The sequence below is a fragment of the Cupriavidus gilardii genome, from assembly GCF_013314895.1.
Taxonomy (GTDB): Bacteria; Pseudomonadota; Gammaproteobacteria; order Burkholderiales; family Burkholderiaceae; genus Cupriavidus; species Cupriavidus gilardii_C.
Window position 1 is genome coordinate 1 of sequence record NZ_JABTYE010000011.1, and the last position, 56,822, is coordinate 56,822.

At 61.9% G+C, this 56,822-nt stretch carries 51 protein-coding genes, 2 pseudogenes and 1 other annotated feature (1 of these 54 running past the window's edge); of the genes and pseudogenes, 28 read left to right on the forward strand and 25 right to left on the reverse strand.

Annotated features, from left to right (window positions below):
- Positions 1-10: 10 nt before the first annotated feature.
- From petA to cueR, 7 genes are all read right to left on the reverse strand, one after another.
- Positions 11-484, reverse strand: a complete 474-nt coding sequence (petA, locus tag HTY53_RS12440; RefSeq protein WP_174106892.1) for a ubiquinol-cytochrome c reductase iron-sulfur subunit — start codon at positions 482-484, stop codon at positions 11-13.
- Positions 485-978: 494 nt separating this feature from the next.
- Positions 979-1,227: a DUF2933 domain-containing protein gene (locus HTY53_RS12445; protein WP_062799375.1), complete on the reverse strand. Its 249-nt coding sequence runs from the start codon at positions 1,225-1,227 to the stop codon at positions 979-981.
- 45 nt (positions 1,228-1,272) lie between these two features.
- On the reverse strand, positions 1,273-1,575 hold the full coding sequence (locus HTY53_RS12450; protein WP_062799373.1) for a hypothetical protein: 303 nt from the start codon (positions 1,573-1,575) through the stop codon (positions 1,273-1,275).
- A 155-nt stretch (positions 1,576-1,730) separates the two neighbouring features.
- Complete coding sequence (locus HTY53_RS12455) at positions 1,731-1,973, reverse strand: hypothetical protein (RefSeq protein ID WP_116359830.1); 243 nt, start codon at positions 1,971-1,973, stop codon at positions 1,731-1,733.
- Positions 1,974-2,093: 120 nt separating this feature from the next.
- On the reverse strand, positions 2,094-2,351 hold the full coding sequence (locus tag HTY53_RS12460; protein ID WP_062799371.1) for a hypothetical protein: 258 nt from the start codon (positions 2,349-2,351) through the stop codon (positions 2,094-2,096).
- Positions 2,352-2,447: 96 nt separating this feature from the next.
- Positions 2,448-4,883, reverse strand: coding sequence for a heavy metal translocating P-type ATPase (locus tag HTY53_RS12465; RefSeq protein WP_371558780.1), 2,436 nt, complete (start codon positions 4,881-4,883; stop codon positions 2,448-2,450).
- A gap of 5 nt (positions 4,884-4,888) precedes the next feature.
- On the reverse strand, positions 4,889-5,317 hold the full coding sequence (gene cueR / locus HTY53_RS12470; protein WP_062799367.1) for a Cu(I)-responsive transcriptional regulator: 429 nt from the start codon (positions 5,315-5,317) through the stop codon (positions 4,889-4,891).
- 238 nt (positions 5,318-5,555) lie between these two features.
- On the opposite strand from cueR, the gene HTY53_RS12475 reads away from it, so the two are divergent.
- The 5 genes from HTY53_RS12475 (at position 5,556) to HTY53_RS12495 (ending at position 12,384) form a co-directional block, all read left to right on the forward strand.
- A complete protein-coding gene (locus HTY53_RS12475; RefSeq protein WP_062799365.1) occupies positions 5,556-5,957 on the forward strand; it encodes a hypothetical protein in 402 nt (133 codons plus the stop codon).
- A 70-nt stretch (positions 5,958-6,027) separates the two neighbouring features.
- Entirely contained in the window at positions 6,028-7,329 is a 1,302-nt protein-coding gene (locus HTY53_RS12480; protein ID WP_062799363.1) for a TolC family protein, read from the forward strand.
- On the forward strand, positions 7,326-8,867 hold the full coding sequence (locus HTY53_RS12485) for an efflux RND transporter periplasmic adaptor subunit (RefSeq protein WP_062799361.1): 1,542 nt from the start codon (positions 7,326-7,328) through the stop codon (positions 8,865-8,867). Before HTY53_RS12480 ends, HTY53_RS12485 begins: the two co-directional genes overlap by 4 nt.
- Positions 8,864-12,034, forward strand: a complete 3,171-nt coding sequence (locus tag HTY53_RS12490) for an efflux RND transporter permease subunit (protein WP_062799358.1) — start codon at positions 8,864-8,866, stop codon at positions 12,032-12,034. The genes HTY53_RS12485 and HTY53_RS12490 overlap by 4 nt, the downstream gene beginning before the upstream one ends.
- Positions 12,031-12,384, forward strand: a complete 354-nt coding sequence (locus HTY53_RS12495; protein ID WP_053821791.1) for a copper-binding protein — start codon at positions 12,031-12,033, stop codon at positions 12,382-12,384. The genes HTY53_RS12490 and HTY53_RS12495 overlap by 4 nt, the downstream gene beginning before the upstream one ends.
- Positions 12,385-12,783: 399 nt before the next feature.
- Here HTY53_RS12495 and HTY53_RS12500 read toward each other — a convergent pair whose 3' ends face one another.
- The gene (locus tag HTY53_RS12500) at positions 12,784-13,680 is read right to left on the reverse strand and encodes a sterol desaturase family protein (protein ID WP_082371464.1); all 897 of its coding nucleotides are present in this window, start codon (positions 13,678-13,680) and stop codon (positions 12,784-12,786) included.
- A 160-nt stretch (positions 13,681-13,840) separates the two neighbouring features.
- Between HTY53_RS12500 and HTY53_RS12505 the strand changes: the two genes are divergently transcribed.
- From HTY53_RS12505 to HTY53_RS12530, 6 genes are all read left to right on the forward strand, one after another.
- Positions 13,841-14,473, forward strand: a complete 633-nt coding sequence (locus tag HTY53_RS12505; RefSeq protein ID WP_053821792.1) for a cation transporter — start codon at positions 13,841-13,843, stop codon at positions 14,471-14,473.
- Positions 14,474-14,551: 78 nt separating this feature from the next.
- Positions 14,552-17,587 (forward strand): heavy metal translocating P-type ATPase, encoded by a 3,036-nt coding sequence (locus HTY53_RS12510; protein ID WP_170265910.1) that lies wholly within the window; start codon positions 14,552-14,554, stop codon positions 17,585-17,587.
- On the forward strand, positions 17,577-18,071 hold the full coding sequence (gene lspA, locus HTY53_RS12515) for a signal peptidase II (protein ID WP_053821794.1): 495 nt from the start codon (positions 17,577-17,579) through the stop codon (positions 18,069-18,071). Before HTY53_RS12510 ends, lspA begins: the two co-directional genes overlap by 11 nt.
- Positions 18,028-18,891, forward strand: a complete 864-nt coding sequence (locus HTY53_RS12520) for a helix-turn-helix transcriptional regulator (protein WP_082371465.1) — start codon at positions 18,028-18,030, stop codon at positions 18,889-18,891. Before lspA ends, HTY53_RS12520 begins: the two co-directional genes overlap by 44 nt.
- Positions 18,888-19,313 (forward strand): Cd(II)/Pb(II)-responsive transcriptional regulator, encoded by a 426-nt coding sequence (gene cadR / locus HTY53_RS12525; RefSeq protein WP_053821795.1) that lies wholly within the window; start codon positions 18,888-18,890, stop codon positions 19,311-19,313. Before HTY53_RS12520 ends, cadR begins: the two co-directional genes overlap by 4 nt.
- A 737-nt stretch (positions 19,314-20,050) precedes the next feature.
- A protein-coding gene (locus HTY53_RS12530) for an IS3-like element ISRme15 family transposase (protein WP_085960508.1) occupies positions 20,051-21,300 on the forward strand; the annotation gives its coding sequence in 2 pieces (ribosomal slippage) (positions 20,051-20,345 and positions 20,345-21,300; 1,251 coding nt in all).
- Positions 20,344-20,460: a sequence feature (AL1L pseudoknot), on the forward strand. It overlaps the preceding gene by 117 nt.
- A 299-nt stretch (positions 21,301-21,599) precedes the next feature.
- Here HTY53_RS12530 and HTY53_RS12535 read toward each other — a convergent pair.
- A complete protein-coding gene (locus HTY53_RS12535) occupies positions 21,600-22,172 on the reverse strand; it encodes a phosphatase PAP2 family protein (RefSeq protein ID WP_115737191.1) in 573 nt (190 codons plus the stop codon).
- 417 nt (positions 22,173-22,589) lie between these two features.
- On the opposite strand from HTY53_RS12535, the gene HTY53_RS12540 reads away from it, so the two are divergent.
- Both HTY53_RS12540 and HTY53_RS24775 read left to right on the forward strand, forming a co-directional pair.
- A complete protein-coding gene (locus tag HTY53_RS12540) occupies positions 22,590-24,515 on the forward strand; it encodes a cytochrome c/FTR1 family iron permease (protein ID WP_053823089.1) in 1,926 nt (641 codons plus the stop codon).
- 182 nt (positions 24,516-24,697) lie between these two features.
- Positions 24,698-24,874 (forward strand): annotated as a pseudogene (locus HTY53_RS24775) (DoxX family membrane protein); the annotation flags it as partial.
- A gap of 23 nt (positions 24,875-24,897) precedes the next feature.
- Here HTY53_RS24775 and HTY53_RS12550 read toward each other — a convergent pair.
- Together HTY53_RS12550 and HTY53_RS12555 are read right to left on the reverse strand one after the other, a co-directional pair.
- Complete coding sequence (locus tag HTY53_RS12550) at positions 24,898-26,403, reverse strand: tyrosine-type recombinase/integrase (RefSeq protein ID WP_004635319.1); 1,506 nt, start codon at positions 26,401-26,403, stop codon at positions 24,898-24,900.
- Complete coding sequence (locus HTY53_RS12555) at positions 26,400-27,338, reverse strand: DNA-binding protein (protein WP_004635320.1); 939 nt, start codon at positions 27,336-27,338, stop codon at positions 26,400-26,402. The genes HTY53_RS12550 and HTY53_RS12555 overlap by 4 nt, the downstream gene beginning before the upstream one ends.
- 598 nt (positions 27,339-27,936) lie before the next feature.
- On the opposite strand from HTY53_RS12555, the gene HTY53_RS12560 reads away from it, so the two are divergent.
- Positions 27,937-28,113, forward strand: coding sequence for a hypothetical protein (locus HTY53_RS12560; RefSeq protein WP_004635326.1), 177 nt, complete (start codon positions 27,937-27,939; stop codon positions 28,111-28,113).
- Positions 28,114-28,200: 87 nt separating this feature from the next.
- On the opposite strand, the gene HTY53_RS12565 is transcribed toward HTY53_RS12560, so the two are convergent.
- Both HTY53_RS12565 and HTY53_RS12570 read right to left on the reverse strand, forming a co-directional pair.
- Complete coding sequence (locus HTY53_RS12565) at positions 28,201-28,608, reverse strand: hypothetical protein (RefSeq protein ID WP_004635327.1); 408 nt, start codon at positions 28,606-28,608, stop codon at positions 28,201-28,203.
- 107 nt (positions 28,609-28,715) lie between these two features.
- Positions 28,716-29,174, reverse strand: coding sequence for an MgtC/SapB family protein (locus HTY53_RS12570; protein ID WP_004635330.1), 459 nt, complete (start codon positions 29,172-29,174; stop codon positions 28,716-28,718).
- Between the two features lie 249 nt (positions 29,175-29,423).
- Here HTY53_RS12570 and czcN point away from each other — a divergent pair, with 249 nt between their 5' ends.
- Complete coding sequence (gene czcN, locus HTY53_RS12575; RefSeq protein ID WP_020206397.1) at positions 29,424-30,074, forward strand: heavy metal efflux RND transporter CzcN; 651 nt, start codon at positions 29,424-29,426, stop codon at positions 30,072-30,074.
- A gap of 217 nt (positions 30,075-30,291) precedes the next feature.
- Here the strand turns inward: czcN and HTY53_RS12580 are convergent, their stop codons facing one another.
- The 5 genes from HTY53_RS12580 to HTY53_RS12600 all read right to left on the reverse strand — a co-directional run bounded on the left by HTY53_RS12580 (position 30,292) and on the right by HTY53_RS12600 (position 33,636).
- Complete coding sequence (locus HTY53_RS12580) at positions 30,292-30,468, reverse strand: hypothetical protein (RefSeq protein ID WP_254599931.1); 177 nt, start codon at positions 30,466-30,468, stop codon at positions 30,292-30,294.
- Between the two features lie 39 nt (positions 30,469-30,507).
- Positions 30,508-30,753 carry a hypothetical protein gene (locus HTY53_RS12585; protein ID WP_174106893.1) on the reverse strand — a complete coding sequence of 82 codons (246 nt, stop codon included), beginning with the start codon at positions 30,751-30,753 and terminating at the stop codon, positions 30,508-30,510.
- Positions 30,754-30,760: 7 nt separating this feature from the next.
- Complete coding sequence (locus HTY53_RS12590; protein WP_217435603.1) at positions 30,761-31,594, reverse strand: ExeA family protein; 834 nt, start codon at positions 31,592-31,594, stop codon at positions 30,761-30,763.
- A complete protein-coding gene (locus HTY53_RS12595; protein WP_174106894.1) occupies positions 31,591-33,021 on the reverse strand; it encodes a DDE-type integrase/transposase/recombinase in 1,431 nt (476 codons plus the stop codon). The genes HTY53_RS12590 and HTY53_RS12595 overlap by 4 nt, the downstream gene beginning before the upstream one ends.
- A 114-nt stretch (positions 33,022-33,135) precedes the next feature.
- Entirely contained in the window at positions 33,136-33,636 is a 501-nt protein-coding gene (locus HTY53_RS12600) for a transposase (protein WP_254599932.1), read from the reverse strand.
- A gap of 473 nt (positions 33,637-34,109) precedes the next feature.
- Between HTY53_RS12600 and czcI the strand changes: the two genes are divergently transcribed.
- The 8 genes from czcI to czcE all read left to right on the forward strand — a co-directional run bounded on the left by czcI (position 34,110) and on the right by czcE (position 44,202).
- Positions 34,110-34,457 (forward strand): CDF family cobalt-zinc-cadmium transporter CzcI, encoded by a 348-nt coding sequence (gene czcI / locus HTY53_RS12605; RefSeq protein WP_137924345.1) that lies wholly within the window; start codon positions 34,110-34,112, stop codon positions 34,455-34,457.
- 75 nt (positions 34,458-34,532) lie between these two features.
- Positions 34,533-35,789, forward strand: coding sequence for a heavy metal efflux RND transporter CzcC (gene czcC / locus HTY53_RS12610; RefSeq protein WP_004635338.1), 1,257 nt, complete (start codon positions 34,533-34,535; stop codon positions 35,787-35,789).
- Positions 35,790-35,806: 17 nt separating this feature from the next.
- On the forward strand, positions 35,807-37,369 hold the full coding sequence (gene czcB / locus HTY53_RS12615) for a heavy metal efflux RND transporter CzcB (RefSeq protein ID WP_004635340.1): 1,563 nt from the start codon (positions 35,807-35,809) through the stop codon (positions 37,367-37,369).
- A gap of 16 nt (positions 37,370-37,385) precedes the next feature.
- Positions 37,386-40,577 (forward strand): heavy metal efflux RND transporter CzcA, encoded by a 3,192-nt coding sequence (gene czcA, locus HTY53_RS12620; RefSeq protein WP_004635342.1) that lies wholly within the window; start codon positions 37,386-37,388, stop codon positions 40,575-40,577.
- Positions 40,578-40,627: 50 nt separating this feature from the next.
- The gene (locus HTY53_RS12625; protein WP_062739169.1) at positions 40,628-41,578 is read left to right on the forward strand and encodes a cation diffusion facilitator family transporter; all 951 of its coding nucleotides are present in this window, start codon (positions 40,628-40,630) and stop codon (positions 41,576-41,578) included.
- A 1-nt stretch (position 41,579) separates the two neighbouring features.
- Positions 41,580-42,257 carry a heavy metal homeostasis two-component system response regulator CzcR gene (gene czcR / locus HTY53_RS12630; protein ID WP_008646724.1) on the forward strand — a complete coding sequence of 226 codons (678 nt, stop codon included), beginning with the start codon at positions 41,580-41,582 and terminating at the stop codon, positions 42,255-42,257.
- A gap of 4 nt (positions 42,258-42,261) precedes the next feature.
- A complete protein-coding gene (gene czcS / locus HTY53_RS12635; RefSeq protein ID WP_011229349.1) occupies positions 42,262-43,692 on the forward strand; it encodes a sensor histidine kinase CzcS in 1,431 nt (476 codons plus the stop codon).
- Between the two features lie 108 nt (positions 43,693-43,800).
- On the forward strand, positions 43,801-44,202 hold the full coding sequence (gene czcE, locus HTY53_RS12640; RefSeq protein ID WP_011514820.1) for a copper-binding periplasmic protein CzcE: 402 nt from the start codon (positions 43,801-43,803) through the stop codon (positions 44,200-44,202).
- A gap of 298 nt (positions 44,203-44,500) precedes the next feature.
- Here czcE and HTY53_RS12645 read toward each other — a convergent pair whose 3' ends face one another.
- Both HTY53_RS12645 and HTY53_RS12650 read right to left on the reverse strand, forming a co-directional pair.
- A complete protein-coding gene (locus tag HTY53_RS12645) occupies positions 44,501-44,779 on the reverse strand; it encodes a hypothetical protein (protein ID WP_008646716.1) in 279 nt (92 codons plus the stop codon).
- A gap of 182 nt (positions 44,780-44,961) precedes the next feature.
- Positions 44,962-46,029: a porin gene (locus tag HTY53_RS12650; protein ID WP_011229350.1), complete on the reverse strand. Its 1,068-nt coding sequence runs from the start codon at positions 46,027-46,029 to the stop codon at positions 44,962-44,964.
- A gap of 296 nt (positions 46,030-46,325) precedes the next feature.
- Here HTY53_RS12650 and flgB point away from each other — a divergent pair, with 296 nt between their 5' ends.
- Entirely contained in the window at positions 46,326-46,748 is a 423-nt protein-coding gene (gene flgB, locus HTY53_RS12655) for a flagellar basal body rod protein FlgB (RefSeq protein ID WP_008650726.1), read from the forward strand.
- 499 nt (positions 46,749-47,247) lie between these two features.
- The gene (locus HTY53_RS12660; protein WP_011514822.1) at positions 47,248-49,737 is read left to right on the forward strand and encodes a heavy metal translocating P-type ATPase; all 2,490 of its coding nucleotides are present in this window, start codon (positions 47,248-47,250) and stop codon (positions 49,735-49,737) included.
- 57 nt (positions 49,738-49,794) lie between these two features.
- Here the strand turns inward: HTY53_RS12660 and HTY53_RS12665 are convergent, their stop codons facing one another.
- From HTY53_RS12665 to HTY53_RS12680, 4 genes are all read right to left on the reverse strand, one after another.
- Complete coding sequence (locus HTY53_RS12665; protein WP_008650724.1) at positions 49,795-50,097, reverse strand: zinc ribbon domain-containing protein; 303 nt, start codon at positions 50,095-50,097, stop codon at positions 49,795-49,797.
- Between the two features lie 232 nt (positions 50,098-50,329).
- The gene (locus tag HTY53_RS12670) at positions 50,330-51,451 is read right to left on the reverse strand and encodes a glycosyltransferase family 2 protein (RefSeq protein WP_008650723.1); all 1,122 of its coding nucleotides are present in this window, start codon (positions 51,449-51,451) and stop codon (positions 50,330-50,332) included.
- The gene (locus HTY53_RS12675; protein ID WP_008650722.1) at positions 51,448-51,831 is read right to left on the reverse strand and encodes a GtrA family protein; all 384 of its coding nucleotides are present in this window, start codon (positions 51,829-51,831) and stop codon (positions 51,448-51,450) included. The genes HTY53_RS12670 and HTY53_RS12675 overlap by 4 nt, the downstream gene beginning before the upstream one ends.
- The gene (locus HTY53_RS12680) at positions 51,828-53,435 is read right to left on the reverse strand and encodes a glycosyltransferase family 39 protein (RefSeq protein WP_008650720.1); all 1,608 of its coding nucleotides are present in this window, start codon (positions 53,433-53,435) and stop codon (positions 51,828-51,830) included. Before HTY53_RS12680 ends, HTY53_RS12675 begins: the two co-directional genes overlap by 4 nt.
- An 849-nt stretch (positions 53,436-54,284) precedes the next feature.
- Here HTY53_RS12680 and HTY53_RS12685 point away from each other — a divergent pair.
- Both HTY53_RS12685 and HTY53_RS12690 read left to right on the forward strand, forming a co-directional pair.
- Entirely contained in the window at positions 54,285-54,611 is a 327-nt protein-coding gene (locus tag HTY53_RS12685; protein ID WP_049768032.1) for a helix-turn-helix transcriptional regulator, read from the forward strand.
- Between the two features lie 98 nt (positions 54,612-54,709).
- Positions 54,710-55,273 carry a mechanosensitive ion channel family protein gene (locus tag HTY53_RS12690; RefSeq protein ID WP_012435773.1) on the forward strand — a complete coding sequence of 188 codons (564 nt, stop codon included), beginning with the start codon at positions 54,710-54,712 and terminating at the stop codon, positions 55,271-55,273.
- A 145-nt stretch (positions 55,274-55,418) separates the two neighbouring features.
- Here the strand turns inward: HTY53_RS12690 and HTY53_RS25035 are convergent, their stop codons facing one another.
- Positions 55,419-55,496, reverse strand: coding sequence for a YHYH domain-containing protein (locus HTY53_RS25035; protein ID WP_223819874.1), 78 nt, complete (start codon positions 55,494-55,496; stop codon positions 55,419-55,421).
- Between the two features lie 297 nt (positions 55,497-55,793).
- Between HTY53_RS25035 and HTY53_RS12700 the strand changes: the two are divergent.
- Positions 55,794-56,822: pseudogene (locus HTY53_RS12700) on the forward strand (phage integrase family protein) (its annotated part continues 384 nt past the right edge of the window); the annotation flags it as partial.

Consider the following 56,822-nt stretch of genomic DNA (forward strand, 5'->3'; position numbering starts at 1 on the left):
CCTCGCGAGTTCAGGCGTAATGCGGTGTCATCAACCTAACGGTGTCCGCGTGTCCTGAGTTACAGGGGCAACTCCAATAGGTCGGTACGCATCCCAGATGGGTACAGATGCCTACCGCCACAAAGAAGTCCGGGCGGAGCGAGCGTGTCGCATTACTCGCATACGCGGGCTGCTGGTCCTTCTGGGACAGGGGATCGCTCAACAGGCGATCGTGCCTGCCCAGACGCGCCAGCATGTCGCGGGTCCGGTGCAGTATCCAGACGGGCTTGCCGCGCCAGGCGACGGTGACGAGTCCCCCTGGCTCCACGGCGCCGAGCCTCACATCGACGGGCGCGCCCCGCGACCTTGCGGCGTCGCTTGGCGCCATGCTGGCCACGAATGGCACCATGGCGCCGACCAGGCCTACGCCTCCCATGGCGCCGGTGGCCAGCAGAAGCAATCGGCGCTGGCGTGCGCTCTGTGTGTCTGCCGTCGGATTGTTCATGGCGATTTACTCCAATCCCGGGGGGGCATGTGGCCAGCAACGTGACTGGCTGCCCAACCGCTCACTCCCAGAGCTTGCCCAATAGCTGCGCCCATTGGCAGCGGCCCGGCAAGAACACGGGCACCCGCTTGCGATACGCCTCATAGTCCGCCGCGAAGCGGTGGGCCAGGTCTTGCTCTTCCTGCCTTGCAAGCATCAATTTCCCACAAGGTTGCCGAGTCCCCTTGCTTCGCCATGGCAGGAGGGCACGCACTTGCCCGTCTACTTCAGGCGCTGCTCCCCAGCTTGCACCCGGGCTAGCAAAGACTGAACCCGCCCATCATGCGTTGATGCATCACGAGCATGCCTACCGCGCCAAAGGATGCAGCACGCCGATGATGGCGAACACGATCAAGAGGACTCTCCATATCAACGATTTGTTCACGTGTTACCTCTCTCTTCGTTGGCGGCCCGGGTACGCGTCCGCCATGCGTGCCAATTGCTCTGCCGTCCTGTCACTCCTTGATTCGAAATGGATGGGGCTTCTGCTTTGGCGCTTGCTCGGTCATTCCGCCCACTTGATCGTCCTGCGCGCTCATGCTCTTCATCATCAGCCACATCGACAATGGGCAGATCAAGAGCAGGAGATACGGCCCAATACCCAGGACAAGCGCTCGGACCGGCGGCAATAGGGCATAGGCGGCTGCCAGCATTGCCGCCAGAGCGATGCCTGCGGTGATCATTGCTTTCGGATTGCATTTCATGGTGGTGGTACTCCTTTTCAAATGGTTCGGATCTGGACAGCGTCCTTACTTCGTCGGTGGCGTCTGGATCTTGTCCGCGTACTTGCGCATGATCTCGCCCATCGCCTGCATCATGTCCGCATGCATCTGCATCGAAAGCTTCTCGTTGCCAGGTGGCAGGCCCATCATCGGGCAGCTTCCCATCATGCCGCCGCCCATCATGTGGTCCATCATCATGTCGTGCCCCTTGTCCTGTGCACCCGTCTTGGCGCTTTCGGCGCCACGGGTTGCACCGGCCGCTGCGGACCAGCCGCTGGCGCCAAGCATCACCACGGCTAGGGTTGCGGCTACTAGTGATTTCGTATTCATGGCGATCTCCTTATCGATCGCGATTCAATGACCACGCGCCAATCCAGTACCAGACAAGTGGGCGGGCAGACAGTCAGTCCGGCTCCCTCAGGGCGGATGCCAGAGGCCGGATTGCACGGATGCATGCTTTGCCTGGTCGGCCGAAGCACCCTCAGTCACTTGGACTCGGAAGGCCCCATCGGGCTGCCGCCGCCGGTCGACTGGGAATCCATTTGTTTCATCATTGCATTGCAGCGCGCCAACATCGATGCCTGAGAGGCTGATGTACTGGAGGTCGCCGCAGGGTGTTGCGCTGCAGTGCGCGCGCGATTGATGACGTCCCAGTCGGGACCCGCGAGCGCCTGCGCGGTCGCGACGGCGAGTGAAATGAGAACGAGAGTCTTGAGAGTGGAATGCATGATGATCTTCCCCAGTATTCGGTTTTGTCTGGCTCAACCGCAACGGGTCAGAGCACCCACGCTCGGGTAGAGCCACCAAAGTCAAGCACGTGGCCGAAGTGGGCCACGCGTAGGGATAGATCAGATGCGCAAGCGGGCCGTTGCGAGATAGACCGGACCAGGCGAGTTGTTCGCGCTGTCAGCCGTGTGGAAGATGCGGAAGGTGTATGGCGTGGGCGGCAGAACGTGTTCAAGCCCAGCCATAGTCGGCAAGACACCGAGATCGGGCCCGTGACCGTTGCTGTCGGCCCAGTGCCGACCGTCCTGTTGATGGTCAGCGCACAAGGCCAACAACAGCAGCGCAAGCAAGCGAGTGAAGGGGCTGCGGCTATGCTTCATGAATCACGCCAGCATTTGTCCTAGTCTAGCCCCCCGATCTGGGCAGCAAGGCAAGGAGACACGGGTTGGTAGAGTCGAATTCACACATGACAATAGCTACGCCACGCGGCGTCTGAGTCGTAGCGCATTGGAGATCACTGAAACGGAACTCAGGCTCATGGCCAATGCCGCGATCATCGGCGACAGCAACCAGCCGGTGAACGGGTACAGCAACCCCGCCGCCAGCGGGATACCCAGCGCGTTATAGATAAAGGCGAAGCCCAGGTTCTGCCGCATGTTGGCGATAGTGGCCTCGGAGAGTTCGCGTGCTCGGGCGATACCGCGCAGATCGCCCTTGACGAGGGTCATCTGGGCGCTGTGCATCGCCACATCTGTGCCGGTTCCCATCGCAACGCCCACATCGGCCTTTGCCAATGCCGGCGCGTCGTTGATGCCGTCGCCCGCCATCGCAACCACGCGGCCTTCCCCTTGCAGCTTCTCGACGAGCGCCAGCTTGTCGGCCGGCTTCACTTCGCCATGAAACTCGTCGATGCCCAGGCGACCGGCTACCGCCTTCGCCGTGACAGCGCCGTCACCTGTCGCCATCACCACGCGGACCCCGGCTTGCCTGAGCGTCATCAGAGCCTCGGGCGTGCTGGCCTTGACGGGGTCGGAGACGGCAAGCAGACCGGCCAATGTTCGATCTGCCGCCAGATACATGACACTGGCGCCTTGCTGCCGCAGGGTATCCGCCTGAGACGCCAGTGGTGCAACGTCGACCTGTTCCTGCTGCATCAGGGCGGTGTTGCCCAGCACGAGCTGGTGGCCACCGACGCGGCCGCGTACCCCCATGCCCGTGTCCGAGGCGAAATCCTCCGCCTTCGCCAGGGCCAGGCCGCGCTCACGCGCGGCGGTGACGAGGGTCGCGGCTAGCGGATGTTCGCTGCCCTGGTCGAGGCTCGCGGCCAAACGAAGCACCTCGGTTTCCGTGAACGGATCGACACGATAGGCCCGTTCAAAACTCGGACGGCCTTCTGTCAGCGTGCCGGTCTTGTCCACGATCAGGGTGTCGACCTTGCGGAATTGCTCGATGGCCGCCGCGTCCCGGAACAGAATGCCCTTGGTCGCGCCATTCCCGCTGGCCACCATGATGGATGGGGTGGCCAATCCCAGCGCGCAGGGACAGGCAATGATCAGTACAGCCACCGCATTGACCAGGCCAAAGACCCAGCTCGGCTCGGGGCCGAAGACGCCCCAGGCGAAGAACGTGAGCAAGGCGATGGTTACGACCACCACCACGAACACGCCGGCGACCCGGTCCGCCATCCGCTGCATCGGCGCCTTGGAGCGCTGTGCCTGGGCCACCATCTGCACGATCTGCGACAGCACCGTCTGGGCGCCGACCTTTTCTGAGCGCATCACCAGGCTGCCCGAGGTGTTGATGGTGGCGCCGATCACGTGGTCGCCGACGCGCTTGGAGACGGGCAGAGGCTCACCGGTGATCATCGATTCGTCGATGGCGCTGGCCCCTTCGTTCACGACGCCATCCGTGGGCACCTTTTCGTCGGGCCGGACCCTCAGGAGATCGCCGACATGCACGTGCGTGAGCGGAATATCGGCCTCGCTGCCGTCCGGATTGAGGCGGCGTGCCGTCTTGGGGGCCAGGCCGAGCAGCGACTTGATGGCTGCCGAGGTCTGCGAGCGCGCCCGCAACTCGAAGATCTGGCCGAGCAACGTCAGCGAAATGATGACGGCCGCGGCTTCGAAGTAGACCGCGATCCGGCCGTGCATGAGAAAGGCGCGGGGAAACAGCTCTGGGGCAACGGTGGCGGCGACGCTGTAGACGAACGCCGTACCCGTACCCAGACCGATCAGCGTCCACATGTTCGGGCTGCGGTTTCGGAACGACTGGAGGCAGCGGACGTAGATGGGCCAGCCTGCCCAGAGGACCACCGGTGCGGACAAGACGAGTTCCACCCAGCTTTGCGTCGCGGGCTCCAGCACCCCGAGGCGGTCCCCAAGCATCACCAGCGACACGACGGCGATCGTCAGCGGCAAGGTCCACCAGAAGCGATGGCGAAACGCCGCGAGTTCGGGATTCTGGTCGTCGTCGAGGCTTGGCATGAGCGGCTCGAGTGCCATGCCGCACTTTGGGCACGTCCCGGGATGGTCCTCGCGGATTTCGGGGTGCATCGGGCACGTATAGGTCGTGCCCGGCGCCGTCTCGCCTTCATCGGGCGCCGAAACGCTTGGTGTCTCGACATAGCGCGTCGGCTCGGCCTCGAACCGCTTCTGGCAGCCGGCACTGCAGAAGAAGTATTGTGCCCCGGCATAGCTTGCCTGGTATGGCACATCCCGCATGACCGTCATTCCACACACAGGATCGCGTGCACTGGCCCCACAGACGGCAGCGCCGTGACTGGTGGAATCATGGTCTCGTCGATTCGGCGCATTTCCGCTGCCGTGCCCTACGTGCTCATCGTCTCGCGCTGCTGCCATCGCGTGATGTGAGGCAGGGTCGAGAGATTGCCGTTGTCGATCGCTCGTGGTCATCGCGCTCACTGCCTGGTTGCACGTACTGCCGCTCGATGTTTCGGCGGTTCGCCGCTGAACTCATCCAGGATCGGGCATTCGGGGCGGTCATCGCCTTCGCAATGTCGCGACAAGTACAGGAGCGTGTCACGCATGCTGGACAGTGAGGCAATGCGGGCGTCCAGCTCCTGGATTCGCTGTTCCGCAATCGCCTTTACCGTTGCACTCGCGCGCCGTTTGTTTTGCCACAACCCGAGCAACTCGCGGATCTGGGCCATCGAGAAGCCCATCGCCCGCGCTCGCCCAATGAAGCGCAGGGTATGAATGTCAGCTTGACCATACACCCGGTAGTTCCCCGCGCTGCGTGCGGCTGAAGTCACAAGACCAACGCTTTCGTAGTAGCGGATCATCTTGGCCGAGACGCCGGATGCGCCGGCGGCTTGTCCAATATTCATGATGTGCTCCTTACCTTCAATCCCTGTTGTCTCGGACACGCAACTTGAGCAAGCTGCGGGGTGGATGGCATCCAGGGTTCGATGACTCAACGATAGACCTTGCCCCGGTGGGAAGGTCAAGGACACGATCCTTCGGAAACTTGGGCCACGTTGCGAGAAGACCCGGGGCGAAAGGTCCGGTTGCATTACCCGCAAAAGACAGTATCCTTGCGACTATCACGCCCACCGCAAAGAACTCTTGCGTCACTCGGTCCGCCGGCATCCCTGGTTCGCCGGCCTCCTTCTCGTTGTGTTTCTGACAGTCCAACTGGCAGCGGCCGCGTACGCCTGTACCGGTAGCCGCTATCAGGTGGAAGGCAGCGGCACGACGGCGGCAATGACCGAATCCTGTGCCGATATGGCGGCTGGCGGTAGCGACCAAGGCACTGACCAGAGTGCGCTCTGCCTGGCGCACTGCCAGGCAGATTCCAAGAGCGCGGACCATGTTTCACCGCAGCTTCCGGCCTTCCTGCCAGTGCTGAAGAGCGTCGTGGAACCCACGCGCGTGGTCACGGCCGAGGTTCGCATCGCGCTGCGCGCCGAGGTCGAGGCGCGCGGCCCGCCGCCCCTGAACATCCTTCACTGCAGTTTTCAAACGTAGCCTCCAGATCGACGCCCATTCGGTGCTGCCCAGCTAGACTCGGGTAGCTGTCGTCGTTCACGGAGGCTTTATGCTTTTTCCTCGTCGCCTGACGCTGGCGCTGCTTTGCGCGCCTGCCTTCAGCATGGCGGTGTCGCATGCCGCGGCTGCGCAATCTGCCCCTTCTCTTTCCCTCGAGGAGACCGTCGCGCTCGCGACCACTCACGCCGGCGATGCCGAATCCTCGCGAGGCGCCGTCGAGGCAGCCGTGCAAATGGCGGTTTCCGCCGGCCAATTGCCGGACCCGGTGCTCAAACTTGGACTCAACAACGTCCCCGTGACCGGGCCGGACCAGTTCTCGCTCACGCGGGATTTCATGACCATGCGGTCCATCAGCGTGATGCAGGAATTCACGCGCTCGGACAAGCGCCGCGCCAAGGCGGCGCGCTTTGAAGCCGAGGCGACTGCCGCCGAGGCGCAGCGCGCGGTCGGACTGGCCAACGTGCAACGGAATGCCGTCGGTGCCTGGCTCGATCGGTGGTATGCCGAGCAGACCGGTGTCCTGCTAGGCCATCACGGCCATCCCCTGGACCTGGCGCTCCAGGCGGCGACCGCCGCCTATCGCAGCGGGCGTGGCACGCGTGCGGATGTCTTGGCGATGGAGCTGGAAGTCCAGAAGCTGCATGACCGCCTCGACGAAAACCGGGCCGCCGTAGCCACCGCCATGCTTAATCTGCAGCGCTGGGTCGGGCCTGCGGCTAACCGCACACTGTCGCAGCGCCCGCCGCTCGACGTACCCCAGAGCATTCAGCAACTGGCGAAAGACGAATTCGACGCGGTTCCCGAGATCGCGGCGGCACGGCGCGACGTGGCCCTGGCCGAGTCGGAGATCCAGGTGGCAACGGAGGCCAGGACACCAGATGTGACGGTCGAGCTGATGTACAGCCAGCGCGGCCCAGCCTTCTCCAACATGGGGTCGATCAACGTCAGCTTCCCGGTGCCCTGGGACCGGGGCAATCGCCAAGACCGCGACGTCGCTGCCCGGCTGGCACAGGCCAATGAAGCGCGTGCCAAGTCCGAAATCATCCGGCGCAATACCCAGGCCATGGTAGGCGCCAAACTTGCCGAGCTGCAGCGCAACCTTGAGCGGCTCCAACGCTACGACGAGAAGACCTTACCGCTCGCCAATCAGCAGGCGGAGGCAGCGCTCACGGCATACCGGGCCAATACCGGATCGCTGCTTGCCGTCGCCGAGGCCAACCATCGCGCCATCGACACAGCGGTGGAGCGGCTGACGCTGGAGGCCAGGACGGCAAAGCTGTGGGCCGACTTGACCTTCCTGATCCCGCTGCCTACCGCGCAGACCGAGCCAGCCACCAAGGAACGCAAATGAAGAAACCAGTCATTGCCGCGGTCGCCGGCGTCGTTGTCATCGGTGCCGCCCTCTATGGCGCCTACCACCTCGGCGTCATGCGCGGCACACAATCTGCGCAGACGGCCGCGCCAGGCGCGGCGTCTGCGCTCAAAGCAGGCGACACCGATCCGAACACTGGCAAGAAGATCCTGTACTGGCACGATCCGATGGTACCCGGCCAGCGTTTCGACAAGCCAGGCAAGTCCCCTTTCATGGACATGCAGCTCGTGCCCGTTTATGCGGATGGGGATGCCGGAGGCAGCGGAGGCAGCGGCGTCACGGTCGACAGCCGTGTCGCGCAGAATTTGGGCATCCGCACGACTGAGGTCAAGGCGAGCCGGATGAGCGCCGTGCTCGAGGCACCTGGCAATGTCGCCATTGACGAGCGCAGTGTCCAGGTGATCCAGGCGCGGACGAATGCCTTCGTCCAGCACGTAGCGGTCAAAGCGACCCTCGACCCGGTCCGGCGCGGCCAAGCACTGGTGACGCTGTACTCGCCCGATTGGGTGGCCGCGCAAGAGGAATATCTTGCCGTGTCCCGCATGGCCGCGGGTGGCCAATCCGACCTGCGCAGCGCGGCCAAGGCCCGCATGCTGCAGGCTGGCATGACCCCCGGCCAGGTCAGCACCGTCGAATCATCCGGCAAGCTCCAGCCTACTCTTGGCATTGTGAGCCCCGTCGACGGCCTTGTGACAGAGGTTGCGGTCCGGGAGGGCATGACTGTGTCTCCTGGCATGACCCTGTTTCGCCTGGCCGACCTGAGCCAGGTCTGGGTGATTGCCGAGGTACCGGAGGGACAAGCCCACGCCATCGCTCCGGGCCGGGCGGTCAAGGTGTCGCCGACCGGCGCAACCGAGTCAATCGTTGGCAAGGTCGATACCGTCCTGCCCGATGTCAATCCGGCCACGCGAACCATCAAGGTGCGCATTGTCCTGCCCAACAAGGGCAGGCACCTGTTGCCGGGGATGTTCGTGACGGTCCGGTTTGACAGCGGTGATCAGAAGGAATTGCTGATGATTCCGCTGGAGTCCGTCATCCGCACCGGCCAGCGCAGCATCGTCATGGTCGATGCGGGCAAGGCCGGCTTTGTGGCAACCGAAGTCAAGACCGGGCGCGAGGCCGCCGGCATGGTCGAGGTGCTGGACGGGCTGAAAGCGGGGCAGAAAGTGGTCACCTCCGGGCAGTTCCTCATCGATTCGGAAGCCAGCTTGCGTGGCACGGCCGAACGCATGAGCGCCACGACAGCGGCTTCCGCGCCGGCTGCGGCTGCGCCCGAGCACGAGGGCGTCGGGCGCATCGAGGCCGTGACGCGCGAAGGCCTGACCATCTCGCACGGGCCGATTCCCTCGGCACAGTGGGGCGCGATGACCATGGATTTCGCCGCGCCGCCTGCCGGCCTGCCGAAGGGGCTCAAGACCGGCGACCGCATCCGGTTCCGCTTCCACCTGGACAAGGATGGCCTGGCGATCCTGTCCGCAGTCGAGCCGGCCGGCACCACCCAGGGGGCCAAGCCATGATCGCCCGGCTCATTCTTGCTTCCATCCGCAACCGTTTCCTGGTCCTGCTGGTCACGGTCATGCTGACCGCCTGGGGACTGTGGGCCGTGCGCAGCACGCCGCTCGACGCGTTGCCGGACTTGTCCGATGTGCAAGTGATCATCCGCACGCCGTTTCCCGGCCAGGCGCCACAGATTGTCGAGAACCAGGTCACCTATCCACTGACCACGACCATGCTGTCGGTCCCGGGCGCCAAGACCGTACGCGGCTACTCGTTCTTCGGTGACTCGTTTGTCTATGTGCTATTCGAGGACGGCACCGACCTGTATTGGGCGCGCTCCCGCGTGCTGGAATATCTGAACCAGGTGCAATCCCGCCTGCCCGGCGCCGCCAAGCCGGCGCTGGGGCCGGACGCCACCGGCGTCGGCTGGATCTACGAGTACACGCTGGTGGACAAGACCGGCCAGCACGACCTCAGTCAACTGCGTGCGCTCCAGGACTGGTTCTTGCGCTTCGAGCTGAAATCGCTGCCCAATGTTGCCGAGGTCGCGTCCCTCGGCGGCATGGTGAAGCAGTTCCAGGTCGTCCTGATGCCGGACCGGCTACGCGCCTACAACCTGTCGCAGGGCAAGGTGCTTACGGCGCTCAAGGGCGCCAACCAGGAAACCGGCGGCTCGGTGCTGGAATTGGGCGAGGCGGAGTACATGGTCCGGGCCAGCGGCTACCTGAAGACGCTCGATGATTTCCGGCAGATCCCGCTGGTGACCAGCGACGCCGGCATCCCGGTGCGGCTGGGCGATGTCGCCACCGTCCAGCTTGGTCCCGAGATGCGGCGCGGCATCGCCGAGCTCGACGGCCAGGGAGAGGTCGCCGGCGGTGTCATCGTGATGCGCTCGGGCAAGAACGCGCTGGAAACCATCGAAGCGGTCAAAGCCAAACTCGCCACGCTGCAGAAGAGCCTGCCGGCAGGCGTCCAGATCGTCACCACGTACGATCGCTCCGCCCTGATCAACCGGGCGGTGGAAAACCTGACCCACAAGCTGATCGAAGAGTTTATCGTCGTCGCGGTGGTCTGCCTGGTTTTCCTGTTCCACCTGCGCTCCGCGCTGGTTGCCATCGTTTCATTGCCGCTGGGTGTGCTGGCCGCGTTTCTGGTCATGCGATACCAGGGTGTCAATGCCAACATCATGTCGCTGGGCGGCATCGCCATTGCCATCGGCGCCATGGTCGATGCCGCGGTCGTCATGATCGAGAACGCGCACAAGCATCTCGAGCATTGGCATGCGGATAAGCCCGGCCTGGATCTCACCGGCCATGAACGCTGGAGCGTGATCGGCGAGTCGGCGGCTGAGGTTGGACCGGCGCTGTTCTTCTCGCTGCTGATCATCACGCTGTCATTCATTCCGGTGTTCACGCTGGAGGCGCAGGAGGGCCGACTGTTTTCGCCGCTGGCCTTTACCAAGACCTACTCCATGGCCGCGGCGGCGGGCCTCTCCGTCACCCTGGTGCCGGTCCTGATGGGCTACATGATCCGTGGCAGGATCCCCACGGAGCAGTCCAATCCCCTCAGTCGGTGGCTGATTCGCGCCTATCAGCCAGTGTTGGCCAAGGTGCTCACCTACCCGAAGACCACTGTAGCGATCGCGGCAATTCTGCTCGTCGCGACCGCCTGGCCGATCATGCGAATTGGCGGCGAGTTCATGCCGCCTCTCGATGAGGGTGACCTACTCTACATGCCGTCGGCGCTCCCGGGGCTGTCCACCGGCAAGGCAGCGCAGTTGCTGCAGCAGACCGACCGCCTAATCAAGACCGTTCCCGAGGTAGCCACCGTGTTTGGCAAGGCCGGCCGCGCCGACACGGCGACCGACCCGGCGCCCATCGAGATGTTCGAAACCACCATCCAGTTCAAGCCGCGCGACCAGTGGCGTTCCGGCATGACGACGGACAAGCTGGTGGAGGAGCTCGACCGCGTGGTGAAGGTGCCCGGCCTGTCCAATATCTGGGTGCCGCCGATCCGCAACCGCATCGACATGCTCGCCACCGGCATCAAGAGCCCGGTCGGCATTAAGGTGGCGGGCACCGACCTGAAGGAAATTGACCGACTGGCCACGAGGATCGAGGATGCTGTCAAGGCGGTGCCGGGCGTCACCTCTGCACTCGCCGAACGCCTGTCCGGCGGGCGCTACGTCGATGTCGACATAGACCGGATGGCCGCCGGGCGATATGGGCTCAACATCGAGGATGTCCAGAGCATCGTGTCCTCGGCCATCGGTGGCGACAACGTCGGGGAAGTGGTCGACGGGCTGGCGCGCTTTCCGATCAATGTGCGTTATCCACGGGACTACCGCGACTCGGTGGAACAACTGCGCAGCCTGCCCATTGTCACCGACCGTGGCCAGCATATCACGCTGTCCGACGTGGCGCGCCTCCAGGTGGTGCAAGGACCGCCGATGCTGCGCAGCGAAAACGCCCGCCTGTCGGGCTGGGTGTACGTCGATATTCGCGGACGTGACCTGCGTTCGGCCGTCCAGGACATGCAGGCCGCCGTGGCCAAGGCGGTCCCGATGCCAGCGGGCTATTCCCTCAGTTGGTCGGGTCAGTTCGAGTATCTGGAGCGGGCCACCGCGAAGCTGAAGGTGGTGGTGCCGTTCACGCTGCTGATCATCTTCGTGTTGCTGTACCTGGTGTTCGGCCGTCTCGATGAAGCGCTACTGATCATGGGCACGCTGCCGCTGGCGCTCATCGGCGGATTCTGGCTGCTTTACTTGCTGGGCTACAACCTTTCGGTAGCGGGGGTTGTCGGCTTTATCGCCCTTGCCGGCGTGGCAGCCGAGTTCGGCGTCATCATGCTGCTCTACCTGAAGCAAGCCTGGAGCGAACGCGAGGGCCGAGGCGAAACCAGCGTGTCCGCATTGCTGGACGCCATTCAGGAAGGGGCAGTGCTGCGGGTCCGCCCCAAGGCCATGACCGTCGCTGTCATTCTTGCCGGCCTGATTCCCATCATGTGGTCGCATGGCACCGGCTCGGAGGTCATGCAGCGCATTGCGGCTCCGATGGTTGGCGGCATGGTCACCGCGCCATTGCTTTCCCTGTTTGTTGTGCCGGCGGTGTACTTGCTGATACGCAGACGGCAGGCCGAATCTGTCTCACTTTCCACCCACCCCTCACTCCCGGAGGAATCACAATGAAATACGTCAAAACTCTTGCCATCATGGCTGCTCTCGCTGCCACACCGGCTGCGTTCGCGGCAGGGTCGATGGACGGCATGGATATGAAGGGCATGGACATGAAGCCGTCAGCCGAAACGAAGCAGGCCCCCCACCCGGTTGCGGCAGAGGTAAAGAAGATCGATGCGAAGGCAGGGAAAGTTACCCTCAAGCACGGCCCGATCGAAAATCTCGGCATGTCCGCCATGACCATGGCGTTCCCGGTCAAGGATCGCGCTTCGTTGAAGGACTTCAAGGAAGGTGATGCGGTTACCGCCGTATTCGACACGGTCGACGGCAAGCCGACAGTCGTGGACATGCAGCGCAAGTAAAACTCAGGCGGCACCACCGCTCGCATCGGGGCAGTGTGCCGCCTGCCATGGCCAAAATCCTCCGTCACGCCGCTTCGGTAGACCTCCGAATGGCGTCGTCGGGATCGAAACCGCTTTCCATGAACGTTCGGCCACAGTGAGCCGCCCACCCTTCGACCTGCCACGTGAAGTCATCGTTGTCATCGTGTTTGCCGTGGCGTTCACGGTGTGTGCTACAGGTTCGCTTGCCTGGCATTTTCGTCGCCAGATGCGCATCAAGCGCGGCCTCGAGAATGACAGATCAGGTTCGTCCACGCGACGTCGCATAACTTCAAGACGGCGCAAATAGTCCTGTCAGATCCCACCTGAGCATTCATGCTGGATGCAGCTTGCGAGCCGGTTTCACCAACGAGAGCGGCTTTAGACATCAGCATCGCGGCCCTGCGAGACGTCTTCGGTGGCCAGACGAACTTGCGGATCCGGTCGTTCAAACGGATAAATCAGTTGCTCGCCGTAGCGGTGCGGCACCGGGTCGCCTTCGATGCCGATTGCGCCCAGTGGCGCCTGCGGTTGATAGAAGGTACCGAAGAGGTGGTCCCATACCAGCCAGAACTCCCCGAAATTGACCTGCGCGTCCGCGAAGCGCTCCCGATGGTGCCAGCGATGGAGTTCTGCCACGCCTAACATATACCGCACCGGCCCCAGGCTATAGTCCAGGTTGGCATGCTGGAATGCCAGATGGACCGCCAGGATTGCGAACCAGCCGGCCACTACCTCGGCCGGCGCGCCTAGTATGCCCAGGACCAGTAAGCCCGGACCCGCCATCAGGGCTGCATGCAGCGGGTGGCGGCGTTCCCCGTTTAGCCAGTAGAGCCGCCGCGACGAATGATGAATGCTGTGCAGCCGCCACAGAAAGCCGTAGTGGTGGCTGAGCCGATGGACGGCATACAGCGACAGGTCCAGTGGCGCCCCTGCGAGTAATACCTGCAACAAGTATGGCCATTCCGCAGGCCACCATAGCTTGGGCCAACCCGTTCCTTCCCGCAGCACCACGAACCCCAGCACGGCACCGTGCATCACGGCCAAATTCACAACGGCATGGGCGACATCCGCCGGAAAGTCGAGATCCCGCTTTTGCCACCGTGCATCGAACGGGACAATGCGCTCCAGCCAAGCAACAAGAAATAGCCCGGCGGCGGCCCACAACGCCAGCCAAGCCAGCGGCGTGCCGTGGGATGGGGCGACCGAAACCCCTGTGATTACCAGGGCCATGATGGTCGGATAGGCGCCGTACCGCACCACAGAACGCGCTGTCATTGCGACTCCAGAGTTCAATTTCCTCCAGTTTCTCCAAGCGACAGACAGCTAGCTTGAATAAACATGCTGTGTGCGGGCGACGTCTTGACTCTATAGCAGGTACGGGGTGTGAAATTACTCAGATCTTCTGTGGAAACAGGCGGGTTAACAAAGGAGTTGCATGAACGACCACTTCCCCGACAAAGAACGCCTTGACCTCGACGCGAGTCAGGCGGCCGACCGCCGGATTCTGTGGCTGGTACTACTGATTAATGTCAGCCAATGTCTGGCAGGTATGGGCGTGGGCCTTTGGGCGGCGTCCACGGCGGTGCTTGGTGCGGCTCTGGACAACCTTGCCGACGCGTTGGTGTATGGCGTCAGCCTGTACGCCGTCGGCCGATCGCGAGCCATCAAGGTGCGGGCAGCGCGGCTATCGGGGTGGCTTTTGATTGGGCTGGCCCTGATGCTATGCGTGGAAGTCCTGCGCCGGTTCTTTGGCGGCGAGGCGCCATTGGGGCCGGCGATGATGGTCATGGCAGCGATCAATGCGGCGCTGAACATTATTTGCTTGCGCTTACTGAAACGCCACCGCGGGGAAGACGTCAACTTCAAGGCTTCCGCCATATTCACCAGCAACGACTCGATTGTGAATCTGGCCATTGTGTTGTCCGGAGCGCTCGTGATGTGGTCGGGCTCCAACCTGCCAGACCTGGTTCTGGGTCTGGTGGTATCTGCGATCGCCGCTAACGGAGGTCGTGAAATCCTGGTTGACGCGACAGAACATGAGGAAAAGGCCCGTTCCGAGGCAACTTAACCTCCGACCAGGAGGCAGAGCCCTTGACTCTGTATCTACTTTAGGGTGTGAAATTCTGACATATACAGAAAGAGGCGAATGATGAAACTCGACCAAGCCCATGCCGAAAGTGATGCGAGATCAACTCAAGAAAGGAAGAAGGCGGAGGACCTGAACGGCGCGACATCCGTCTTCCGCATTCCCAACATGGATTGCCGCAACGAAGAAGCGGCAATCCGTGCACGGCTTGCCAAATTGCCAGCGGTAGAGTCCCTTTCGTTCGACCTTCCCCAGCGCCGCCTCACCGTCCGGCATGGGCTACCGAACCCGGGGCCGTTGCTGGAGGCCCTCCATGAGATCGGCATGCAAGCATCGATGGAGGACGACGGCGAAGCCGCGGGCAACGCCGCTTGCGGATCCGCGTGCGCTGGATCCTGCGCCGGCAGCCAGAGCGCTGCGTTAGAAGAGTCAAAAGACACATTCACGATTCCAAACATGGATTGCCGCTCCGAAGAGGCGGCGATCCGCGCGCGGCTGGAGCCGTTGGCCGGCGTCCGGTCGCTCGAGTTCGACCTACCCGCACGCCAGCTGTCTGTCGTCCACACCTTGTCCTCGGTGGAACCCCTGCTGACGGCGTTGCAATCGATCGGCATGCAGGCAAGGCTGGGCGAAGACACAACTCCTCCGGGCGCGAATTGCGCAGCGACAACGGAGACTGCCTGCGGTCCCTGCGGCACGCCCCCCGTCTCCTTCGTCCCTGCAGCCACGGGCAATACCACGCAGTTCCTGATCACAAACATGGACTGCCCCACCGAGGAAGCTTTGATCCGCAAGCGCCTAGGCAAGGTGGAGGGCATCGAACGCCTCGACTTCGACCTGATGAATCGCCGACTGGAGGTGCAACACCGCCTGCCCGATCCGGCACCGGTCCTCGGCGCACTGCGCGAGATCGGCATGCATGCCACGGTCGAGCGCGAGGCAGGGGCAAGTTCCAAGGGACGAGCCACCTACTTGATCGAAAAGATGGACTGCCCGACCGAAGAGGCGCTGCTGCGCAAGGCGTTGGAAGGCATGCCGGGTGTCAGCAGCCTGCAGTTCAACCTGATGAGCCGGACCCTGACCGTCAGCCATTCGCTGAAGGACGAGGTGCCAATCACAGCGGCCATTGAGCGACTTGGCATGCAGCCGGTGCTGCGCGACCATAGTCGGCCTGCCCCCGCAGTCACGAGGGACTTTGGCACCGGCATTTCGAAGGCGGAGTGGCTGCGCATGGGGGCCGCCGGCGTGCTGGCGGTTGGCGCGGAAGTCCTCACATTCGCCGGGATGGGTGAATCGGCATGGCCGGTGGTGGCCGCGTCGCTGGCGGCCATTGCGTTGGGCGGTATCGAGACCCTGAAGAAAGGCTGGATCGCGCTGCGCACGCTGTCACTGAACATGAACCTCCTGATGACGATTGCCGTCATCGGTGCCGCTTTGATCGGCCAGTGGCCGGAAGCCGCCGTGGTGATCTGGCTGTTCGCCATCGCGGAGATGATCGAAGCGCTAAGCCTGGACCGGGCGCGCAACGCGATTCGCAAGCTGATGGACCTGGCGCCGGAAACCGCACTCGTCCGCCAGGACGACGGTCGCTGGCAAGAGGTCAAGGCCGAGACAGTGCCGCTTGGAGCCGTCGTGCGCGTTCGTCCCGGCGAACGTATCGCCTTGGATGGGGTCGTGGTGTCGGGCGCATCAGCCATCAACCAGGCGCCCATCACCGGCGAAAGCATGCCCGTGGAAAAGAACCCCGGCGACACGGTGTTCGCGGGCACGATCAATGAGCGCGGCACATTGGAATTCGAAGTGCACTCGCGCAAGGGAGAGACCACGCTCGACCGTATCGCGCGCTCGGTCCAGGAAGCCCAAGGCCAGCGCGCGCCGACGCAGCGTTTCGTTGATCGTTTCGCGAGCGTCTATACCCCCTCTGTCTTTGCGCTGGCGATCGCCATTGCCGTGATCCCGCCGCTGTTCTTTGGGGCGCCTTGGTTCGAATGGGTCTACAAGGCGCTGGTGATGCTGGTGATTGCTTGTCCCTGCGCCCTGGTGATCTCGACACCGGTGACGGTCGTCAGCGGCCTGGCTGCGGCCGCGCGGCGTGGCATCCTCGTCAAGGGTGGCCTGTACCTGGAGCAAGGGCGTCTGCTGCGCGCGGTGGCACTGGACAAGACTGGCACCCTTACGCACGGCCGCCCGGCGCTGACCGATACGGTACCGACGGGCGCGCTCTCGGAGACGGAAGTGCTGCGCATTGCCGCCAGCCTGGATGCGTTGTCCGAACATCCAGTGGCCACAGCTATCGTCAACGCCTACGGCGACAAGCCGCACGCCTCAGTGCAACGCTTCGAGGCTCTGGCTGGCCGTGGCGTCAAGGGCGACATCGACGGCCAGACCTACTACGTCGGCAACCACCGCCTGGCAAATGAGCTTGGCGTGGCCAGCGAGCAGGTCCGCAAGCTGCTGGAGAGCCTGGAAGCGCAGGCCAAGACAGCAGTGGTGCTTGCCACCGATAAGCAGGCACTGGGTGTCCTGGCAGTTGCCGACACGGTCCGGGACAGCAGCAAGCGTGCGGTAGCGGCGCTCAAGCAGTTGGGCGTAGAGCCGGTGATGCTTACCGGCGACAACCGCAAGACCGCGGAAGCGGTGGCCGCCCAGGTGGGCATCACCGACGCGCGCGGCGACCTGCTGCCGCACGACAAGTTGGCTGCGATCGCAGAGCTTGGCGCGAAGGCGCCGGTAGGCATGGTCGGGGATGGCGTCAACGATGCGCCCGCGCTGGCCAAATCGAACATCGGCTTTGCGATGGGCGCTGCTGGCACCGACACCGCGATCGAGACCGCCGACGTGGCGCTGATGCAGGACGACCTGCGCAAGCTGCCTGAGTTCATCAAGCTGTCGCGCCGGGTGGGTGGCGTGCTGAAGGCAAACATCGCCTTCGCGATCGGTACCAAGGCGGTCTTCATGGTGCTGGCCTTCACCGGCCATGCCAGCCTGTGGCTCGCGATTCTTGCCGACATGGGCGCAAGCCTGGCCGTGGTGTTCAACGGACTGCGCCTGCTGGGGACCAGCCCCTCCACTGAGAGTGACCACCATGCGGGCTGATCGCAGCATTGGCCTGGGTTTCGTATTGGCGGCCCTTATCGTGGCGATGGATATCGGGACGAAAGTAGCCATCGTGGCCTGGGTCGACTACGGTGCAAGCCTCGACTGGCTGCCCGTCCTCAACGTCGTGCATGTGCTGAACCGAGGTGCCGCCTTCAGTTTTCTGCACGGCGCGGGGGGCTGGCAGCGATATTTTTTCATTGGAATTGCCTTGGCGGCCTCCGCGTTCCTTGTGTACATGATTCGGCGTACTGGTACCACCGATACCGAGCGGATCAGCTACGGACTGATCTTGGGCGGCGCGTTGGCCAATATGATCGACCGGGTCGCACGCGGAGCGGTGGTCGACTGGATCGATCTTCATTGGGGTTCGTACCATTGGCCGGCCTTCAATGTGGCTGACATCGGCATCACACTCGGTGCTGCCTTGATCGTGTTCCATGAGCTCTTCGGCAGAATGCAGGCACGCCCAGCCCGCGGATGAACACGAAGCATCCGACAGGCAGCCGCTGCTGACCATCGGCCGCGGCTGGGCCATTTACATCGGACCGATAGAGGCCGGTCGGTTGCACCGACATCAAGCAGCTCAGTTGGCATGGAGCAAACAGGGGATGTTGCTCCTCGAAGGGGCCTGGGGCGGATTGCAGGCCCCGGGACATTTTCTTGCGGCCGGGGTGCCGCATCGTCTCGTAGCGGCCGGCCCGGTGCGCATGGTGTTTCTCGACCCGACCATGCACAGCGTTTGCCCTACTGGCCGTCGGCCCGCAGCCACGATGGCGCCGAGCCCCGTGCAGGCGGATATGCTGGAACATGAGCTGGACCGCTGGCTGCGAGGCGCAATGCCGTCTGAAACAGCGAATGTGTCACAACCTGCCACGGAGGCTTCGCGTTGGGCTGCGGTCCTCCAGTGGCTGGAAACGTCGCTGGAGGGACCCGTGCATGTCGCACATGCCGCCGACGCCGTAGGCCTGTCGTCCTCCCGTTTCATGCATTGGTTCGCGGAGGCGAGCGGACTGTCGTTCCGGGCGTACGTGCGTTGGTTGCGCCTGCAGCGTGCGGTGCGCACCCTCTCCGATGGTTGTACGCTCACCGAGGCTGCTCATCTCGCCGGCTTCGCCGACAGCGCGCACCTGACGCGCACCTTCGTGTCCACATTCGGAGTCCGGCCAGCGCCGCTGCGTGGCGCTCGGATTGTCTGTACGGCACAGTCCAAACCTCCATTCACACTGCACGGACTTGAATTTGTCGACACCATCCGGCATGGAGGGCGTCAGACAGGAGCCCAACAAAGGGGAAAAGCATGAAGATCGGCAAACTTGCTCAAACCGCCGGCACCACGGTGGAGACTATTCGCTTCTACGAGCATGAAGGCTTACTGCCGGCGCCGGCTCGTTCCTCTGGAAACTACCGACTCTACGCTTCCCAGCACCTTGAGCGGTTGGCGTTCATCCGCCATTGCCGCTCGTTGGACATGACCCTGAACGAGATTCGGTCCTTGCTGCGTCTCAAGGATGCGCCCCACGAGGACTGTGGAGAGGTCAACGTCCTGCTAGAAGGCCACATTCGACACGTGGCGCGCCGCATACAAGAGTTGATGGCATTGGAACGTGACCTGAAGCAATTGCGCAGTCAATGCGGTCTGTCGCGAGAGGCCAAGGACTGCGGCATTCTGGAGGGCCTTACGAAAACAGCCCATCAGACACCACAGCTGTTGGGAGAAGAGTAGGGACGCGGATCCCACGAAGGACTACAGGCAGATCCGCCTTCAGCGAACGCTTTCCTGTCGCCGGCGCTAAGCGGCATGTGCGCCACCCCAAACAGCGCAGGCGGAAGCGTTCCCGACGCGCAAGGCAGCCTCTGCCATAGCCCCGCAGAAAGGCACAGACTCCCAAGTGCGCCTCCCAAGCCGCCAAAACGTCTGCCGGGAAATGCATGCCTGCGACCAGACGCGACCAGCCAACAAGGTCCACGCCAGTTTGGGCTAGCCCCTTCTAGTGCTTCATCTAGCACTGTGTAGCTGCCATAGGGTCAAGGAAAACGCTACGCGTTTGCCGAACTTTTCTCCTGAAGTGCGGCGCGGGTGCTTTGTTCGTAGCAGGCGGCATATATGCGTGCAGCCTTGTCTTGACCCTGTAGCCACTACATGGTGTCAAATCGCACCGACATATCAGCTGACAGGCTGCCAATGAGAGGCGCTGGGCTAAAGGCGACCGGCCATATCATTGGGGCATGCCTCGGCACTGCTCTATAACCTGCCGAGCGCGGGATCCAAGCCGACCGATCCAATGTGCTGCAACATCTTCGATTTCACTACACTCGAGCCCATGAATTTCTGCATGCCAAACGCCACTCCGAGAAGTAACCGGTAACCGCCATACACTCACAAAAGGTACGGCTCCGTCGCTCATGCAAACGCCAACCTGAATCGCCCCGGGTTTTGCGGAGGCTCTCACTCTTGAGAGAATGCGAGCCATGAGCAAGAACAACGCAAACAAGTTTTCCCCGGAAGTGCGCGAGCGCGCCGTGCGCCTGGTGCAGGAGTCGCGCGGCGAGTACCCGTCGCTGTGGGTGGCGGTCGAGTCCATCGCGCCCAAGATCGGCTGCTCGGCGCAGACGCTGCTGACCTGGGTCAAGCGCCACGAAGTCGACAGCGGACAGCGCGAAGGCGTCACCACCAGCGAGCGAGAACGCATCAAGGAGTTGGAGCGGGAGAACCGAGAGCTGCGCCGCGCCAACGACATCCTGCGCACTGCCAGCGCTTTTTTCGCGCAGGCGGAGCTCGACCGCAAGCTGAAGTCGTAAACACCTACATCGACCGGCACCGGGAGGTTTACGGGGTCGAGCCGATCTGCAAGGTGTTGCAGGTTGCCTCGTCGGCCTATCGGCGCCATGCCGCACGGCTGCGTGATCCGTCACGGCGCAGCGACCGTGCGCGTCGTGATGAACGGCTCATGCCGCAAGTCCAGCGAGTGTGGCAGGAGAACCATCGCGTCTACGGCGCCGACAAGGTCTGGCGGCAACTGAACCGCGAGGGCGTGACGGTTGCCCGCTGCACGGTCGAGCGATTGATGCGCGCCCAGGGACTGCAAGGTGTGCGGCGCGGCAAGCGGCTGCGAACGACCATCGCTGACGACGCCGCCAGTCGCCCGGTGGATCGCGTCAACCGGCAGTTCCGGGCCGACCGTCCCAATCAGCTCTGGGTCTCGGACTTCACCTACGTCTCGACATGGCAGGGTTGGCTGTACGTGGCCTTCGTCGTCGACGTCTACGCCAGGCGCATCGTCGGCTGGCGCGTGAGCAAATCCATGACGACGGACTTCGTGCTCGATGCGCTGGAGCAGGCCCTATACGCTCGCCAGCCTGGCAACGACGGTTCTCTGACCCACCACTCCGATAGGGGATCGCAGTACGTCAGCATCCGCTATAGCGAACGCCTGGCCGAAGCCGGCATCGAGCCGTCGGTCGGCAGCCGTGGCGACAGTTACGACAACGCCTTGGCCGAGACGATCAATGGCTTGTACAAGGCCGAGCTGATCCATCGCCGCGCGCCTTGGAAAACCAGGGAATCCGTCGAACTGGCAACACTGGAATGGGTCGCTTGGTTCAACCATAAGCGCCTGCACTCATCCATCGGCTATATCCCGCCCGCCGAGGCTGAGGCAAACTACTACAACCAACTCGGCAAAACCGCCGACGAGGCCGTTTTACTTTAACCAAACAGCCTCCGCGAAAACCGGGGCGATTCAGTCCCTTGCTTACGGCTCTCACGCAATCTGCTAACCATAGGAAAACAGGGAGATCGGCCTTGAGCGCAAACGCGACACGGTCGCCAATACCAAGCTGTCCATCGAGGCCGAACAGAGCGGGGGGAAGCCAGATATAACCCGCGCCAAGAACTACCGCGCAAACTAAGCAGGCAAGCATCGAATCGCGTACGATGCGACGTTGTTGCAGACTCCATGGCATGGTTGCACTCCTCGCCTGTTACCCCGGCACGACGATCCTTGGTACGTTAAGCAGCCCCCTTCAATAACCGGCTCGAAAGAGCCAAACTGCCGAGCGCTACTAACCAGCCCGCCAAGACGTCCGCCGGGAAGTGCATCCCTGTGGCCAAACGTGACCAGCCGACTAGCGCGACATAGGTAAGTAGAGCCGGTCGCCAGTGGGCGCGGACCATTGGCCATAACCCACCAGCAACCAGAGCGGCGTACGTGGAATGTCCACTCGGAAGACTGTAGTGCGTCTCAATTGAACCGATTGAATGCCACAGGTGACCGAACACGGCAGCCGGCCGCGGGAAATCGAAGAGAAACTTTGATGCTCCAACTACAGCAAATGCCATACCGAATGCGACTACAAATCGTGCCAAGTGAGCCTGTAGCTCCAACGAACGATCTACATCCGAGGTTGTTCTTGACCAGACCCAAAAGCCTCCCATGACAACAGGCGCGGTCCAATAGTTGCCCAATAGGTAGCTAAACAGCTTGGCCAAAGGCAAGAACATTGCCGGCGTGCCTTCATTGACCAGTAGGAAGATCTCTCGATTCCAGCCGCTCCAGTCGTAGAGAACAAGTGCCCAACTCATCGGATCACCATCCTCCGCCCCTCGCATCCCACCATACGGTAAGGACTCGCGATATGGGAGCGTTGGGTTCTATTGTTCGCAATCGTGCGAACGCCTGAAAGCCGAGGCGGAGGGTCGCCCGAAGTTGTGCGCACCTCACGTAAGCGCATTGCACCCTCCCGCATCTTGCACGCGGCTGCACTTGGCTCGACCCCATACGAGCAATCCGCCGGAAGTCCCCATCGGTTTGTGTTGCGCTGACTCAAAGTAGGTCGCCAGTATTGACTAACGTTGTTATTTCTACGCCCTCTAGCGGCTATAGAGTCAAGCGCGATTCCCCATACTTCCATCACCAAGATGGGTCGCTCGCGCAAACGATATGAATTACAATCATTCGCATTTGTCCGCGAAAACTGCCGCCCGCCCGGCGTGTTCCTCATGCAAGCCCTGCGCATCCTCTCCCTCGTTCTAGTCTCCTTGGCGCTATCCGTCTCGACGGCTTTGGCCGAGCCTCTATCCACGCAAGACAAGGCCAAGCAAGTCTGGCAATTGCTGGACTACCTTGCCGTTGACTATGGCGGTTCAGTCAACGATGGCCGCATCACCAATGAGGCTGAATATGCCGAGATGCAAGAGTTCGCGCAGACGGTCGCGCGACAGCTAGGCGAATTGCCGCCAGGACCCGCCTCCGAACAACTAGGCAAGGAAGCTGGCGCATTGCGTTTGTCCATCGCAGCGAAGGCCTCGCCAGAAACTGTCGCCGAACTGGCTCGGAAGTTGGCCAGCGGCGTCCTCACAGCCTATCCGGTTCCTATGGCACCAAGCAAGGCGCCTGATTTGCAGAACGGGGCGAAGCTCTATCAAAGCCATTGTGCGTCCTGCCACGGCGTATCCGGTAACGCGGACGGCCCCCTCGCAGCGAAACTCAACCCGCCCCCGATTGCGCTGGCCGACCACGCGCGCGCGCAGGAACGCAGCGTCTTTGCCTTGCAACAGATCATCACGCGCGGCGTGGAGGGAACATCGATGCCGGGCTTTGCCCATCTCTCCGAAGACGACCGATGGGCTCTGGCCTATTTTGCTTCGACGCTGTCTTATTCAGATACTGACCGCCAGGCGGGCGCCAAGCTTTGGACTGCTGAACCGGGGCTGCGCGCGGCGGTTCCCACGCTCGACAAGCTTAGCCAGACCTCGGAGGCGGCACTTGCTAAATTCGTGGGTGCACAGACCTCTCGTGATGGTCTTGCATACCTGCGAAGCTCACCGGACGTACTGGCCGCATCGACCACCGATAGTCTCTCAATCGCCAAGGAAAAGCTGAAGGAAAGTGTCACTGCGCTTGACAAGGGAGACACGCGGGCCGCATCGCAACTGGCTTTGTCCGCATATCTTGATGGGTTCGAACCAGTTGAGCCTGCGTTGGCTGCCAAGAACCAGGCTCTCTTCCTGGACATCGAGAAGACGATGGGACTCTATCGAAATGCCGTCGCGAATGGCCAGGCAGAGCGCGCGCATGACATCGCAGCGCAACTGCAGTCAAGGCTGGACGAGGCGCAGGAAGCGCTCGCAGGCGCCAATGACGCATTCTCGACCTTCCTTGGCGCCTTTACGATCCTGCTTCGTGAAGGGCTTGAAGCGCTGTTGGTAGTCGTAGCCATGCTGGCGTTCCTCAAGAAGGCCAATCGCACTGACGTCCTTCCCTACGTTCACGCGGGTTGGGTCACTGCGCTGGGAGCCGGTGGATTGACGTGGGCGGTAGCTACCTACGTCGTTGATCTGAGCGGCGCTAGTCGCGAAATGACCGAAGGCTTCTCCGCGGTCTTCGCGGCGGTCGTCCTACTCGGCGTCGGCATGTGGATGCACCAGAAGAGTCTGGCGGGACGCTGGCAATCGTACGTGAAGGAAAAGCTGTCGTCGGCATTGAACAGGAAATCGGCGTTTATGCTCTTCCTGCTATCGTTCGTCACGGTCTACCGGGAAGTATTTGAGACCGTGCTCTTCTACGCGGCCCTGTGGTCCGATGGCAACGGTGCCTACATGCTCGCGGGACTCGGTTGCGGTATTGCTGTGCTGGCAGTGATTGCGTTTCTGCTCCTGCGATCGACGGCGCGTTTGCCGATTCGACAATTTTTCGCGTTCAGCTCCGCCTTGGTTGGCGTGCTTGCCGTGGTCCTGATTGGCAAGGGCGTGGCGGCACTGCAGAAAGTTGGCCTGTTGCAAGTGACGCCGCTCTCTATGCCGCGTATCGATGTCTTGGGCGTTTACCCCTCTGTGCAAACCATTGCCGCGCAAGTGGCTATTCTCCTCATCATCGTTGCCAGCGTGACCTATAACTTGCGATCGCAACGTACCGCGAGGGTGTGAGCCCCTGTCAGGCGCGAAGCTTTGTTCGTCGACCATTTCAAAGTCAGCGATTTGGCCCAAATGTGGCGGACTTTTTGCGACTACCTTCCATTCGCGGCAGGATCGATGGACGGCATGGACATGTAGGGCTGCCAAGGATGTCACGCAACTGTCGTGCTGTGCGGGCTGAGAAAAAGCCAACCTTCTGGAACTCGGCGATCGCCAAGCTGGCCAATTGGAATGCCGCCCTCGACCTGTTCCGCGAGGACTACCGGGTGCCGCTGGTGCCCTCGGAGTCTGCGGCCTGCCTGGCGGTGTCAATCGAGCTGACCGCCCCAGCTTTGCTGTTGCTGGGACTGGCGACCCGCGCCGTGGCGATGCGACAAGGCAACGCGCGCTGTCGCTACGGCCCATCATCCGCAAACGTGGCATCGACAAAGGCCCGCAACTGCGTCAGGTCGGTCCTGGCATAGGCCGCCGTGGTCTGCACCGAGGCGTGGCCGAGCAGCGCCTGGGCGGCCGGCAGCGGCACCTGGTGGTCGACCACCAGTGTGCGCGCATAGGCATGGCGCAGCCAGTGCGGGGAGGCCGCGCGCAGTAAGAGCGCCTGCGCCGGCTCGCGCGCCTGCAGACCATCGGCCACGGCCGCAAAGATCGCCTTGACCTCCCGGTACAGGCCTGCCGACTGTAGCGCTTCGCCCTTGTTGCCGTGGATTACAGGCAGCGCCTCGTGCGCCGGCGGCTCGGACGGCAGGCCGCGTGCTTGTCGGTAGGCGCGCAATACCGTCACGCACGGCACCGGCAGCGGAATGGCCCGTGCCTTGCGCCCCTTGCCGCAGACATAGAGCGTCCACCGCCCGGGCGCCTCGGCCTCCAGGCGGGGCAGTGCGATCTCTGTCGACCAGGCCAGTTCCGCCAGGCGCACGCCGGCGTAACGATACAGCGCCCAAATCGCGCGCCGCCGCTGCGCCGCCAGCGTGTTGGTCGTGTTGGCGGCGGCAAACTCCGGCGCCTCAAGCCAGGCATCGCACGCGGCCAGCAGCGCTGGCGGGATCAGCCGCGTCGGCGCGAAGCCGGCCCGGGTGCGGCTGCCGGCGGACAGGCCCGCGGCCGGATTGGCATGCAAGTAGCCGGTGTCGTACCAGTAGCCGTAGAGGCTTGCCACCACCGCCAGCGCGCGCGTGCGGGTCGCTTCTGACAAGGGCGGCGCGGCGTCCTCCCTGCCGGTCTCCCCGTGCTGCAGCGCGTGCCGGTAGCCGAGCAACCGCTGGCGCGTGAGGTCCGAGAGCGGCCCAAGCTCGTGCGCGCCGCACCAGCGCATCAGGCGGCGCAGTTCGGCGCCATAGGCGCGCAACGTGTGGGGCGAGCGCCCGGTTCGGTCGCGCAGGAAGAGCGCCAGCGCCTGTGCATCGTCGGCGGCGCCGAGCGTGTTGGCCGCCGCGTGCGGCTGGGCGAAGCGGCCGGCGCGCGTGAGCCACGCGTGGTCAGCAGGGCCGTAAGCGGCCAGCCACGGGTTCGCCGCGACAGCTCCCCTCGCTTCCGCGGCGGTCGGCACCGTTGCTTCGCTCGCTAAGGCGGCGGTGGACCGGATGCGGCGCCGGTGCGTGTGCAGCAGCCGCGCGAGGACCGTCTCCGGGCGGGGCGCCAGATCCGCCGTCACCGTGCGCAGGCGCCCGCGCTCCCAGTATTCGACTGCCCCATCGTGCGCCAGCAGCAGCTTGAGCACGGTCGGCTGCGCGGCCTTGGCGTCGGCCAGCGAGCCATAGCGGCGCTTGACGCGCGCCAGCGTCCAGTGCGCGTAGACCGGGTGCCCGAGTGCCTCCGCCAGGTAGGCGAGGGCCGCCGCGACGGTGGCCGGCAGTGGGCGCGGCGGCACCGCGCCCGTATCGATCCAGTCGGCCGGCTTCATGACTGGGCGGTCCGCTTGGCGGCCGCCTTGCCCGTCGATCTGGGCACGCGCGTCTTGGCCGCTGGTGGCGCCGCGGCCAGGGTCGCACGCAGCAGCTCGTCGAGCTGGGCGCGCTGGCTGGCGGTGACGGCCTTGAGTGCGCTCGCCTCGCCCGCGGCGGTCTGGCGCGCGGCCCGCTCGCTGGCCAGGTCGGCGTCGAGTCGTGCGCGCTCGTCTTCCAGCGCGGCGATGCGCCGCTCGGCGAATTTGAGTTGGGAGGCCAGTTGCGCGCGCTCGGCCCGCACCGCGTCGCGCTGGTGCGCGGTTTCCTGCAGGAGCTGCTTCGACAGCGCCTCGTAGCGCGCCTGGGTGGTGGCGATCGCCTCGGTGTGGGTGCGCTCGCCCGCCGTGGCGCGCTCCTGGGCGGTCGCCAGCGCCGCCTCGAGCTCGCCCCGGCGTGCGGCTTGCTCATCGGCGCGCGCGCACGCCGCCGCCTGGGCGGCGCACGCTACGGCCAGCGCGGTGTCGCGCGCGGCGAGCTGGCCGCGCACCTCGCTCAGTTCGGCCCGCAGCAGCTCGACCCGCAGTTCGGCCTCGGCGCGGGCGGCCTCGGCGGTGTCGGCTGTGGCTTGCGCCTCGCGCTTCAGGCGCACCACGTCGTCGAGCTGCACCGCGACCGCGGCCTGCCACAGCGCGCGCATCGCTTCGGCGATCTCGACCGGAATCTCGGGCAGGGCGAGGTCGGCCAGGCCCGAGCGCACCACCTCGGCCTCGATCGCGTTGAGCGTACGCGACAGCGTTGCAGGGTCACCGCCGCCCAGGCGGTCACGCAGCTTGCGCACCGACACCACGCGGCGAAAGCGTGCGGCCGTGGGCGGCGCCGCGTCGCCGGCCTCGGTGAGCATGGCCAGCACGGTGGCGCGGATCTGGTCGGGGGTGGCGGCGAGGCGGGGCATGGCAGTTTCCGGAGGCGCATTTCAGCCTATCTTACGCACATACCTAACGTTAGAAAAGCCATTTATGTGTTGCTTGGGAAAACCAAAGACGGATAAATCTAGTTATCTTGCGGAAACAATGGCTTCCAGCCACAGGGCGCGCTTGGCCGCGCGGCGGGGGCGGTCAACGTTCCAAAACCAAGGGGAAAAGGACCAGTCAGCAAGTGACTGATTTGACTAGGGTTTTAGGGTGGGCATCACCCTGGAACCCGCATGGCTGCTACGGGTGGCTACCCCGGTAAATTGCGGCGAAATCAAGGGGACCCCTGATCCAGACATTCGTCTATTCGCTGGCCTGGCCGCATATCCAGTGGGCGGCGATGCTGGTGGTGCGGCTGCGCCCGGGTGCGGGTAACTAGTCGCTGGACGAACTGTAGGGGGCGAGCACTAACCGTCTCGCGCGGCGGCTTGCGAACCATAGGTCGGCCCGCGGCCGGAAAAATGCTTGACCTTCCCTGCCGTGGGAACGTCCATATTAACCATGGGGGACAGAAGCCCCTGCGGCGTGGCAGGACCAAGTCGGCAGAGAGCATCGGATTTTCCGCCGGAGGTTAGTCAAATGGGCGTTCCGGGGCGCACGTTGTATGAAGAGGTCTTTGCGGTGTTCGAAAGGGCATGCCAGGAAAGCGATTTCGAGCTGGCCGAGGACCTCCTGCTCGCCCTAGAAGCGATGGATCGCCGGCAGGAAGCTCATCGGCAACTCGACCGCGCCTACCTGCTGCTAGCCGATCTCTGAGAACGGGAGTCCCCCGACTTTGGTTTCTACCTGCTTGCCATCGGCTGGCCAATGCCCCTGGGGACAGCAGTGGTCCTCTTCCATGCCTTAGCGTGCAATATTTTCCGTTTTCTGAAGTGACCCCTTCTTTACGGAGTCCCGCGTATACCAGTCGTTCTTCTCGACAACCGGCTCTTTGCGATAGTGCCGCATGACCCGAAGAAAGCACTCGAGAGGCTGTTCTTCTTTCGTAACCATCGGGCCTAACGTCGTCGGAGACAATTGCACGTTCCGGCTAATTCGAGAAACATCGTCTATTTTGCAGAAAGCGGCCGCTAACCGATCGAGCGGGGGAGTATCCGAAGGTCTTGCGAGCGCCGAGGCAATTTCTTCCATGTGCGCCGGGCTGCAAGGAAACTCATGTCGATCGGACAGTGCGCTCACTTTGGCTTGCAGAGCCGGGTTCGTGCCCTCGTGAAGGTACGCAAACAGGTTGTAATCCAGGTAAATTCTCATGCGATGGAGTTTGCGTATTGTTAAGCGCGCTCATACGTTTGGGAAATGCTGGCCGAACCTGAAGTTGGCGCATTCGCGCTGCACGTGGCTTGGGAGCAGTGGGAGTCTTACTTCTTCGACATTTGAAGGATTCTGAGCACGATGAGTGCGAAGGCAGTCGCGACGATGGCCGTCACCGCATGGCCCATGCCGGCGGCCACGCCGATCGCGGCAGCAATCCAGATGCTCGCGGCAGTTGTGAGCCCCCTGACGTGTGTCTCATTGTCCGGCTTCAGGATCGCCCCTGCACAAAGGAATCCGATGCCTGACGTGAGACCCTGAAGCACGCGGCTCATGTCGGCAAGCTGCACGCCCGCCTGGAGGGGAACCACGACAAAAACGCATGCCCCCAGCGCGACGAGCATGTGAGTGCGCACGCCTGCGGATTTTCCCGAGCTCTCCCGCTCGTACCCCAGCAAGCCCCCCAAAACGATAGAGACGGTCATTCGAACGACGGCACGTACTGCCTCGGCAGCATTAGCGAGATCGGAGAATTCCGAGCTCAATGTGCGGATGATGTCGTTCATTGCGGAGCGTCTCTGGGTGTGTCCTGAAAATGGCCAAGACAGTCTATGTCGCAGAAGATGACTGTCAGATTGCCGAGCTATGACACAACCGGATTCGCTGGCCCGGGGGCAAGATTAACAACGTATTACATTTCGGCAATAAAGCCTGACAACGGAAGGGCAACCTTAGAATGCCGGCCATTAGTGCTCGTTTTCGCGCCAGTGTGTCCACTCGAAGTGCGCGACATTCTCCTCCAGCCCCCGAACCGCATGACCGATTCTTCAATCTCCCCGTCCCAACCCGCTGGTCTCTCGAGGGCGCTGGACAATTTCCTGACACGCCACCGCATCGGCGTTTGGCGTGTTGTCGTAACGTTTGTCCTGGCAAGTCTGGTCTTTGGCCATTCTCGCTGGGACGGTACCTGGGTGTCGCCGCTGCTGCTGACGCTGGGGATGTTGGGGGTGAGCCTGGCCACGGTCGGGCGGCTCTGGTGCGCGTTGTACATTTCCGGGCGCAAGAACAATACCTTGGTGACCTCGGGTCCATATTCACTGTGTCGCCATCCGCTCTATGTCTGCAACTTGCTAGGCATTATCGGACTAGGGGCGATGACCGAGTCGCTGGCGGTTACCGCAGTCCTGGCGCTCGCATTTGCGCTGATGTACCCGGCTGTCATCCGGACGGAAGACCGCTTTCTGGCTTCCGCCTTCCCGGAATTCGCCGAATACGCACGCCGTACACCAGCGTTCTTTCCCCGTCTGTCGCTGTATAGGGGGGAGTCGACATGGACGGTCCATGTGTCTTCCTTTCAACGCAATATTGCGGACTCGGTCTGGTTTCTCGGCCTGTCGGTGGTCGTGGAGTCGTTTGATTTGTTCCATGACGCCGGCGTCCTCCGGGCGGTCGTGACGCTTGCCTGATGCGGGCAACTCCGCATACTGTGCGTGAGCACGGAGTTTGATGGATGGGCGTGCTCGGTAAATGATGGACTTGGAGCGCGAGAGCGAGGCGGAGTCCATCGCAGATCTTGAACGCGAGCAGTCAGTGGTGATGGGCGTGATGCTGGTGCTGGGGGGCTATTTGCCTGCGCGGGTGCGCAAGCGAACAAGGAGCCGCGAAGGCTCCTTGTTGTCTGGGTCAGAACGGTTCGTCCGCGCCTTTCCTGTCCGGTGGCTCCCCGCAGGTTTTTAGATCTTCGCGCAGCAGATCGAACAGCGCCAACTGGTAGTGCGCACAGATTCGCTCGCGCAGGTCGTCAAGCAGTTCCACCACCGCCAGGGCTTGTTCTGGCGTCCAATCGGCATTGATGAGCAAGGACAGGCCCTGGTGTTAGGCCGGAGGACTGGCGCCAGATCATGCGTTTCTCCCAGTGTTTTTCCGTTTGGTGCGCGTGGTGATGGACATGCTTGCGCCGGTGTTATCGGGGTTCTGTCTCCCGGTGCGTCGCAGTCGTGCCAGGGCATGGCGACGATTCTGTTCGTGGTAGTGCGACTCGAGCAGCGTCACCAGTTCGTGCAGGTAGTCGAGGATCGACGCGGCGTCCTCATCGGTCAGCTCCGGCAAGATGGGGCCGAGCAAGGGTAGGAAGGCTTCGGTCATGGGTATCTCAGCGCTTGGCGCGCCGATTCTGGGTTGCGGTATAGGTTTCAAGGTAGAGCTTCTCGTCGATCTGGGGCAGTTCGCGCTGGGCGGCCTGGGCCAGCAGTTCGCCGGACAGGTTCATCAGGATGCGAGGGTTGCCGGCGGCGTGCTCGCACAGGGTCTGGCGCAGCGCCTCGGTCATCAGGCTGGCGTTGCCGGCGGCCGCCAGCAGGTGGTTCAGGCAAGCCAGCAACTCGTCCACGGTGGCGGCCTCGATGGCCAGGCGGCAGCGGATGCGGCTGCCCAGGGGGATGAGGTCCTCGCGCGAGAACTTCTCGGGCAGGCGGGCATCGCCAGCCAGCACCACGCACAGCAGCGCCTGGGAGTCGAAGCGGGCCGAGGCCAGCAACCGCAGTTCGGACAGCACTGGCGAACTCATCTCCTGCGCCTCATCGATCAGCAGCACGCAGCGCCGGCGGCTCGCTTCGAGATGGGCCAGCCAGCGTTCACGCAAGGCCTTGAAGCCGCCCCATCGGTTGTGCGTCTTGATGGGTACGGCGAACACGTCGCTCAGCTCGCGGTAGAAGTCCGCCAGGCTGCTCTGCGGATGGGTGATGGCACCGACCATCAGATCGGGCAAGCGGGTCAGGCGCTGATGGAGCACGCGCAAGGCCACGCTCTTGCCACTGCCCGGGTCGCCATGCACCATCGCGAAGCCGCCCTCGCGGGCCATGCCGTTCTCGATGCGCCAGCAGAAGTGGTCCAGCTTGGAACTGACGAACACCGCCTCGACGGGGATGTCCTGGGCAAAGGGGTTGAACTTCAGGCCGTACAGGGCCAGCAGGTTGGATGGCATCATGCTTGGGGTGAGGGATTCGTAGGCAGATAGGCGGGAGGCAGACCGGTGGCGGCATGCTCGGCAAGCAACTGACGCAGCAGCGGTGCGGGACCGTCCTGCGCAGACTCGTGGCGGGTCTCGGCGGCTATCCGGCCGCGCTGCCCATCGGCATTAGCGGACTTGTCCAACGGGAACACTGCAGCCAGGAAGGCGCCGGTGCGCTCGTCGACCAGCTCCACCTGGGAGAGGTCCCAGCGTGCGTAACGCACGCAAACTTTCTCCAGATGGCGGTAAGCGCTTGGGATGACGAAGCGTCTGCCATCAAGGCTGAAGGTACCGTCCGCACGGCGCTGGCGGCGAAGCAGACGGATGCAGAAGGCGCGTCGCAGCACGGTGGCTTCGGGGCATGGCCGCGCCACATCGGCGCAGGACAGGTAGCGCTGCAGCGGCGTGGCTTCGAGTTCGGTGTTCGGTTTGCGGTGATACTCCTGCTCCGCCCAGGCTTGGGTGACGAGGTTAAGCCGATCGAGCGTCAAGTGCGCCTCGCCCTCAAGCATGGCCATCAGTCTGGATTCGATCTGCGCCCAGAAGCGTTCTTGCTTCCCGTTCTGGTATGGCGAGTAAGGCAAGGTAGTCTGGTGCAGGATGCCCAGGCTGGCCAGGCCCTCGACGAACTCGTCGGCCATCATGGCCGAACCGTTGTCGGTCATGATGGCCCGAGGCAGGCCACGCTTCATGCAGGCCTGCGAGACGCCGTGCACCAGCGATGCGGTCGTCTCGTCTAGGAACCACTGGAGGTGACAGACCAGCCGGGAGTGGTCGTCCATCACGCACAGCAGCAGCGGCTTGTGCCATTGCCCGTCGGGCGTGATGACCTTGCGCGAGCCATGATGGAAGTCCAGGTGCCAGAGTGCGGCACCGTGATCGACTTCGTAGCTGCGCACCTCGCGGGTATCGCGCCGAACGGCCGCGGCGATGGCGCCCTCCGTGCTGGATCGCGGGGTCGGTTTGCGCACCAAACCGTGCGCCTTCAGATACCGGCACACCGTAGTATAGGAAGGCAACGTGTCCGGCCCGCCCCGAGTGGCGGCTTGCAGGTTGTCGTAGTGCAACTGCATGGTCCAGCCGGGATGTTGCCGGTACTGCGCCACCAACGCATCGATGATGGCCGGGCTCAGACTGACGAAGTGGCCGCAGTCATCGCGCAGGCGATTCTTGAGTTGGTCGACCGGATCCTGAACGTGGCGGCTGCGGTAGAACCAGCGCTCGATAGTGGAAACGCCGAACTGAACATCGGCGCCGGTGATGGGGTGCCGCCAGATCTTGGCGGCGAGTACCTGCAGGGCTTGCTGCAGCTCACCCTTGCCCGGCGGCGAGGCCAGCAATGGACCGATGACCGAGAAGCGCAGGCGCGCCCATCGGTTGCGGTGATCGATGGAAAGTGACATGGCTCTCCCAATGGAGTGTGAAGAGGGAGACAGGCTACGAGCGGATCATGTGCGCCGCCATCGACAAGTTCTGCGGAATTCCTCCCGGTCCCGGACACCCCTCAGCCAGCGCGCTTAGCGCGGCGGCAGCAACAGGCGCAATACCTTGATCAAGCGGTCGGCATCGGTCTCGGCCTGAACCGACGCCAGCATGCGTTCCGGATAGGAGGCAGTCTGCGCGGCGGGCGGCAGCAGACCGCTGATCCAGCGTCCCGCGGGCGTGGTTGGGAAGGTCTCGCTCCACCAGAGGCGCCAGCGCTTGAGCGTGGCCCAACTGACTGGTGGCAGCAGATCACCATTGGTGGCGCCGTACCCGCGCAGCACCACGATGATCGACATGTAGACGCGCCGCCCCAGGAAGCGCACTGAATCAGGCGTCGTACGCTTGCGGCATTCGGCACAGCAAAGGCTCAGGCGTGTGCTGCAGTCCATGTGCGCCTGCGGCGGGCAGCCCCTTGGCTTACGCGGGTAGTCGGCGCGGTGCAACCGCTGGCCGCAATGGCGACAGCCACTCTCCTGCGCTGACTGCATCAGGTCTTCATCGATTCTGCGCAACAGCGCAAAGAATGCTGGCATTTGCAGCAACGCGTCGCACACTGTGGATGTCCCTTCATTGTTGGCACAATAAAGGCGACATCTTCCCTCAAGGACGTGTGTGCACGATGCCTGAGGGAAGCTCCCCCAGCTTCCCTCATCGTTCTTGATCAAATACCCCCTGATTCGCCATCAAGAACGCTGCTTATGCACAGCATACACGTACAGCCATGCACTACGCTCACGTCTCCGATTCTGTTGTCGAGAGCATGCTCGTGATGCTGGTCGGCCTGATCGTCCTGTATGTGGGGTTCGCTGTCTATTTGCGGTGGAAGCATGGGCCCGCCCCCAAGCGTAAGACTGATGAGGGGCGAAAGCGGCACCCCAAAACGAGCAGGCGAAAGCGATAATCGTAATCTGCTCTTAATGCTGGTGATCGAGGATTCATGTAAACTTCGGCGACGGCCCAGCCGTTAGTACTTCAACCCCAAGCCCCCCGCACAGTCTCCCAAGGAATGCGACGTTTCGTTCTGATCTTCGTGCTGCTCATTTTGCCGTTCCAGTTTTCCTGGGCGGCAGCGGCACGCTATTGTCAGCACGAGAAAGCCACGGCCACTTGGCACCTTGGGCACCACGAGCATCGTCATCAGCAGCCGGAAGGTAAAACGGATGCCGAGAAAAAGCCATTCGTGGATACAGACTGCGGGGTATGCCATCTGGTCTCCCTCCCGTTCGTCTATGGACAGACGCAGGACGTGTTGATAGCGAATCGGGTAGAAGTGACCGATACTCAACATGCGTCCGAGTTCTCGTCTCTGAATGCCAGGGCTCCCGACCGTCCTCAGTGGCAGCGTCTCGCTTGATCGGCGAGACGACGACTCTTTTTCTCCTTTCGTCTCTCGCCGAATTCTCCTGGTCACATACCTTGGTGCAATTCGATGCGAAGACTATTTCTGCCGCTCGGGCTGGCGGTAGCATTTCTCAGCCCAAACTTTGCCGTAGCGCAATCTGACACCGGCACGTCCATGGTGCCCGTCTTCCCAAGGGAAGCGGCGGGACCGTTGACCCTCGAGGCCGCGTTGTCGCTGGCGGCAGGAAGCAATTTCAACCTGTCCGCCGCCGCCAAGGAACTCGATTCCACAGAAGGTGGGATCATGCAGGCCCGGGTTATTCCGAACCCGGAACTCCAGACGCTGGTCGAGGACACGCGGAAATCCACCCGTACATCCACCGCCCAGATGAATATCCCCATCGAACTGGGCGGCAAGCGCTCGGCTCGTATCAATGCCGCGGAAAGGACGCGCGAACTGGCGCAGGCAACGCTGGCTGGCGTTCGCGGTGACATTCGGGCGCAGGTAATCGAGAGCTTTTTTTCCGTCTTGATCGCACAGGAACGCGTCAAGCTGGCAACTGGCTCCGCGGATATCGCTGCGAGGGGCGCGCAAGCCGCTTCACGCCGCGTCGCGGCCGGCAAGATCTCCCCGGTTGACGAAACTAAGGCACGTGTCGAACAGGCCAACGCCGAACTTGAATTGGCCGAAGCAACGGCGAGCCTGCAGTCCGCCCGTCAGGCGTTGACGGCGTTGTGGGGCAATGCATCGCCGCAGTTTACCGAAGCACAGGGCAATCTGGACGCGCTGCCATCCAGGCCGGCGCCTGAACTCCTTCTGAAGGAGCTGGAAAACTCACCGCTGGTGGCCGCAAGCCGCGCTGAACTTGACCGCCGCCAGGCATTGGTGGGCGTTGAGCGCAGCCGCCAGTATCCGGATCTGACAGTCAGTCTGGGTGCCAAGCGAGATACAGAAGCCAACCGCAACATGGCGGTGATCGGTGTGGCGATCCCGTTGCCGATTTTTGACCGGAATCAGGGCAACTTGTATTCGGCCATTCGCCAGGCGGACAAGGCCCAGGATGAATATCTGGCCAATCGCATCAGCCTGACCCGAAATCTCCTGATGGCATCGAACCAGCTGTCGGTATCGCGCGCCTCGGCACAAACGCTGAAGCAGACCGTCTTGCCAGGCGCCGAGCAAGCCTTCAACGCGGCGACCATTGGCTTCGAGGCCGGCAAGTTCAATTATCTGGACGTCCTGGATGCCCAGCGCACGCTGTTCCAGGCACGCATCCGCTATCTCGGCGTGCTTGGACAAACCTATCAGGCGGCGACCACGATCGATCGCATTCTGGGACGTTAAGACGGGATTCATAAAACATGGCTATTTCGAACAAACAAAAGGCTGCCATTGCGGCCATCGTACTGGTGGGCGGCGTCGCGACTGGTGGCGTTCTGCTGAGCGGGCGCTCTGCGCCGGAAGAGCAGGGTGGGCACTCGGAATCCAAGGGGCATGGCGACACCGAGCACCATGGCAAGCAGGCGGCGGAAGCCGACCACAAGGATGACAAGTCACACGGCGACGGCGAGCATCACGAGGTCAAGAAGGGCCCCAATGGTGGCGCGCTCTTTTCGCGTGATGGCTATGACGTCGAAATTGGCACGGCCGAATCCAAGGGCGAGGCCCGTATTCGGCTCTGGGTTAGCAAGTCTGGGAAGGCGGTGGCAAATGGCGTGGCAGCGACAGGCCAGCTCGTGCGGGCTACGGGCGAGTCTCAAGCGCTCAAGTTCGTGGTGTCTGGCGACGCGCTGGAAAGCCAACAGCCAGTTGCCGAGCCCCATGTCTTTGACGTGACCGCAAATGTGACCTTGCCCGGTTCGTCTTCGCCACTCGCCGTGCGGCTCTCGAAAGAGGAAGGCAAGATTGAGTTGACAGCGGACCAGCTGGCCAAGACAGGGGTAGTGGTTCAAACCGCGGGCTCGGCAAAGGTCCAGGCTGGCGTCCAGTTCCCCGGCGAAATCCGTTTCAACGAAGACAAGACAGCCCACGTGGTGCCGCGACTGGCTGGCGTCGTAGAGAGCGTTCCGGCCAATATTGGGCAACAGGTTAAGAAGGGACAGGTTCTCGCGGTCATCGCGAGCACCGGACTTTCTGACCAGCGCAGCGAACTGCTCGCAGCACAGAAACGTCTGGATCTGGCGCGTGTCACTTATGACCGCGAGAAGAAGCTCTGGGAACAGAAGATCTCTGCGGAGCAAGATTATCTGAGCGCCCGCAACGCGCTGCAGGAAGCGCAGATCAGTGTCCAGAACGCGCAGCAGAAGCTGACCGCCATTGGCGCCAGCAACAGCTCGACGGCACTCAATCGCTACGAGCTGCGCGCACCGTTCGACGGCATGATCGTTGAAAAGCATATCTCGCTTGGGGAAGCGGTGGCGGACAACGCCAACGTGTTCACGCTGTCGGATCTGTCGTCCGTCTGGGCCGAGTTCGTGGTGTCTGCCAAGGATGTCGAGCGGGTGCGCATCGGCGAAAAGGCGTCGATCAATTCGGCATCGTCCGATGTGAAGGCAGATGGCACCGTTTCATACGTGGGTTCGCTGCTGGGCGAGCAGACGCGGACGGCGAAGGCCCGCGTAACATTGACCAATCCACAGATGGCTTGGCGACCGGGTCTCTTCGTCACGGTCGACGTATTCGGTGCTGATGTCGAGGTGCCCGTTGCGGTGAAGACCGAGGCCGTCCAGGACGTCAATGGCGAGAGCGTAGTCTTTGTCGCGGTTCAAGGTGGATTCGTGCCGCAGCCGGTGAAGGTCGGCCGGACAAACGGCAAGGTCATCGAGATTGTCGAGGGCCTGAAGCCGGGCGCACGTTACGCCGCCGCCAACAGTTTTGTTCTGAAGGCCGAACTTGGCAAATCCAGCGCCGAACACGGCCATTGATACGGGGGAAACAGCAATGTTTGAACGTATCATTAGTTTCGCCATCCAGCAGCGATGGCTGGTCCTGCTCGCCGTGTTTGGAATGGCCGGGTTAGGGATTTTCAGCTACAACCGACTACCGATCGACGCGGTCCCTGACATTACCAACGTTCAGGTTCAGGTCAATACCTCGGCACCAGGCTATTCACCGCTCGAAACCGAACAGCGTGTTACGTATCCGATCGAGGTCGTGATGGCCGGCCTGCCGGGACTCGAACAGACGCGTTCCCTGTCCCGCTATGGCTTGTCGCAGGTGACGGTCATCTTCAAGGATGGCACGGACGTCTATTTCGCGCGCCAACTCGTCAACCAGCGCATCCAGGAAGCCAAGGACAATCTGCCTGAAGGCGTTGTGCCGGCGATGGGGCCTATTTCGACCGGCCTCGGGGAGATCTATCTATGGACCGTTGAAGCCGAAGAGGGTGCTCGCAAAGCTGACGGGACTGCCTATACGCCGACAGATTTGCGCGAAATCCAGGATTGGGTGGTACGGCCGCAACTGCGTAACGTGCCCGGTGTCACCGAGATCAATACTATCGGTGGTTTCAACAAGCAGTACCTGGTCGCGCCGAGTCTTGAACGGCTAGCGTCGTACGGGCTGACGCTGACCGACGTCGTCAATGCGCTGAACAAGAACAACGACAACGTGGGTGCGGGCTACATCGAGCGTAGGGGCGAGCAGTATCTGGTTCGTGCGCCGGGTCAGGTTGCGTCCGAAGACGACATCCGCAACATTATTGTCGGTACAGCGCAGGGGCAGCCGATCCGCATTCGCGACATCGGGGATGTGGAGATTGGCAAGGAACTGCGTACCGGTGCGGCAACCGAGAATGGCAAGGAAGTTGTGCTGGGCACGGTATTCATGCTCATCGGCGAAAACAGCCGGGCTGTGTCAAAAGCGGTCGATGAAAAGGTCGCTTCCATTAACCGTACGATGCCGGAAGGTGTGAAGATCGTAACGGTATACGACCGGACACGTCTGGTCGACAAGGCCATTGCGACCGTCAAGAAGAACCTTCTTGAAGGCGCGGTGCTCGTCATCGTAATTCTGTTCCTTTTCCTGGGTAACATCCGCGCGGCGCTGATTACCGCGACGATCATTCCGCTGGCGATGTTGTTCACCTTCACGGGGATGGTGAACTACAAGATCAGTGCGAACCTGATGAGCTTGGGCGCGCTCGACTTCGGCATCATCATCGATGGCGCGGTGGTGATTGTCGAAAACTGTGTGAGGCGACTGGCGCATGCGCAGGAACACCATGGCCGGCCATTGACGCGCTCCGAGCGGTTCCATGAGGTGTTTGCCGCAGCGAAGGAGGCGCGTCGCCCACTGATCTTCGGTCAGCTCATCATTATGATCGTCTACCTGCCGATCTTTGCGCTGACGGGGGTGGAAGGCAAGATGTTCCACCCGATGGCGTTCACGGTCGTCCTGGCGCTGCTGGGCGCGATGATTCTGTCCGTGACGTTCGTTCCGGCTGCGGTCGCCTTGTTCATCGGCGAACGGGTGGCCGAGAAAGAAAATCGTCTCATGCTCTGGGCGAAGCGTCGCTACGAGCCGCTGCTGGAAAAGTCGCTCGCGAACACGGCCGTTGTATTGACGTTTGCCGCGGTGTCAATTGTTCTGTGCGTGGCCATTGCGGCCCGCCTGGGCAGCGAGTTCATCCCCAATCTGAACGAAGGCGACATTGCCATCCAGGCGCTGCGCATTCCTGGCACGAGCCTGTCGCAGTCCGTGGAGATGCAGAAGACGATCGAGACGACCCTCAAGGCAAAATTCCCCGAAATCGAGCGCGTGTTTGCGCGGACAGGTACGGCGGAGATTGCATCCGATCCGATGCCGCCGAATATTTCGGATGGCTACATCATGCTCAAGCCTGAGAAGGATTGGCCAGAGCCGAAGAAAACACATGCCGAACTGCTGTCCGCCATCCAGGAGGAAGCCGGCAAGATCCCCGGGAACAACTACGAGTTCTCCCAACCGATCCAGCTGCGGTTCAACGAGCTGATCTCCGGGGTCCGCTCGGACGTCGCAGTCAAGATCTTCGGCGATGACAACAACGTGCTCAGCGAGACGGCGAAGAAGGTATCGGCCGTGCTGCAGGGCATCCCCGGCGCGCAGGAGGTGAAGGTAGAACAGACCACCGGCTTGCCGATGCTGACGGTCAAGATCGATCGGGAGAAGGCGGCGCGATACGGGCTTAACATGAGCGACGTGCAAGACGCGGTGGCAACGGGCGTCGGAGGCCGTGATTCCGGAACCTTCTTCCAGGGCGATCGTCGTTTCGATATCGTGGTCCGCCTGCCCGAAGCTGTGCGCGGCGAGGTCGAGGCTCTGCGCCGATTGCCGATTCCGTTGCCAAAAGGAGTGGACGCGAGAACGACGTTTATCCCATTGAGCGAGGTGGCGACGCTGGAAATGGCGCCCGGCCCGAACCAGATCTCGCGCGAGAACGGCAAGCGCCGCATCGTGATCAGTGCCAACGTTCGTGGACGTGATATTGGTTCATTCGTGCCCGAGGCGGAAGCGGCTATCCAAAGCCAGGTCAAGATCCCGGCTGGCTACTGGATGACATGGGGTGGCACCTTTGAGCAACTGCAGTCCGCCACCACCCGCCTGCAGGTGGTAGTGCCGGTGGCGCTGTTGCTGGTCTTCGTACTGTTGTTTGCGATGTTCAACAACATCAAGGATGGCTTGCTAGTCTTCACGGGCATTCCCTTTGCGCTGACTGGCGGGATTCTTGCCCTGTGGATACGCGGCATTCCGATGTCCATTACTGCAGCGGTGGGCTTCATCGCGCTGTGCGGGGTGGCGGTGCTCAATGGTCTGGTGATGCTGTCGTTTATCCGATCGCTGCGCGAAGAAGGGCATTCCCTCGACAGCGCGGTCCGAGTTGGCGCCCTGACGCGACTGCGTCCGGTGCTGATGACGGCCCTGGTGGCATCCCTGGGTTTCGTGCCGATGGCCATCGCCACCGGTACGGGCGCTGAGGTGCAACGTCCCCTCGCAACGGTGGTAATCGGTGGCATCTTGTCGTCCACGGCGCTGACCCTACTGGTGTTGCCGGTGCTCTATCGACTTGCTCACCGCAAGGATGAGGACGCGGAAGATACTCGCGAGCCAGTCACTCAGACGCATCAACCGGATCAAGGCCGCCAGCCTGCATGACGTAAATCCTTGGGCGGTCATCGTACCGCCCAATTTTTATAGGAGTTTCTATGGGCGCAGGTCACTCACACGACCATCCCGGTGGCAACGAGCGATCGCTCAAGATCGCCCTTGCGCTGACCGGTACGTTCCTGATTGCCGAAGTGGTCGGTGGTGTCATGACGAAGAGCCTGGCGTTGATCTCCGACGCCGCGCACATGCTCACGGACACCGTCGCACTGGCCATCGCACTGGCTGCTATTGCGATCGCCAAGCGACCCGCGGACAAGAAGCGGACATTTGGCTACTACCGTTTTGAGATTCTTGCCGCGGCCTTTAACGCATTGCTGCTGTTCGGTGTGGCTATCTACATCCTGTACGAAGCCTACCTGCGGCTGAAATCGCCACCTCAGATTGAGTCAACCGGCATGTTCGTCGTGGCTGTGCTGGGCCTGATCATCAATCTCATCAGCATGCGCATGCTGTCCTCCGGGCAAAGCAGCAGCCTGAACGTGAAGGGTGCTTATCTGGAAGTCTGGAGCGATCTGCTCGGGTCGGTTGGCGTCATCGCCGATGCGATCATCATCCGCTTCACGGGCTGGGCGTGGGTCGACTCCGCCATTGCGGTGCTGATCGGCCTCTGGGTACTGCCTCGCACTTGGATCCTGCTGAAGTCGAGCCTGAATGTGCTGCTCGAAGGCGTACCCGATGACGTGGATCTGGCAGAGGTTGAGAAGCAAATTCTGGCGACGCCCGGGGTAAAAAGCTTCCATGACCTCCACATCTGGGCACTTACCAGCGGCAAGGCGAGCTTGACGGTTCATGTCGTGAATGACACGGCCGTCAACCCGGAAATGGAAGTGCTACCGGAATTGAAGCAGATGCTGGCTGACAAATTCGATATCACGCACGTGACCATTCAGTTCGAACTGGCACCATGCGAACAAGCGGATGCAGCTCAGCATTTCAATGCATCGCCAGCACTGGTCGGATCGAAGTCGCTTGCTGCAGGAGGAAACTAAGGTGCGGGTACTTGTTGTAGAAGACGAACCGCGTACTGCGGAGTATTTGCAGAAGGGATTGTCGGAGTCGGGTTTCGTGGTCGACATCGCGAACAATGGTGGCGATGGGCTCCACATGGCGGAAGAGACCGACTACGACGTCATCATCCTGGACGTCATGCTGCCAGGTATGGACGGGTGGACGGTCATCAAGTCCATTCGATCCAAGTCCGAGACACCCGTACTGTTTCTGACGGCGCTGGATGATGTGGCGGATCGTGTCAGAGGCTTCGAGTTGGGGGCAGACGATTACCTGGTCAAGCCCTTCGCCTTTGCCGAGCTCCTTGCCCGTATCCGGCGTTGCTTGCGCCAAAGCACCTCGAAGGAGTCCGAGCGATTGCGCATTGCCGATCTGGACATCGACGTGCTTGGAAGGCGGGTATTCCGGGGAACTACCCGCATTGAATTGACGAATCAGGAGTTCTCGCTGTTGCACCTGCTCATGCGCCGGAGAGGGGAGGTGCTGTCGCGAACCACGATCGCGTCCCAGGTCTGGGACGTCAACTTCGACACGGATACCAATGTCGTTGACGTCGCGATCCGGCGCCTGAGATCCAAGGTGGATGATCCCTTCGATCAAAAGCTGATCCATACCGTACGGGGAATGGGCTATGTCCTCGACCCAGAGCGCGGCCGGTGACGGAATGAGGCCCGGGACTTCGATAACCCCGCTGTCACTGACGAGGCGGCTTGGGCTCTTCTTTGCATTGGTACTGTCTATCGCGCTGGCCAGCATGGGCGCCTTTGCTTACTACTCGCTCGCCGCGCAACTCGAGGCCAGAGACGATGAGGTTGTAAAGGGAAAACTCGAACAGGTCGAGCATTTCTTGCGCGAGGTGGACGGGGTGCAGGGCGTCCCGGCGGCGCAGCATCGCTTCGATGATCTGGTGCGAGGTTACTCGGACCTCATCGTTCGCGTCACGGCGCTGGATGGCCGGCTTTTGTTTCGCACGGGCAACGATGCATTGCTGGAAGGCACTGACCAAGCGGCGGTCACGGGAAAGTCATCGCTCATGTTCCAGTCCGCCGATGCGGTGTTGGGGCGAGACGGTACGCGGGCGACGGTGTTCGTGGCGAAGTCTGGCGAGGACAGGAAGCAGGTGACTGCGCGATTCCGGACGACGCTCGTGCTTGGTACCACCGTCGGTGTGATATTGACGGCCCTGGTGGGGGCGGCCATTACGCGCCGTGAGCTGGAGCCGGCGCACGTACTTATCAAGCAGATCAACCGGATCAGTGTGGAACGGCTGAGCTACCGGGTGGACATGCCACCCAAGCCCACCGAAGTGCGTGATATCGCCTCTGCGTTCAATGCGATGCTGCAACGCCTCGAGGATGGTTATCAGAAGCTGTCGCGGTTCTCCGCCGATCTTGCCCATGATTTGCGCACGCCGCTTAACAACCTCATTGGACATGCCGAGGTCGCCTTGTCACGAGACCGCACCGGGCCCGAGTATGTCGCCTTGGTGGAGGAAAGCCTGGTCGAATACCAGCGACTTGCGAGGATGATCGATGCGATGTTGTTCCTCGCGCGAGCTGACAGTGCCAATGTGGCGCTCGAGTTGACGGAACTCCAGTTGAATGCAGAACTTCGCAAGTTGTCCGCCTACTTTTCGGTGCTTGCAGAGGAGCGAAGCGTCGTAATCAGGGTAAGCGGGGATGCCACCCTGGTCGCTGATGCCATTCTGTTCCAGCGTGCGATCAACAATGTTCTGTCAAATGCGGTCCGTCATGCGTGGCCGAATTCGATGATAGATCTGGTGGTGCGCCGCGAAGCGGCACATTGTTGCATCGACATCACGAACGTTGGAGACCCAATCCCGGAGCGGGAACTTTCCCTCATCTTTGATCGGTTCTTCCGTGGGGATAGGGCGAGATCCAACTCGTCACAGTCCACGGGGCTGGGCCTGGCCATCGTCCTGTCGATCATGGAGCTCCATGGCGGCGACGCGTCAGCCGTGAGCGGCTTGGATGGGAAGACACGCTTTACATTGCGCTTCCCGCTCAACGGTGCTGAAGCCTCAGCGCGGGTTTCGGTGGGTAGGCCGAGTCAGGACCGACCAGTCGTTGGGTAGAGTGGTGCAATGAGCCCGATTGCCTATTTGTAATCGCCGGGCAAGGCTGCAGCATGCGTACAATTTATACACTCGTTTTCATAGATCAACGAAGTCTCTAGAAAGGAGATGACTATGAAAACGAAGAAACACGCCTTGCTGTTTGCGGCGTTGCTGTTGGGTGGGATGTCGGCTTCGTATGCTTTGGAAATGACCGGGTTGAAACCGGGCGTGCCTGCGTCGACGGCGACGGCGCAGGCGATGGCGAAGCGTCACGCGACCTTGTATGGCGATCCAGCCGGCCAATCTCAGGCCAGTCGCATTATCGACGTGAAGCCAGGGATGCGGTATGTCAACGTGGACTCTGGCGAGACGGTGGCGTTTCGGGCCGGCGAGAAGATCGTCGCATGGACCTTCGCCCAGATGGTCAGGGATACGAGTGTGGACCTTGGCTTGTTGATGCCGGATCTGCCGGGTAGCGCTGGCGTGCGCGTCTATATTGATAGAAGCGACCTCTTCACAGGTGGCTGAACGTTGCTGAACCGGTGAACTACAGGCCCCGCACAATGCGGGGCCTTTTTCATCGTCATTGGCGTCGGTTCTGCCGCTTAGCAATACACGAGGCGATGGGAAGTTGTAGCACGCGCCACCGCATCATGAACGGCACCGGATTGACGCCGATGGAGGGAAAAAAAGCTTGCCCTCCGGGGAGGGCAAGCTTCGGAAGCTTTCGCCATCGGGATAAAGCGAAAGAGCACCAAGAGCCAAGCAACTGACGGGTGCCTGGCTCCCCCACAGAGGTCGGTCTGAGTTTCAGGGACGGCTTGCGTCAAATTCCGCGTGCGCCATCGGTGAACACATCACGCGGCCCAATACGCGAGCCGTCGGTAAATACGTCACGCTGGCCGAGGCGTGCGCCGTCGGTGAACACGTCGCGCTTGTCGATGCGTGCACCGCCGGCGTAAATGTCGTTGACTGCGGCGCGTCCGCCGTCGGTGTAGGGGTCGCGGGGACGGTGGATCTGGCCATCAGGGGTAGCAGCGATGGCGGAGCCGGCGGCAGCAATCGTGAGGGCAGCAGCAATCAGGGCAGTGTGAATCGTCTTCATGGAATCTCTCCGGAGTCAATGTTTGTGAGTCTCTAATCGCTCACCGTGTTCACAGTCTAGCTACCGGACCTGCTCCACTGAATTACCCGCGTATTACGATCCTGTCATAAAAAAATGCCTCCCGGTTGGGAGGCACAAACTCTCTTGAATTAACAAGAAAGTGTCGATTCTTTTGAGCTCGCTCAGAACTTGTGGCGTACGCCTACGACGACGCCGGTCTGATCCTTGCCAGGGACAACGTTGGTCGGGCTGCCGGTCGTCGAGTTGTAGCCGTTCATGCCCAGCTGCGAGTTGCCGCGGTTCAGTGCATAACCGACGTTCATATACACATCGGTACGCTTCGAGAAAGCGTAATCTGCCGAGGCAACGAACAGGAACGGGTCTGCGCCAGAATTGCGGCTGTCCGTGTAGTAGGCGGCGCCGGTCAGCGTCAGTGCGGGCGTCAGGCCATAGCGCAGGCCGGCCCAGTAAATGTTAGAACCGTTCGTCGGCAGCGCACCGACATTGCCGTTGTACCAGCGATAACCAATAAATGCCTTAGCCGGTCCGAAAGCGTAGCTCGCGCCAATTAGAGCGCGGCGGTCCTTGCGGTCGGCCGTGGCGACGGTGCTGCCCTGGATCTCGTCGTACACCGCGCCGACAGCGAGGGCGCCGGTTTCATACATGAGCGATACGCCCATGTTTCGATCGACCTTGTAGTTCCCCGGCACTTCGCCGCCGCCGGTGCGGCTAAAGCTGTAGAGGCCGGTGACCGTCAGGCCACTGAAGATGCCACGGTACTTGATAGCATTGTCAGCGCGACCCGCCAAGACGTCATCCATCTTGAAGAGCGAGTAGCGCGGCGCGAAGCCCATCGGGTCGAGTTGCAGCGTGGTGTCATACATTGGTGTCGTTTGACGACCCAACGTCAGTTGACCATATTTGCTACCCAATCCTACGAAGGCACTACGATCAAAAAGACGGGTGCTGTTGTTCTGTGCGCCGGTGTCGAACGAAATGCCGCTTTCCAATTCGAAGATGGCTTTCAGACCGCCGCCAAGGTCTTCGACGCCACGCAGGCCCCAACGCGACGTCGACATGTTGCCGGAGGTCATGCGAACCTGGTTCGAGCCACCGGGCGAAGCCGATGGGACGTTGCTCAGATACTCGATACCCGCGTCGGCCACACCATACAGCGTGACGCTCGATTGAGCGAATGCGGTTGTAGCGAACAGACCGAGGGATGCGACGGCAATGCGACTAATCTTCATGGATTCTCCTCATTAAGACCCGAAATTAATTTGGTGGGGGCGAGTATAGAAATCTGCAGATGACGGTCAGATTGCGAAGTAATTACGTGGGGTCACTTCGTCGCGTGATGACGACAAGGTGGAACGTACCGGGGTTATGTGGATTGACATGGCTTTCGCGCGGACGCGTCAACCTGTGTGCGCGCGAACATTGCGGGCCGGTAATGGGAAACTCACGAAAAGAGGTCGCTTCTCTCGAAGCAAGATCGACTGCCTTTGCAATACGCTGCGGGTTCCGATCTAGTTGGAGAGTAAGGATGGACACGCCATACGTCGCAAAATGGGCGCGTAGCGAAGACAGCGTTCATGAGCAAGCGCTGCGACTTCGCACACGGAGGTTCGAGCTGCTGTCTGCAAATATTGCAAATGCGGATACGCCGAACTACAAGGCGCGCGATATCGACTTCAGCGCCGAGTTGGATAGGGTGATGGGCAGTGGCCAGAATTTTGCGGGCATGACCATGACTTCGCCGCGACACATCGAGGCAAGCAAGCCCGCGCTGGAAGAGGATCTGATGTATCGCGTCCCCCTGCAGTCGAGTATGGACGGCAACACCGTGGAGATGGACGTCGAGCGTGTGGCGTTTGCAGAGAACGCGCTGCGGATGCGGTTCTCCATTCAAAAGACTGCCGACGAGTACAAGGACATGCTCAAGCTCTACCAGGACATGCGGCCCTAGCGGGGAAACCGCGACTACTGGCAGGGCGGCTTGGGTGCGGCGACAGCGCTGGACGCGTCTCTGGAAGACGGCTCCGGTGTGCTCGCTGCGGATTCCTGCTTCGACGGATGTTTGGCTGTGCGATGTCGCGGGTTGGCCGCCCAGGCAACCCGTTGGTCGCGGGAGGCGTATCCCGTGTCTGAATGTCCAATGGCGAGGGTGTGCCACTGGGTCGGCTTCTCGCTGAGTCGATCACCGGTCGCAGGAGCCGGCAAAGCGTAGGCCAGCAAGGCAGAGCATGCGACGGCGCTAATCATCTGTATGGTTCCTGGACGGATGACATGAGGATCCTGTCATCCGCAAGATAGTACGCTCAGATTGCGGGCACATTACCAACGCATTACGGCGGGGCATTGGGGCGCTGACTCGTTGAGCTTTGTTGTTGCAATGCGGGGCACACTAGTTGCTAATAGTGTGCAACGGCGTGAATGCCGATTCAGACTGACTGGAGCCCGCGACAATGACCGAAAAGCTGCGCCTGGACATTCCTGTCTTGCTTCCTGGCCTTCCCGATTCCTCTGATCCCTGTGTAGAACGGTTGCTGTCCGAACTGAGAGGGAAAGAGGGCGTCGAGGCGGCGCATATAAAAACTGCAAATGTTGATAGCGATTCACAGATATGTGTCCACTACGATCCCGCAGCGATTTCCCTTGCCCGCATCCGGGAGCTGGTGACAAGCACGGGTGCGGTGATTTCGTCGCGGTTTGGTCATGTGCTTTGGCAATTGAAGGGCGTCTGGCACGAACGACGAGCGCGAACCGTAGCTAGCCAACTGCGGGCCTTGCCCGGCGTCATCGAGGCCGAAGTCAGCGCCTCCGGCATAGCGCGCGTCGAATTCGACAACGATCGGATCTCCGCGGCAGGGATCGAGCAGGCCCTGTCAAAACGCGGGCTCGCGCCGGTTGAGATCGGTGCCCGGAAGAGCGGTCATGCAGACCATGAACACCGCGAAGGCGTCAAGGATCATGCACATGGGGAAGGCGAGGGGCATGAGGCCCACGCACACGGCAGCGTGTTTGGCCCGAATACTGAGCTAATCTTCTCCCTGATCTGTGGGGCCTTGCTTGGTCTCGGATTTGCCGTTGGTAAGCTGTTCGGCAGCCTGCCAGCATGGATTCCGGTTGCCTTCTTTGTCGGCGCGTATTTTTTTGGTGGTTTCTATACCGTTCGGGAAGCGATAGAGAACCTCCGGCTAAAGAAGTTCGAAATCGACACACTGATGCTGGTAGCCGCCGCAGGGGCGGCGGCGTTAGGCGCTTGGGCGGAAGGCGCGCTACTTCTCTTTTTGTTCAGTCTCGGCCACGGGCTCGAACACTACGCCATGGGGCGCGCCAAGCGGGCGATCGAAGCGTTGGCGGCGCTCGCACCGGCTACAGCAAGTGTGCGGCGTGAAGGCGAGGTACGAGAGGTCCCCGTCGAGGAATTGCAGGTGGGGGATGTGGTGGTGGTTCGGCCGAACGAACGCCTCCCCGCCGATGGTTTTCTGGTAAAGGGGGCTTCCGCAGTCAATCAAGCGCCGGTTACTGGCGAAAGCATCCCGGTCGACAAGCAGCCCGTGGATGACGCCGCCGCAGCCAGGAGGAAGCCCGATGCCGTAGGGGCCGTGTCCCGCGTGTTCGCCGGAACCATCAATGGCGCCGGCGCCATTGAAGTGGAAGTGACGCGCCTTTCCACGGACAGCGCCCTGGCGAAAGTCGTCAAGATGGTCAACGAGGCCGAAGCGCAAAAGTCACCGAGCCAGCGGTTCACTGAGAAGTTCGAACGGATCTTTGTTCCTGCAGTGCTTGTGCTGGCGGTATTGCTGCTGTTTGCAGGGCTAGTGATCAATGAGCCGTTCAGTGCGACCTTCTACCGCGCCATGGCGGTGCTGGTTGCCGCCAGCCCATGCGCGCTCGCCATCGCGACACCGAGCGCGGTGCTGTCGGGGGTAGCGCGCGCCGCTAGAGGGGGTGTACTGATCAAGGGCGGGGCGCCGCTCGAAAACCTGGGTTCACTGAAAGCCATTGCATTCGATAAGACGGGGACGCTGACGGAGGGGCGCCCCCGTATTACCGATGTGATGGTCGCCGAAGGAGTAGCTGAAGCGGAATTGTTGAGCGTAGCGGTCGCCGTGGAGTCGCTCAGCGACCACCCGTTGGCTGCGGCCATTGCCCGCGATGGCCGCAAGCGCCTGGAAGGCAGTTCCATCCCGGAAGCGTCTCATCTCCAAAGCTTGACCGGACGCGGGGTCACGGCGACGTTGTGCGGTAAGACCGTCTGGATTGGCAAGCCTGACATGTTCGGCGCCGACGGGATTGCACCGCTTAGCGAATCGATGGCGAGCGCAGTGCAGACGCTGCGCAGCACTGGCCGCACGACAATGATCGTCAGGCAGGGAGATCGGGACCTCGGCGCCATTGGGCTGATGGACACGCCGCGCGCCTCGGCGCGCGCTGCCCTCGAGGCACTGCGCAGGCTGGGTATCACACGCATGATCATGATCTCCGGCGATCACCAGCGCGCAGCCGAAGCCGTCGCCAAGGACGTAGGTATCGATGAAGCCTGGGGCGATCTGATGCCTGAGGACAAGGTCAAAGCCATCCAGACGTTGCGCGCGGAAGCCAAAGTGGCCATGGTCGGCGACGGCGTCAACGACGCGCCGGCAATGGCCAACGCCACGGTGGGCATCGCAATGGGTGCGGCAGGTTCAGATGTGGCACTGGAAACGGCGGATGTTGCGCTGATGGCCGACGACCTCCAACACCTGCCTTTTGTGGTCGGTTTAAGCCGACATACGCGGGCCATCATCCTTCAGAACGTGTATATCAGCCTCGGCGTCGTGGCGTTCCTTCTGCCAGCCACGATCCTCGGCCTCGGTATCGGGCCCGCCGTGGCCATGCATGAGGGGTCGACGCTGATCGTCGTGTTCAATGCGCTTCGACTGCTAGCCTATCGCGACAAATCCCCATGACGGGCCCCGGCCGCAATGATGGCGATGCCAGATGCGGCGGCAGCTATGGCCGCCGACTCATTTGGCGGCATTGCCGCAACTTCCACAGAACTTTGCGTCGCGTGGGAGTAAGGTGCCGCATCGACTGCACGGCGCCGGAGCCAGTGAACTGCCGCATTGCTGGCAGAAGCGCGCGCCCTGGGCGCTCACCGTGCCGCAGTTGGGGCAGTGGACGCCGGCGGGGCTTTGTGGTGGCAAAGGATTCCCATAGCCGTAGCTGCCGCCACCATCATGATGACCTCCTCGACGACCGTGCTCACTTCCGCCGCCGTGATGACCGCCGCTGTGACGGCCCATGAGCCTTTCCAAGAAACCCATCATTCCTCCTAAGTGGATGGATCGTCGCTGCGGCCCCGTGGTGTCGGGTGCTGCGACGACTTGCGCTGCTACGCGTCAGCCAATGCCTGTAGTAAATAGTCTGTAGTGACTACAGGGTCAATGGTCGGTGGATGCGAAGAACGGAATAAGTTGAATACGAGGCTCTTTCTTTCGAAAACGTCATGATCCCGATAGTTGCTGGCCATGTCGTGAGAGCGCATGGAAGGCGGGCTGTCTATCGGCTTGGCGCAAGGGTTTCCGTGAGGATGGCATCCCGCTGAGGAGCCTCGGGGAGGCCAGGAGCTTTGCCTTCCGGGCATCCGGGTGCGTGAAAGATTGCTGCAGGCGGGGTGCCACCCCGTGTCGCTGCGGCCACCTGCCCCGGCTCAGCGGTGGGGGTGCCGGGGCCGATCGGCGCCGTATAGCTTGCCACCAGATACACCGGCCGCCGCTTGACTTCATTGAACAGACGCCCAACATATTCCCCGAGCACGCCTAGGAAAACCAGTTGCAGGCCGCCCAGCAGAAGCAGGGCGGTCATCATGGATGGGTAGCCGTGTACGGGGTCGCCGTAGAGCAGCGTCTTGCCAACGATGAAGGCGGCCATGCCAAAGGCGGGAACGGCAACAAGCAGGCCGATCGAGGTTGCAAACTTGAGCGGCACGGTGGAAAAGGCAGTGATGCCATCCACGGCAAAACGCAACAGCTTGCGGTAGTTGAACTTGGTCGTCCCGGATGCCCGCGCGTCACGCCGATACAAGACGGCCGTCTGCCGGAATCCTATCCAGGCATACAGCCCCTTCATGAAGCGGTGCTGCTCCCGGAGTTGTCCGAGTGCGGCAACGGCACGACGGCTCATGACGCGGAAGTCGCCGGTGTCGGCCGGAATCTCCGTATCGCTGAGCTTGCCCATCAGGCGGTAAAACCAGTGCGCGGTGAACTTCTTGAGGAACGATTCGCCATCCCGGGAAGTGCGCGTGGCGTACACCACGTCGAACCCCTCGCGCCATTTCTCGATCAACGACGGAATCAGTTCGGGCGGATCCTGCAGATCGGCGTCGATGATCACAACGGCGTCGCCGCTTGCCACGTCGAGGCCCGCCGTTAGCGCGGCTTCCTTGCCGAAGTTGCGACTCAGCTCGACAATGCCGACGCGCGCTTCGGCCGCCTTGAGATTGTGTGCAACCGCCAGTGATCGATCGCGGCTGCCATCGTCCACGTAGATAATCTCGTAGTCCGATGCCAATCCATCCATCACGCGGAGAAGCCGAAAGTGAAACTGTGGCAGGACAGCTTCTTCATTGAAGAGCGGTACGACGACCGAGATCTTCTCTGGCAGCAGGCTGGCGGCATTCATCGCATCGCTCCATTCATGAACGTCCAATTTGCATGGAGTACGTAGTTGACCAACATGACGAAAATTGTCGAGAGGATTTGAGCAACCAGGTAGTGAAGCCCCAATGCTAGTCCAGCCCACATCAGAAGTGAGTTAAGAAAGAACGCCAGCGCGGAAACGAGAATGAACCGTCCGAAAGTGGCGCGTTGTGGTCGGACTGGTGTGAACACCCATCGGCTGCTGATGCAGTAGTGCGTCAGAAGGCCTGCAACACTGCCGGCGGCAGACGCCGGTAGCGCTGCAACCCCGAAACCGACCAGCGTGATCAGTGTTGCGTAGTGTGTAGCGGTTGCCGTCGCCCCCGCGCCCAGAAACCGTACAAATCGTGATGGGATGTTCATGGTTTTTGCACCAGAACGTTGACGCCATGTCGTCCGATCACAGTTGTGTTGCCGCCGAGCAGCGGTCTCAGTCGATGAAACGTCTCGTGCCGCATGACCGCGAGCTTGTGACCAGGGGTCAGCCATCGCTGCGCAAAAGCTTCTTCATTAGCAATCCACTTGTCGGGCTCGACCGAGAAGCCGAGATCCAGCTCGGATCTGGCCCCGACAATGATCGGTTCTCGTTCGGCGTAAAACGCCAGACCTCGGTCAATCTGGCCCACGTTGAACAGTTGTGTGTTGTCGCGGGACGCCGCCTTGGCTTCCAAGCCAAGTGGTTTGATGGAGAGGGACCCAAACGCCCGAGACGCCATCAAGCCAGCCTGAAGGCTGGCCAGCGTCGCCAGCGAAGCGACGGCAACCGCGCAGAGCCTGTGGCCGCGCAGGGCGATCCCAAAGGCCAGGAAGCCACCGATGACCAGAATGCCCATCGTGATGGCGCCCCAGGTATGCAATGAGGCCGGATTGCTGATATTGAGCTTCAGTACCGCATTCGACATTGTCGGATGCCATAGCAGCACGGCGATGGCAACGCCGAGCACAGGCATGGCAAGAAAGCTTGCCGCCAGTGTGGGGCGGGCTGCAGTCATGGATCTGTACGCGAGCAAGACGGCCACCGGTGGTAAGGCGGGCAGGATATAGAGCGGCAGCTTCGAGCGCGAAATCGAAAAGAAGGCAATGACAACGACTACCCACAGCGACAGAAACAGTCGTGCGTCGAAGCCAGGCGTTGCCTGTGCGCTGCGAGAGCGGAGTGCGATAGCACGGGGAATCAAGCCCATGAACGGCAGGACGCCTGCCGCACCAACGGCCAGGAAGAACCAGAATGGCTTGTCCCGCTCGTGAACCGAGGACGAGAATCTCGCGAAGTGTTCGTGGATGAAGAAGTAATTCAGAAATTCGGGGTTGCGCTGGGACACCACGACAAACCAAGGCATGGTGATGGCCACCGCAAGCAGGCTCCAGCGCCAGAATCTCGCGCTAAAAAATGCGGAAAATTGTCGAGTGACCGCCCCGTATAGCAGCAGCGTGATTCCTGGCAGTACCAGGGCAATCAGGCCTTTGGCAAGAAATGCCAGACCGACCAACAACCAGATCAGGGGGTATAAGCGAGGTTCCCGATTCTGGTAGGCCACGGCGAAAACGAGAGCGGCACTGCCGAGCAGTGCGCCGACACCAATGTCTGTTGTTGTCAGATTCGAGCCGAGAATCCAGAGGGGAGCGCCGATGAGCACCAGCGCTGAGGCGAGGCCTATGCGCGTGTCATAGAGCGATCGCGCCGCCCACCATGCGGCGAGTGCGCCCAGCAGTCCCACAAGCGCACTCCAGATCCTTGCTGTCCACTCGGACGGCCCGAAGAGCGTATAGGCGCTGGCGGTCGCCCAATACTGCAGGGGCGGCTTGTCGAAGAACTTGATGCCGTTCAACCGCGGCGTGACCCAATCGCCGGAGACGAACATCTCGCGCGGAACCTCGGCGTAACGACCCTCGTCGGGTTCATAGAGGGGACGCACGGATAGCGTGGACATCCAGAGGACCACCGTGAGTGCGATGGTCAAAGCCATGAAAATCTGTCGCTTCAAGAGACTGCCCGTCCAGGTGTGCGGTGGCCACTGCTACCGCGCTTGGTCAAATGCTCTCAGGGCGCAACGACATAGATGCCGGATGTGGTTCGTCGCCGTCGTGATGTTGGATCATGGAGCAGTTCACGCGGCGCCGCTTGACGCCCCACGAGCCGAGGATGCGATTCACGCGGGAGTCCGAAGGATGGCGACTTGGCCAGCAGAGAGCGAACAGCGGGATTCTAGGGCGCTCACCTGTCGGGGGGATTACGAGATGATGACGGCGCAGTCCGCCGTCGAGTGCTTTGCGGCAGAAGAAGTTGCCTGACGAAGCGTCAGCGTTAGCTCATGGTAACCCAAGTGCTTCGGAGAACGGGCGTCGGGTTCGATGCGTTGGTGCGTAACCATTCGGCAATGTCGCCGCAATGTTCTGCATAGTAAACTTGACGCCCCGCAGTTGTCAGCGGGCCTCATCACCCTTAGTGCTCAAGCCTAGGAAGTCGCTTTCCATCAGATGTTCTTAGGCGCAGCCTCTTTCGAAGGTGCTTGTCTTTCGCGCTGCGCTTAGATCCGGGGTGTTCGTTGTCAACCCCAAAAAGTCGCAAGGACTTCGCTGCTATGCGGTCGAGACTGACGGCACTTCTGATGGCAATCTCGACCTATCAGGCGTGGGATTTCTACCACCTTGCAACGCGAACACCGGACGCTCATGTCGTCGCCGACGCAGTCGCGTAGGTAGTGGGCGGCCTCGCGATCCTTTGGTTCGTGATTCGAAAACGGTGTCGTCGTGTCAGCCCAAACCGACCTGTTTCTGAGGCGCTACCTGGCGCAGCCAAGGTACGAGGGCAGGTGATGGCGGAACGAAACGAGGTGGCAATTCAGGCGACGCGGCAGTTGTTGCAGTCGATGCTGCTGCAGTTCGAGCGCTGGAAATATACGCCATCGGAAACGGAAGTGGCGATGCTTCTCATAAAAGGGTTGACCCTTGAAGAGTGCGCTCACTCGCTAGCGTGGCATGATGTGACGGTGCGGACAATTGCCGCGGGCGTATTCGCCAAGGCGAACCTCAGCAATCGCCATCAATTTGCCGCCTACTTTTTCGGTGATCTGTTGGTTGAGCCGATCGAGCCTGCACCTCGATCAAAAACCGGTGAGTGTAGGCACGACGCCGGCATGTAAGTTGTCGCGCTTGACCTTCAAGCAAAGACCGGAACGGTAAAAATCCGATTATTGGTATCTGTGCCACAGTACGGTGCTGTGGCTGTATCTCTATTTCGATGAACAAACTTCTTCAAGCTATACACGAAAGCTTGCCGCAGTGGCTGGCAGATTGGTTCGACATTCTTGTTCCCGCTATCGAGGTCGTGCTGATTGCGGCTGGCGCATGGTTAGCAGTGCGCATCGCGCGGCGGTTGCTTAGAAAGCTGACCAATACATATTCTCTGCCAGGAAAAGTTGCGGCGCTGTCTTTGCGTGTGGTCGCGACCATCGTGTACGTAGCTGCCACGCTCTGGGCTCTGGAGCGAATGGGCGTGTCTGGAACCGTCCTGTGGACCGCATTCACGGGATTTGCCACTGTCGGGGCGGTCGCGTTTTTCGCCGCGTGGAGTGTACTCTCGAACCTGTTCTGCGCGCTCCTGATATACGTCACCGGTGCGTTCCGCATTGGGGATGTTGTGGAGCTTCTTGAGAACGGGGAAAAGCCGGGAATTAAGGGCCGTGTGCTCGACGTAAATCTCGTCTATACCACCTTACTGGAAACAACAGTCGAAGGACAAGAGGTGGTGCTGCAGCTGCCGAACAGTCTGGTGTTTCAACGTGTGCTACGAAGGTGGAAGTAACCGCAAGGGTGGCGCGGTCAGGCAAGGACGGAGACCGGCGCAAGAAGGGAAGCCCCGCTTCGCTTTTTTGAGGCCGAGCAAACTACTCAAGACCTTAAGCCGCTGGCGTCCGCGATGTCGGCGGACGCCGCAATACTGCTTGACTTCAGTGGCAGTGACGAATGCCGGTCTTGTGGTCCATATGGCAGCCTTGGCTGTCAGTCCCACCACTATGCGCCCACACGCCGCCCGACGCACAGGCCAGAACGGCCGTGAGAATGATGGTGATCCGTTTCAAGAAAGGTCTCCCTGGAGTGTTGGTTAGCGGTCTCAGTCTGCCGCAAGTTCCACACTATCATCACTGCGATTGCCAGCCCTCCCCGCCGCGGTAGGGCTGTTGCGGCTGTGTCACAACTGTCTGCGCTCGCTACGGCCAACGCACCTCAGCAACTTAACGAAAATGCTGACGGCCGCTGGCGCCCAAGTTTGTAGGTGAATCGACGCATAGCGTCCCCGCAATCCCGATGGCCTCGCCGATGGCCAGGCCATCAGGGTTCTGCGTGCTCTGCCTGCGCCGCAGCCACAGGTCACCGACGACATTGAACTGTGGCTGGCACCGCGGGCCGTGCGCGCATTGCGAGCCCACGGCATTTCCACACTGGCGGACCTGACCGTGCGCGTGCCGCGCCGGCGCCGCTGGTGGGGCGCGATCCCGGGGCTGGGGCAAGCGAGCGCGCGGCACATCGAGGCCTTCTTCCACGCCCATCCGCGGTTGACGGAGCGTGCGCGTGCCCTGATCGTCGGCGCGCCGCCAGGCGAGGTGGTCCCGTGGGAGCGGCTGAAACTGCCCGACGAGGTGGACGGCTCGCGAGGCAGCTTCCGGGCACCGCGACAGGCCTGCACGCTCGACGCATCGAACGACTACGAAGCCGTGCAGGCCTGGCTCGCCCTGCACGAAACCCAGACCACGCAGCGCGCCTATCGCAAGGAGGCGGAACGCCTGATCCTGTGGGCGATTATCGAGCGCGGTCGGGCGCTGTCGTCGCTTACGACCGAGGACGCCATCGCCTACCGCGGGTTCCTGCGGCGACCAACTCCGCGTGAGCGCTGGATCGGGCCACCGCGGGCACGCAGCGCGCCCGACTGGCGCCCCTTCGCACGGGGGCTATCGGCACGTTCGACGGCCTACGCCCTCACGGTGCTGGGCGCCATGTTCCGATGGCTGATCGAGCAGCGCTATGTATTGGCCAACCCGTTTGCCGGCATCAAAGTCCGCGGCCGCACGCGGGTCGCGCCACTCGATACCACACGTGGCTTTACTGAGGGCGAATGGCTGCTGGTGCGCACCATTGCCGATGGCCTGGAATGGTCGTACGGGTGGGACGTGCCCGCAGCGCAGCGCTTGCGCTTCATTCTCGATTTTGCCTACGCGACCGGCCTGCGGGCCAGCGAACTGGTTGGCGCGACGCTGGGCGATATCCGCACTGACGAGCGCAACGACCGCTGGCTGCACCTGGTCGGCAAAGGTGGGCGCCCGGGAAAGGTGGCGCTACCGCCACTTGCGCGAACC

Coding starts and splice junctions, on each gene's coding strand:
- petA (WP_174106892.1), bottom strand. CDS start 484: ATGAACAATCCGACGGCAGACACACAGAGCGCACGCCAGCGCCGATTG.
- HTY53_RS12445 (WP_062799375.1), bottom strand. CDS start 1,227: ATGAAATGCAATCCGAAAGCAATGATCACCGCAGGCATCGCTCTGGCG.
- HTY53_RS12450 (WP_062799373.1), bottom strand. CDS start 1,575: ATGAATACGAAATCACTAGTAGCCGCAACCCTAGCCGTGGTGATGCTT.
- HTY53_RS12455 (WP_116359830.1), bottom strand. CDS start 1,973: ATGCATTCCACTCTCAAGACTCTCGTTCTCATTTCACTCGCCGTCGCG.
- HTY53_RS12460 (WP_062799371.1), bottom strand. CDS start 2,351: ATGAAGCATAGCCGCAGCCCCTTCACTCGCTTGCTTGCGCTGCTGTTG.
- HTY53_RS12465 (WP_371558780.1), bottom strand. CDS start 4,883: ATGACCACGAGCGATCGACAACGGCAATCTCTCGACCCTGCCTCACAT.
- cueR (WP_062799367.1), bottom strand. CDS start 5,317: ATGAATATTGGACAAGCCGCCGGCGCATCCGGCGTCTCGGCCAAGATG.
- HTY53_RS12480 (WP_062799363.1), top strand. CDS start 6,028: ATGCTTTTTCCTCGTCGCCTGACGCTGGCGCTGCTTTGCGCGCCTGCC.
- HTY53_RS12485 (WP_062799361.1), top strand. CDS start 7,326: ATGAAGAAACCAGTCATTGCCGCGGTCGCCGGCGTCGTTGTCATCGGT.
- HTY53_RS12490 (WP_062799358.1), top strand. CDS start 8,864: ATGATCGCCCGGCTCATTCTTGCTTCCATCCGCAACCGTTTCCTGGTC.
- HTY53_RS12495 (WP_053821791.1), top strand. CDS start 12,031: ATGAAATACGTCAAAACTCTTGCCATCATGGCTGCTCTCGCTGCCACA.
- HTY53_RS12500 (WP_082371464.1), bottom strand. CDS start 13,680: ATGACAGCGCGTTCTGTGGTGCGGTACGGCGCCTATCCGACCATCATG.
- HTY53_RS12505 (WP_053821792.1), top strand. CDS start 13,841: ATGAACGACCACTTCCCCGACAAAGAACGCCTTGACCTCGACGCGAGT.
- HTY53_RS12510 (WP_170265910.1), top strand. CDS start 14,552: ATGATGAAACTCGACCAAGCCCATGCCGAAAGTGATGCGAGATCAACT.
- lspA (WP_053821794.1), top strand. CDS start 17,577: ATGCGGGCTGATCGCAGCATTGGCCTGGGTTTCGTATTGGCGGCCCTT.
- HTY53_RS12520 (WP_082371465.1), top strand. CDS start 18,028: ATGAGCTCTTCGGCAGAATGCAGGCACGCCCAGCCCGCGGATGAACAC.
- cadR (WP_053821795.1), top strand. CDS start 18,888: ATGAAGATCGGCAAACTTGCTCAAACCGCCGGCACCACGGTGGAGACT.
- HTY53_RS12535 (WP_115737191.1), bottom strand. CDS start 22,172: ATGAGTTGGGCACTTGTTCTCTACGACTGGAGCGGCTGGAATCGAGAG.
- HTY53_RS12540 (WP_053823089.1), top strand. CDS start 22,590: ATGCAAGCCCTGCGCATCCTCTCCCTCGTTCTAGTCTCCTTGGCGCTA.
- HTY53_RS12550 (WP_004635319.1), bottom strand. CDS start 26,403: ATGAAGCCGGCCGACTGGATCGATACGGGCGCGGTGCCGCCGCGCCCA.
- HTY53_RS12555 (WP_004635320.1), bottom strand. CDS start 27,338: ATGCCCCGCCTCGCCGCCACCCCCGACCAGATCCGCGCCACCGTGCTG.
- HTY53_RS12560 (WP_004635326.1), top strand. CDS start 27,937: ATGGGCGTTCCGGGGCGCACGTTGTATGAAGAGGTCTTTGCGGTGTTC.
- HTY53_RS12565 (WP_004635327.1), bottom strand. CDS start 28,608: ATGAGAATTTACCTGGATTACAACCTGTTTGCGTACCTTCACGAGGGC.
- HTY53_RS12570 (WP_004635330.1), bottom strand. CDS start 29,174: ATGAACGACATCATCCGCACATTGAGCTCGGAATTCTCCGATCTCGCT.
- czcN (WP_020206397.1), top strand. CDS start 29,424: ATGACCGATTCTTCAATCTCCCCGTCCCAACCCGCTGGTCTCTCGAGG.
- HTY53_RS12585 (WP_174106893.1), bottom strand. CDS start 30,753: ATGACCGAAGCCTTCCTACCCTTGCTCGGCCCCATCTTGCCGGAGCTG.
- HTY53_RS12590 (WP_217435603.1), bottom strand. CDS start 31,594: ATGATGCCATCCAACCTGCTGGCCCTGTACGGCCTGAAGTTCAACCCC.
- HTY53_RS12595 (WP_174106894.1), bottom strand. CDS start 33,021: ATGTCACTTTCCATCGATCACCGCAACCGATGGGCGCGCCTGCGCTTC.
- HTY53_RS12600 (WP_254599932.1), bottom strand. CDS start 33,636: ATGCCAGCATTCTTTGCGCTGTTGCGCAGAATCGATGAAGACCTGATG.
- czcI (WP_137924345.1), top strand. CDS start 34,110: ATGCGACGTTTCGTTCTGATCTTCGTGCTGCTCATTTTGCCGTTCCAG.
- czcC (WP_004635338.1), top strand. CDS start 34,533: ATGCGAAGACTATTTCTGCCGCTCGGGCTGGCGGTAGCATTTCTCAGC.
- czcB (WP_004635340.1), top strand. CDS start 35,807: ATGGCTATTTCGAACAAACAAAAGGCTGCCATTGCGGCCATCGTACTG.
- czcA (WP_004635342.1), top strand. CDS start 37,386: ATGTTTGAACGTATCATTAGTTTCGCCATCCAGCAGCGATGGCTGGTC.
- HTY53_RS12625 (WP_062739169.1), top strand. CDS start 40,628: ATGGGCGCAGGTCACTCACACGACCATCCCGGTGGCAACGAGCGATCG.
- czcS (WP_011229349.1), top strand. CDS start 42,262: ATGAGGCCCGGGACTTCGATAACCCCGCTGTCACTGACGAGGCGGCTT.
- czcE (WP_011514820.1), top strand. CDS start 43,801: ATGACTATGAAAACGAAGAAACACGCCTTGCTGTTTGCGGCGTTGCTG.
- HTY53_RS12645 (WP_008646716.1), bottom strand. CDS start 44,779: ATGAAGACGATTCACACTGCCCTGATTGCTGCTGCCCTCACGATTGCT.
- HTY53_RS12650 (WP_011229350.1), bottom strand. CDS start 46,029: ATGAAGATTAGTCGCATTGCCGTCGCATCCCTCGGTCTGTTCGCTACA.
- flgB (WP_008650726.1), top strand. CDS start 46,326: ATGGACACGCCATACGTCGCAAAATGGGCGCGTAGCGAAGACAGCGTT.
- HTY53_RS12660 (WP_011514822.1), top strand. CDS start 47,248: ATGACCGAAAAGCTGCGCCTGGACATTCCTGTCTTGCTTCCTGGCCTT.
- HTY53_RS12665 (WP_008650724.1), bottom strand. CDS start 50,097: ATGATGGGTTTCTTGGAAAGGCTCATGGGCCGTCACAGCGGCGGTCAT.
- HTY53_RS12670 (WP_008650723.1), bottom strand. CDS start 51,451: ATGAATGCCGCCAGCCTGCTGCCAGAGAAGATCTCGGTCGTCGTACCG.
- HTY53_RS12675 (WP_008650722.1), bottom strand. CDS start 51,831: ATGAACATCCCATCACGATTTGTACGGTTTCTGGGCGCGGGGGCGACG.
- HTY53_RS12680 (WP_008650720.1), bottom strand. CDS start 53,435: ATGGCTTTGACCATCGCACTCACGGTGGTCCTCTGGATGTCCACGCTA.
- HTY53_RS12685 (WP_049768032.1), top strand. CDS start 54,285: ATGGCGGAACGAAACGAGGTGGCAATTCAGGCGACGCGGCAGTTGTTG.
- HTY53_RS12690 (WP_012435773.1), top strand. CDS start 54,710: ATGAACAAACTTCTTCAAGCTATACACGAAAGCTTGCCGCAGTGGCTG.